The organism is Photorhabdus kleinii (assembly GCF_025384885.1).
GTDB lineage: Bacteria > Pseudomonadota > Gammaproteobacteria > Enterobacterales > Enterobacteriaceae > Photorhabdus > Photorhabdus kayaii.
On the sequence record NZ_JAJAFY010000021.1, the window covers coordinates 1 to 57,671 of the forward strand.

Annotated in this window: 51 protein-coding genes, 4 tRNA genes and 8 pseudogenes; 9 read left to right on the forward strand and 54 right to left on the reverse strand. The window is 42.2% G+C overall.

Annotation, left to right across the window (positions count from 1 at the left end; genetic code table 11):
• Positions 1-1,692 precede the first annotated feature (1,692 nt).
• From LG003_RS11545 to LG003_RS11560, 4 genes and pseudogenes are all read right to left on the reverse strand, one after another.
• Positions 1,693-1,869 (reverse strand): hypothetical protein, encoded by a 177-nt coding sequence (locus tag LG003_RS11545; RefSeq protein ID WP_262980780.1) that lies wholly within the window; start codon positions 1,867-1,869, stop codon positions 1,693-1,695.
• Between the two features lie 5 nt (positions 1,870-1,874).
• Positions 1,875-2,747 (reverse strand): phage tail protein, encoded by an 873-nt coding sequence (locus LG003_RS11550; RefSeq protein WP_112876175.1) that lies wholly within the window; start codon positions 2,745-2,747, stop codon positions 1,875-1,877.
• Between the two features lie 441 nt (positions 2,748-3,188).
• Complete coding sequence (locus LG003_RS11555; protein WP_112876255.1) at positions 3,189-3,818, reverse strand: tail fiber assembly protein; 630 nt, start codon at positions 3,816-3,818, stop codon at positions 3,189-3,191.
• Between the two features lie 9 nt (positions 3,819-3,827).
• A pseudogene (locus tag LG003_RS11560) lies at positions 3,828-4,823 on the reverse strand (phage tail protein); the annotation flags it as partial.
• A 459-nt stretch (positions 4,824-5,282) separates the two neighbouring features.
• Between LG003_RS11560 and LG003_RS11565 the strand changes: the two are divergent.
• Positions 5,283-5,540, forward strand: a pseudogene (locus tag LG003_RS11565) (helix-turn-helix domain-containing protein); the annotation flags it as partial.
• 245 nt (positions 5,541-5,785) lie between these two features.
• Here the strand turns inward: LG003_RS11565 and LG003_RS11570 are convergent.
• Positions 5,786-6,103, reverse strand: a complete 318-nt coding sequence (locus LG003_RS11570) for a hypothetical protein (RefSeq protein WP_112876176.1) — start codon at positions 6,101-6,103, stop codon at positions 5,786-5,788.
• A 419-nt stretch (positions 6,104-6,522) separates the two neighbouring features.
• On the opposite strand from LG003_RS11570, the gene LG003_RS23435 reads away from it, so the two are divergent.
• Positions 6,523-6,957 carry a type II toxin-antitoxin system HicA family toxin gene (locus LG003_RS23435; RefSeq protein WP_390894127.1) on the forward strand — a complete coding sequence of 145 codons (435 nt, stop codon included), beginning with the start codon at positions 6,523-6,525 and terminating at the stop codon, positions 6,955-6,957.
• A gap of 61 nt (positions 6,958-7,018) precedes the next feature.
• On the forward strand, positions 7,019-7,426 hold the full coding sequence (locus tag LG003_RS11585; protein WP_112876177.1) for a type II toxin-antitoxin system HicB family antitoxin: 408 nt from the start codon (positions 7,019-7,021) through the stop codon (positions 7,424-7,426).
• 36 nt (positions 7,427-7,462) lie between these two features.
• Here LG003_RS11585 and LG003_RS11590 read toward each other — a convergent pair.
• The 15 genes from LG003_RS11590 to cydA form a co-directional block, all read right to left on the reverse strand.
• A tRNA-Lys gene (locus tag LG003_RS11590) sits at positions 7,463-7,520 on the reverse strand.
• A 45-nt stretch (positions 7,521-7,565) separates the two neighbouring features.
• Positions 7,566-7,705, reverse strand: a tRNA-Lys gene (locus tag LG003_RS11595).
• 35 nt (positions 7,706-7,740) lie between these two features.
• Positions 7,741-7,816 (reverse strand) — tRNA-Lys (locus LG003_RS11600).
• 35 nt (positions 7,817-7,851) lie between these two features.
• Positions 7,852-7,927 (reverse strand) — tRNA-Lys (locus LG003_RS11605).
• 147 nt (positions 7,928-8,074) lie between these two features.
• Complete coding sequence (gene cpoB, locus LG003_RS11610) at positions 8,075-8,845, reverse strand: cell division protein CpoB (protein WP_262980781.1); 771 nt, start codon at positions 8,843-8,845, stop codon at positions 8,075-8,077.
• Between the two features lie 9 nt (positions 8,846-8,854).
• A complete protein-coding gene (pal, locus tag LG003_RS11615; protein WP_112876179.1) occupies positions 8,855-9,355 on the reverse strand; it encodes a peptidoglycan-associated lipoprotein Pal in 501 nt (166 codons plus the stop codon).
• 42 nt (positions 9,356-9,397) lie between these two features.
• Positions 9,398-10,690, reverse strand: a complete 1,293-nt coding sequence (tolB, locus tag LG003_RS11620) for a Tol-Pal system beta propeller repeat protein TolB (RefSeq protein ID WP_112876180.1) — start codon at positions 10,688-10,690, stop codon at positions 9,398-9,400.
• 132 nt (positions 10,691-10,822) lie between these two features.
• On the reverse strand, positions 10,823-11,884 hold the full coding sequence (gene tolA, locus LG003_RS11625; RefSeq protein WP_262980782.1) for a cell envelope integrity protein TolA: 1,062 nt from the start codon (positions 11,882-11,884) through the stop codon (positions 10,823-10,825).
• Between the two features lie 45 nt (positions 11,885-11,929).
• Positions 11,930-12,355: a colicin uptake protein TolR gene (gene tolR, locus LG003_RS11630; protein ID WP_112876182.1), complete on the reverse strand. Its 426-nt coding sequence runs from the start codon at positions 12,353-12,355 to the stop codon at positions 11,930-11,932.
• An 11-nt stretch (positions 12,356-12,366) separates the two neighbouring features.
• Positions 12,367-13,062, reverse strand: a complete 696-nt coding sequence (tolQ, locus tag LG003_RS11635; RefSeq protein WP_036812848.1) for a Tol-Pal system protein TolQ — start codon at positions 13,060-13,062, stop codon at positions 12,367-12,369.
• Positions 13,059-13,463, reverse strand: coding sequence for a tol-pal system-associated acyl-CoA thioesterase (ybgC, locus tag LG003_RS11640; RefSeq protein WP_112876183.1), 405 nt, complete (start codon positions 13,461-13,463; stop codon positions 13,059-13,061). The genes tolQ and ybgC overlap by 4 nt, the downstream gene beginning before the upstream one ends.
• Positions 13,464-13,575: 112 nt before the next feature.
• Entirely contained in the window at positions 13,576-13,866 is a 291-nt protein-coding gene (gene ybgE, locus LG003_RS11645; RefSeq protein ID WP_112876184.1) for a cyd operon protein YbgE, read from the reverse strand.
• Positions 13,860-13,982 carry a cytochrome bd-I oxidase subunit CydX gene (gene cydX / locus LG003_RS11650; RefSeq protein ID WP_112876185.1) on the reverse strand — a complete coding sequence of 41 codons (123 nt, stop codon included), beginning with the start codon at positions 13,980-13,982 and terminating at the stop codon, positions 13,860-13,862. Before cydX ends, ybgE begins: the two co-directional genes overlap by 7 nt.
• Before the next feature lie 12 nt (positions 13,983-13,994).
• The gene (cydB, locus tag LG003_RS11655) at positions 13,995-15,134 is read right to left on the reverse strand and encodes a cytochrome d ubiquinol oxidase subunit II (RefSeq protein ID WP_112876186.1); all 1,140 of its coding nucleotides are present in this window, start codon (positions 15,132-15,134) and stop codon (positions 13,995-13,997) included.
• 14 nt (positions 15,135-15,148) lie between these two features.
• Entirely contained in the window at positions 15,149-16,717 is a 1,569-nt protein-coding gene (gene cydA / locus LG003_RS11660; RefSeq protein WP_262980783.1) for a cytochrome ubiquinol oxidase subunit I, read from the reverse strand.
• Positions 16,718-17,412: 695 nt separating this feature from the next.
• Here cydA and LG003_RS11665 point away from each other — a divergent pair.
• Together LG003_RS11665 and LG003_RS11670 are read left to right on the forward strand one after the other, a co-directional pair.
• Positions 17,413-17,628, forward strand: coding sequence for a hypothetical protein (locus tag LG003_RS11665; RefSeq protein WP_262980784.1), 216 nt, complete (start codon positions 17,413-17,415; stop codon positions 17,626-17,628).
• Positions 17,629-17,693: 65 nt separating this feature from the next.
• Positions 17,694-18,531 (forward strand): annotated as a pseudogene (locus tag LG003_RS11670) (IS982 family transposase).
• A gap of 94 nt (positions 18,532-18,625) precedes the next feature.
• On the opposite strand, the gene LG003_RS11675 reads toward LG003_RS11670, so the two are convergent.
• Positions 18,626-19,387, reverse strand: a complete 762-nt coding sequence (locus LG003_RS11675) for an IS5 family transposase (protein ID WP_262980812.1) — start codon at positions 19,385-19,387, stop codon at positions 18,626-18,628.
• A gap of 396 nt (positions 19,388-19,783) precedes the next feature.
• Here LG003_RS11675 and LG003_RS11680 point away from each other — a divergent pair, with 396 nt between their 5' ends.
• Positions 19,784-20,326: a hypothetical protein gene (locus LG003_RS11680; RefSeq protein ID WP_262980785.1), complete on the forward strand. Its 543-nt coding sequence runs from the start codon at positions 19,784-19,786 to the stop codon at positions 20,324-20,326.
• Positions 20,327-20,383: 57 nt separating this feature from the next.
• Here LG003_RS11680 and LG003_RS11685 read toward each other — a convergent pair whose 3' ends face one another.
• From LG003_RS11685 to LG003_RS11745, 13 genes are read right to left on the reverse strand one after another with little or no spacing between them, the layout of a single operon-like run.
• The gene (locus LG003_RS11685) at positions 20,384-20,758 is read right to left on the reverse strand and encodes a hypothetical protein (RefSeq protein WP_011145751.1); all 375 of its coding nucleotides are present in this window, start codon (positions 20,756-20,758) and stop codon (positions 20,384-20,386) included.
• A gap of 20 nt (positions 20,759-20,778) precedes the next feature.
• Positions 20,779-21,417, reverse strand: coding sequence for an FMN-binding negative transcriptional regulator (locus tag LG003_RS11690; RefSeq protein ID WP_262980786.1), 639 nt, complete (start codon positions 21,415-21,417; stop codon positions 20,779-20,781).
• Positions 21,418-21,427: 10 nt separating this feature from the next.
• On the reverse strand, positions 21,428-21,892 hold the full coding sequence (locus tag LG003_RS11695) for a VOC family protein (RefSeq protein ID WP_262980787.1): 465 nt from the start codon (positions 21,890-21,892) through the stop codon (positions 21,428-21,430).
• A gap of 13 nt (positions 21,893-21,905) precedes the next feature.
• Positions 21,906-23,012: a pyridoxal phosphate-dependent aminotransferase gene (locus LG003_RS11700; protein WP_262980788.1), complete on the reverse strand. Its 1,107-nt coding sequence runs from the start codon at positions 23,010-23,012 to the stop codon at positions 21,906-21,908.
• Positions 23,013-23,053: 41 nt separating this feature from the next.
• Positions 23,054-24,244, reverse strand: a complete 1,191-nt coding sequence (locus LG003_RS11705; protein WP_262980789.1) for an MFS transporter — start codon at positions 24,242-24,244, stop codon at positions 23,054-23,056.
• A gap of 57 nt (positions 24,245-24,301) precedes the next feature.
• Entirely contained in the window at positions 24,302-26,764 is a 2,463-nt protein-coding gene (locus LG003_RS11710) for an ATP-grasp domain-containing protein (protein WP_262980790.1), read from the reverse strand.
• On the reverse strand, positions 26,764-28,017 hold the full coding sequence (locus LG003_RS11715; RefSeq protein ID WP_262980791.1) for an ATP-grasp domain-containing protein: 1,254 nt from the start codon (positions 28,015-28,017) through the stop codon (positions 26,764-26,766). Before LG003_RS11715 ends, LG003_RS11710 begins: the two co-directional genes overlap by 1 nt.
• 39 nt (positions 28,018-28,056) lie before the next feature.
• Complete coding sequence (locus LG003_RS11720; protein ID WP_262980792.1) at positions 28,057-28,806, reverse strand: cyclase family protein; 750 nt, start codon at positions 28,804-28,806, stop codon at positions 28,057-28,059.
• Positions 28,807-28,838: 32 nt separating this feature from the next.
• Positions 28,839-29,768, reverse strand: coding sequence for a branched-chain-amino-acid transaminase (gene ilvE, locus LG003_RS11725; protein ID WP_262980793.1), 930 nt, complete (start codon positions 29,766-29,768; stop codon positions 28,839-28,841).
• 14 nt (positions 29,769-29,782) lie between these two features.
• The gene (locus LG003_RS11730) at positions 29,783-31,405 is read right to left on the reverse strand and encodes an FAD-dependent monooxygenase (protein WP_262980794.1); all 1,623 of its coding nucleotides are present in this window, start codon (positions 31,403-31,405) and stop codon (positions 29,783-29,785) included.
• 9 nt (positions 31,406-31,414) lie between these two features.
• Positions 31,415-32,701 (reverse strand): hypothetical protein, encoded by a 1,287-nt coding sequence (locus LG003_RS11735; protein ID WP_262980795.1) that lies wholly within the window; start codon positions 32,699-32,701, stop codon positions 31,415-31,417.
• A gap of 48 nt (positions 32,702-32,749) precedes the next feature.
• Positions 32,750-33,892 carry an aminotransferase class V-fold PLP-dependent enzyme gene (locus tag LG003_RS11740; RefSeq protein WP_262980796.1) on the reverse strand — a complete coding sequence of 381 codons (1,143 nt, stop codon included), beginning with the start codon at positions 33,890-33,892 and terminating at the stop codon, positions 32,750-32,752.
• Positions 33,893-33,897: 5 nt separating this feature from the next.
• Positions 33,898-34,599, reverse strand: coding sequence for a tryptophan 2,3-dioxygenase family protein (locus LG003_RS11745; protein WP_262980797.1), 702 nt, complete (start codon positions 34,597-34,599; stop codon positions 33,898-33,900).
• Positions 34,600-35,004: 405 nt separating this feature from the next.
• On the opposite strand from LG003_RS11745, the gene LG003_RS11750 reads away from it, so the two are divergent.
• Entirely contained in the window at positions 35,005-35,133 is a 129-nt protein-coding gene (locus LG003_RS11750) for a hypothetical protein (RefSeq protein ID WP_262980798.1), read from the forward strand.
• A gap of 215 nt (positions 35,134-35,348) precedes the next feature.
• Here LG003_RS11750 and LG003_RS11755 read toward each other — a convergent pair.
• The 11 genes and pseudogenes from LG003_RS11755 to sdhC all read right to left on the reverse strand — a co-directional run bounded on the left by LG003_RS11755 (position 35,349) and on the right by sdhC (position 46,763).
• A pseudogene (locus tag LG003_RS11755) lies at positions 35,349-36,109 on the reverse strand (IS5 family transposase).
• 35 nt (positions 36,110-36,144) lie between these two features.
• Positions 36,145-36,318, reverse strand: a complete 174-nt coding sequence (locus LG003_RS11760) for a hypothetical protein (RefSeq protein ID WP_262980799.1) — start codon at positions 36,316-36,318, stop codon at positions 36,145-36,147.
• A gap of 83 nt (positions 36,319-36,401) precedes the next feature.
• Positions 36,402-36,704 (reverse strand): annotated as a pseudogene (locus LG003_RS23440) (reverse transcriptase domain-containing protein); the annotation flags it as partial.
• 291 nt (positions 36,705-36,995) lie between these two features.
• Entirely contained in the window at positions 36,996-37,871 is an 876-nt protein-coding gene (gene sucD, locus LG003_RS11765) for a succinate--CoA ligase subunit alpha (protein WP_262980800.1), read from the reverse strand.
• A 3-nt stretch (positions 37,872-37,874) separates the two neighbouring features.
• Positions 37,875-39,041 carry an ADP-forming succinate--CoA ligase subunit beta gene (gene sucC, locus LG003_RS11770; protein WP_112895774.1) on the reverse strand — a complete coding sequence of 389 codons (1,167 nt, stop codon included), beginning with the start codon at positions 39,039-39,041 and terminating at the stop codon, positions 37,875-37,877.
• A gap of 162 nt (positions 39,042-39,203) precedes the next feature.
• Positions 39,204-40,424, reverse strand: a complete 1,221-nt coding sequence (odhB, locus tag LG003_RS11775) for a 2-oxoglutarate dehydrogenase complex dihydrolipoyllysine-residue succinyltransferase (RefSeq protein WP_262980801.1) — start codon at positions 40,422-40,424, stop codon at positions 39,204-39,206.
• A gap of 14 nt (positions 40,425-40,438) precedes the next feature.
• On the reverse strand, positions 40,439-43,246 hold the full coding sequence (gene sucA / locus LG003_RS11780; protein WP_112895772.1) for a 2-oxoglutarate dehydrogenase E1 component: 2,808 nt from the start codon (positions 43,244-43,246) through the stop codon (positions 40,439-40,441).
• Positions 43,247-43,512: 266 nt separating this feature from the next.
• The gene (locus tag LG003_RS11785) at positions 43,513-44,229 is read right to left on the reverse strand and encodes a succinate dehydrogenase iron-sulfur subunit (RefSeq protein WP_036780842.1); all 717 of its coding nucleotides are present in this window, start codon (positions 44,227-44,229) and stop codon (positions 43,513-43,515) included.
• A 36-nt stretch (positions 44,230-44,265) separates the two neighbouring features.
• Positions 44,266-46,032, reverse strand: a complete 1,767-nt coding sequence (gene sdhA / locus LG003_RS11790) for a succinate dehydrogenase flavoprotein subunit (protein WP_112895771.1) — start codon at positions 46,030-46,032, stop codon at positions 44,266-44,268.
• Positions 46,033-46,380 (reverse strand): succinate dehydrogenase membrane anchor subunit, encoded by a 348-nt coding sequence (gene sdhD / locus LG003_RS11795; RefSeq protein WP_112876196.1) that lies wholly within the window; start codon positions 46,378-46,380, stop codon positions 46,033-46,035.
• The gene (gene sdhC, locus LG003_RS11800; RefSeq protein WP_112876197.1) at positions 46,374-46,763 is read right to left on the reverse strand and encodes a succinate dehydrogenase cytochrome b556 subunit; all 390 of its coding nucleotides are present in this window, start codon (positions 46,761-46,763) and stop codon (positions 46,374-46,376) included. The genes sdhD and sdhC overlap by 7 nt, the downstream gene beginning before the upstream one ends.
• Before the next feature lie 869 nt (positions 46,764-47,632).
• On the opposite strand from sdhC, the gene LG003_RS11805 reads away from it, so the two are divergent.
• The gene (locus LG003_RS11805; protein ID WP_262980802.1) at positions 47,633-48,916 is read left to right on the forward strand and encodes a citrate synthase; all 1,284 of its coding nucleotides are present in this window, start codon (positions 47,633-47,635) and stop codon (positions 48,914-48,916) included.
• A gap of 426 nt (positions 48,917-49,342) precedes the next feature.
• Here the strand turns inward: LG003_RS11805 and LG003_RS11810 are convergent, their stop codons facing one another.
• The 7 genes and pseudogenes from LG003_RS11810 to LG003_RS23450 all read right to left on the reverse strand — a co-directional run bounded on the left by LG003_RS11810 (position 49,343) and on the right by LG003_RS23450 (position 53,862).
• A complete protein-coding gene (locus LG003_RS11810; RefSeq protein WP_112876199.1) occupies positions 49,343-49,741 on the reverse strand; it encodes a Panacea domain-containing protein in 399 nt (132 codons plus the stop codon).
• Between the two features lie 152 nt (positions 49,742-49,893).
• Positions 49,894-50,013 (reverse strand): annotated as a pseudogene (locus tag LG003_RS11815) (tail assembly protein); the annotation flags it as partial.
• Between the two features lie 55 nt (positions 50,014-50,068).
• Complete coding sequence (locus tag LG003_RS11820; RefSeq protein ID WP_112876200.1) at positions 50,069-50,812, reverse strand: type 2 GTP cyclohydrolase I; 744 nt, start codon at positions 50,810-50,812, stop codon at positions 50,069-50,071.
• Positions 50,813-50,878: 66 nt separating this feature from the next.
• Positions 50,879-51,088 (reverse strand): YbfA family protein, encoded by a 210-nt coding sequence (locus LG003_RS11825; RefSeq protein ID WP_112876201.1) that lies wholly within the window; start codon positions 51,086-51,088, stop codon positions 50,879-50,881.
• A gap of 724 nt (positions 51,089-51,812) precedes the next feature.
• Positions 51,813-52,499, reverse strand: a complete 687-nt coding sequence (locus LG003_RS11830; RefSeq protein ID WP_262980803.1) for a helix-turn-helix transcriptional regulator — start codon at positions 52,497-52,499, stop codon at positions 51,813-51,815.
• A gap of 32 nt (positions 52,500-52,531) precedes the next feature.
• Positions 52,532-53,348 (reverse strand): annotated as a pseudogene (locus LG003_RS23445) (helix-turn-helix transcriptional regulator).
• Positions 53,349-53,574: 226 nt separating this feature from the next.
• Positions 53,575-53,862: a helix-turn-helix domain-containing protein gene (locus tag LG003_RS23450; protein ID WP_390894132.1), complete on the reverse strand. Its 288-nt coding sequence runs from the start codon at positions 53,860-53,862 to the stop codon at positions 53,575-53,577.
• 272 nt (positions 53,863-54,134) lie between these two features.
• On the opposite strand from LG003_RS23450, the gene LG003_RS11845 reads away from it, so the two are divergent.
• A complete protein-coding gene (locus LG003_RS11845) occupies positions 54,135-54,347 on the forward strand; it encodes a helix-turn-helix domain-containing protein (protein WP_112895182.1) in 213 nt (70 codons plus the stop codon).
• A 164-nt stretch (positions 54,348-54,511) separates the two neighbouring features.
• On the opposite strand, the gene LG003_RS11850 is transcribed toward LG003_RS11845, so the two are convergent.
• Positions 54,512-55,690 (reverse strand): MalY/PatB family protein, encoded by a 1,179-nt coding sequence (locus LG003_RS11850; protein ID WP_262980804.1) that lies wholly within the window; start codon positions 55,688-55,690, stop codon positions 54,512-54,514.
• A pseudogene (locus tag LG003_RS11855) lies at positions 55,677-56,687 on the reverse strand (Na+/H+ antiporter NhaC family protein); the annotation flags it as partial. The gene LG003_RS11850 and the pseudogene LG003_RS11855, both read right to left, overlap by 14 nt.
• Positions 56,688-57,671: the final 984 nt, after the last annotated feature.

A 57,671-nucleotide genomic window follows, 5' to 3' on the forward strand; every position in this document is an offset into this window, starting at 1 on the left:
TATTATATTTGTAAAAGATGTTCTATTAAAGCTTTTTATTAAATTATTTTTCAATTTTAAAAATAGGAAAATCCTCAGAATGAGAGTCGTTTTACGGGTTTATCATCTTTTTAACAGCGAATTCAAATCAATAATAATTGCGTTTTTTAGAAAGATAGTTAATTGAATTAAATCGAGGTCTATTAGCCATTAGTAGTGAGTTAAAAAGAAATTAGAACACAAAAGAAATATTATCCAACCAACTGGTATTTAAGCGTTTTATCGCCATTATTTTATGAAGAAAGACATAAAAGGTAGCAAAATAAAAAAATGGACAAAACGGTTAATGTGGCAAGATTTAAGCCCTGAAAAAAGCTTGATTGCCCAAAAAAACATAAAGGGTAGCGACTGATGAAAACTACTCAAGATTGCCAGTAATACTTCATTAATAAAGATAAAAATCAGGTATGATTAATGTTTTTTAAACATAAAATACGATATACCATAATGATTAAAATTAATAAAAAGCAGACGTGAAAAATGGTAAAAAAACTATTAAAACCTTTTATACCGATTAAATCCAAGAGTTAAAACTATGACTTTTAACCATCGTTTAAAACCCATCCATCATAAAACCATCAGTGAGAAATGAGAAATGAGAAATGAAAATTGACTTTGTTAATGCTTATATATCCAGAAAAAGATAGATAAAAATATGAATAGTTAATCAGATAATCTATTTTCCATAAGTAACTAGCTTTAATAACATTTTCAACCAAGGAATAAATTTTTTATAAACATGAAAAACATGAAAAACATGAAAAACATGAATAATAAAGCCCTAAAATAAATTATTTAATATAATATCAATCAGCATTCATAAAGATAAAAAATGGCATTTAATGGCATAAATACGGCACATTATATTTTTGAAGCTGATGGTTTTAACCTTTTACATAAAAAAGTAAGTATAACATCTAATAAGGAGTCCGTTCTGTTATGTAGTTCAAAATTTTTGTTAACAAACATGTTTTCTAATTTGACAATAAATGCTAATTTTAATACAAATTATGTGGTGGATAATTAACATCATGTTATCCTGTAATTTAAAAATAAACTTATCTAAATTGGAAATAAAATATGAAAATGCAAAAACAAGTACATAATAATATTCCTCTCCCTTTAAAATCGCACAGCGATAAGTAATATTAAAATAATCTATTGTTTATATACCCTATGGATTTCAAGATGCATCGCGACGGCAAGGGAGTGAATCCCCGGGAGCATAGCAAACTATATGACCGGGGTGAGCGAGTGCAGCCAACAAAGAGGCAACTTGAAAGATAACGGGTATATAACTGGTATTCCAGCTTCAGTAGCAAGTGGAATAATGAGTATGAAATGGCTTTTTATTCAAACTCTGGTCACATTGATTTTAATTTTTATAGCAAAATTGGTTTTTAATATTGGTGTTAAAAGGTATTCAAAATATATAACGTGAGGAAACGTAATGAAATTGGGAATTATTTCAGAAAGCCATAGATCGCATTCTAATTCAGATAAAGTCGGTGATTTCTTAGATTCACTTGAAATAAATAAAAAAACATTTAAACATACCAATATGGGATGAGTCAATTTGGAATGAAGTAAAAGATCCTAAATGGCATGAATGGAGTTTAATACCAGAATCTTTGATGAATGCTGATGCTTTTATTATTGTAGTTCCTGAATGGGAAGAATGGTTCCACCAAAACTAAAAAATTTACTTTTATTATTCAGTGATAACGAATTAGTGCATAAGCCAGCATTGCTAGTGTCAATATCCGCTCGATCAGCCTCAATAAAGCCGGAATAACCGGCTTTATTCTTACTGCAAACGGCTACAGCCACTAGAATTATGCTGCCCTTACGATGTAGTTAAATGCTACGTTGCGGGGCCTATTTTCGTTAGCGGTTGGAACTTGTCTTGATGCATCAATGTCAAAATATGTAAGATCAGTACTACTGCCGCCATTTGCTGAACGTGTATCTGCCGTAGCATATCGCGACGATGCCATAACACCATACACAATAGGCGTCTGGGGAGCACCGCCCATCTGAGCATGTATAACTTGAGTTGACCCTGTAATATTTCTGATTGCATCTCCCTGCCAAGACAAAAGACCACGACCACCATCAACACCTCGATTATCATCCCATCCGCGGATAAATTCTCCTCTTAAATCAGGTAATCTACCGCCAGGATAAGCTTCCGCCAACTTCGGATACTGTAATTTATTAAAAGGTGAACCATTACAAATAAAATAACCAAAAGGTGGATGGGGTAACGGCCAAGGAATAGGAGAACCCACAGGTATATTAATCTCTTCACGTAATGAATTTATTACTTCCTGAACAAGCTTTTGTGTGGCCGCCAATGTGTCGCTATTACCAATCACATTTGTAAGCTGAACAACACCTTTTTGTGTCAATGAGGCACTGGGAATATCTGTTGTAATTTTTTGTTCTATCGCTTTATTTAATTGAGCGGTAAGTTTGGCTACATTTCCATCATCCAGAACATCATTACCAGACTGTGTCGCGATAAAATCAGCGACGACAGATGATATGGTTGACGACTGACGTAACACCTTATTTAATAAGTGCGTGGGAACATTCTCCGGAGAAAATCCTGTCTGTAAACTCTGGTTTTCTTCATATTTTTCTTGACTAATGACATTTGCATTATTACTAATAGAAAAAGCCTTAAAATCATTCTTGTGACTCATATATTTTCCTTAAATTAAATAATGTTATTTTATAATCAACATATTGAATTATTGTAAAAATAATCTCCTGTAATTCATGCTAATCAAAGTCTAGTTCAGGAAAAAAATAACACAGTGTTCTTATTACTTATAAGTTTAACCGTTTTTGTATCATTGGCAGTAATAAGTAGTTCAGCATTTTAAAATCTAAAATATACCCTCAAATTTATATTTAACATTTGGAAATTATTTCTCTTTTATTTCTTCTATCCCTTCCAATGACTTCTTCTGTTTTAAGTTCCAAGATGAACCTTTTGGCATCTGAATAAAAATATCTAAGCAACCGTGTTCTGAAATATCATCAGGTTTTCCATATTAATAAAACACACGTTCGTTGTTTTCATTGACACATTTAAATCGTTAGTCATAAAAAACGTAAAAAATAAAGCCGGTTATCCGGCTTCAATTACTTGGCTGTTCCGGCCACTCAATATCTGGAGCTTGCAGAATATCGACACGGCTCAATAATACAAAATACTTTTTCCAAGCCATCAATGCTATTTTCTCTGCTTCTGTTGCCATTTCAACATCAACAGTATGTTGCAATAATGTAACTACTTCATTTGCATGTTGACGCAATGTATCTCGCTGTTGTTCTGCCTGTTCAATCTGACTGGCTTTTATTGCAGCTTCATCAGTGACCCATTCTTTTCCGGTCCACTTATCAAAATGAGTAGCAGGTTTCTTGAATGTTAGCGTATCTGATAATTCACCGATTTCTGTTACCTCAACAGGCAAACGAGTTTGCGTGTTGTAAGCTGTTTTCCCTCGGTAATCAGGTACAATTTCCCAATATTTACCATCTTCACTGCGACAAACCGCTTTGTCATCATAATCTGGAAATTCTGGCGCATCAGTATAGGAACTAGCTGGTAGCCCTACTCCCTCCATTAGATATTCCGGGCGAGCGAAAATAAACTCACGGGAATATGGTGCAACATGATAAATTGTCAGCCAGCCGGCCTTTTCTGCTAACCCATCTTTACCTAATACTGCCACTTCAGATTCTAAAGAATCTTTTTGTTCGGCCATTATGCTGCATGCTGCTCTCACTACATAATTAAATGCTATGTTACGGGGACGGTTTTCATTCGCAGTTGGCACAGTGCGAGATGCATCAATGTCAAAAATTGTAAGATTAGTACTACTACCGATATTTGCTGAACGTGTTTCTGACATAGCAAATAGTGACGACTCCATGACACCATTCAAAACAGGCGTCTGGGGAGCACCGAACATCTGAGCATGTATAGCGTGAGTTGCACCTGTAATGTTTCTGATTGCATCTCCTTGCCAAGACAAAATCTCACGTCCACTATCAACTCCTCGACTATCATCCCATCCTCGGATAAATTCTCCTCTTAAATCAGGTAATCTGCCGTCAGGATAAACTTCCGCTAACTTCGGATACTGTAATTTATTAAAAAATGCACCATTACAATTGAGATAGCCGATAGGTGGATAGGGCAACGGCCACGGAATTGGAACACCAACAGGAATATTACTAGCTTCTTTATTTTGTCTATCTATTTCTTCCCTAGAATACGTTCCCACATCCGCCGCATTCAAATTGATATCCTCAGTCAACACTTTACCATTGACTTTTCGACTATTAGGCACTCTGCCATTAATATTTTCATACAGTGAGCTTACTATTTCCTGAGCCAATTTTTGCGTCACGGCCAATGTATCACTGTTACCGACTTCATTAGTCAGTTGAACAACACCTTTTTGTATTAATGAAGCACCAGGAATTTCTGTTGCGAATTTTTGTTCTAACGCTTTATTTAATTGAGTGGTAAGTTTGGCTATATCACCATCATCCAGAATGTCATCACCAGATTGTGTCGCGATAAAATCAGCAATGACTGATGATATTGTTGACGATTGACGTAATACCTTATTTAACAAGTGAGTGGGAACATTATCCGGTGGAAACCCAGTCATCAACACCTTACTTTCTTCATATCCTTCCTGACTGACTACATTTGCATTATCACTAATAGAAAAAGCCTTAAAATCATTCTTGTGACTCATGCACTTTCTCCTTAAATTAAACAATATTATCTTATAATCAATATATTAAATTATTATAAAAATAGTCTTCATTGCAATTCACACTAATTAAAGTCTAGTCCAGAAAAAGAATGTGGTTCAATATTTTTGAATCAAAATATACCTTACAAATTTATATTTAACATCTGGAAATTATTTTTATTTTATTCTTTCTATTTCATCCTGTAATTTTTTCTATTTTAAATTCCAAACTGAATATTCTAGCATTTGAACAAAAATATCTAAGCGGCAATGTTCAGGAATATCATAGGATTTTCCATCTTTGTAGAAGACACGCTTGTTGTTATCATCGATGCACTTAAGTTGCCAGTTCTGAAAATGTGTCGGTAAATGAGAGTGCTGACACTGGAAGATTTCAATAATATGATGGAGCTACCGGGTTAACGCGGTTATCGACAAAGTAGAGCTGTGGAGTGAACAATGAGCATTAAACCCATTAGAACAGAACAAGACTATCAAGAAGCATTAAAAACTGTTGCCTCTCTGTTTGATAATCAACCTGAAATCGGCACACCTGAATTCGCCCATATGGAAGTTATGGTTCTACTGATTGAAGTCTATGAAGCAGAACACTACCCTATCGACCCGCCAGATCCAATCGAAGCTATCAAATTCAGAATGGAACAATCTGGATTGATGGTCAAAGACTTAGAGACTGCAGTTGGCAAAATAAATCGAGGACACTGAGAAGTCCCCAGAAAATGAGACAGGCATAGAGTGTTTGTGATCCACCGATTGCTCAACCAATTCAATGGAATCACCTCTATGCCTGTTCGTAATGTATGTCAGATCTTTTTCCCGTACGCCTTAGCGCTATTTCACAAATATCGACAGAATGCCCTGATTAATGCCACTGTAATGATGTTCAGAGGTGCACCACTGACGTTGACCAACCTTGGACATTTTCTCGGGAAAGGCTCATGTTAAAAGAGAGGATTATTATTCGACCCAACCTCCACTTCAATTTCTGCGTTTAAATAACTGGCGAGATTAGTAGCTGTAACTTTATAGTAGTAAATAAGATTAGGAGGCGGTACAAGTATTTCAGTTCTGCCGGGATAGATCTCTATAGAATTATACAGAGTATAATCTCCAACTAAGGATGCCCAGTAGCTACTCACTTTAACTAGCGCTAAACTAACGTTTTTTATAGTTATATGAGGTTGGTGAGCAGGAACTAATATACTGCCATTCTTATAAATATCAAGAGTCTGATTAGGGTTTATATATACTCGTGCCATTTTATTGTTTCCTTATTATTACGGTTATTTGACTGTCTATATAGCAGGTGATCTTATCGGTGAAATTTAACTTAGCATTTACTCTGAGTAGTTAAATATTGAACTTTATCAGTGATGTAAAAATAATAAGATAACCTCATGGTTATATCAGTATTAAATGATTAGTAGGCAGAATTTTTTCTGGAATACATTAAATCTCAGCATTAAAATCAATCAGGTTAATTATGATCTATACATTGGTATAATTTGGAAAATAAAATAATGATGAATATTGTCTAAATAAAATTTCAAAATTGCAGATCCCTTGAAAGGAACTAAGTCCGATTTTTGCGATCTGATTAGTCGTCAAATCAAAACAAATCACTAACCAGTTGAGTAATGCCGTCATTACTCCAATATCTAGAAATAAACGCCGCCAGATGAAAACCAGCGATAAAGACTATGCACGCGGGTTGATGGCCATGTTGATGCTACATCAGGGAATATCAGTTTCTCATGTCGCCAGAACCCCTTGCGCCGCCCGCGCTTCAACCAATCACTGGATAAACGGGTTTACATTTGTCATGTTTCGCTCCTATAAAAAAACAGGCACAACACCTACAAACATATTGATAGCGGAATTAATGTATGGGTATTATACCCATACATTAACCAAAGGAGGATTGATGGGTAGTGCAGAGCTAATAAAACTCCTAATAGCTGACGGATGGGTTAAAGCTAGACAAGACGGTAGCCATATCACTCTAACTAAACCCGGTGTTGCGAAAATAATCACAATACCACATCCAAGAAAAGACTCATCAAAAGGTGTCATCCGGCAGGCGCAAAATATTTCAGGGCTGAAATTACTATGATAAGGCATAACAGGCGCAGTTATACCGCCCTTTATTTGCAAAGCTGATTAGAGGTAATACTATGATTTATCCACTCTTTATATTTAAAACAGAAGATGGGTTTGACGGTTACTTCCCCGATGTCGAAGGCTGTTTTTTTGCTGGCAACACTTTAGAAGATGCTATCCGTGATGCAGAAAAAGCATTTGGGCAACACATGAATGTTTTAACCGAACACGGCGGCTATGTCCCTGCCCCTAAAGACTCATCCGATTACATTGGTGATCCTCGTTTGTCTGAGGATGGAGGGGTTATTGCTCTTATCGAGTTAGATCCAGCAAAATATGAGTCAAAAGCCATCAAATTCAATTTAACCATGCCTGGCAATCTATTAACTGCTATAGATCGCTACATTGAGAAAAACAGACACTATAAAAACCGATCTGCTTTTCTAGCTGAGTTAGCCAGAAAAGAAATAGCTCACCACTAACAGATTTAGGGTAGGAAACTGCCCTAAACAAAATTCTGCTCGGCTCGAACCTGCAACCCATTGATTAAAAGTCAACGGCTCTACCGATTGCGCTAACGACCCATCTATGGGGAATTTGTTTTTAACCGCAGCTTTAAGATGGTGGGTCGTGCAGGATGACTCGGCCTGTGGCCTCGCCCTTCGGGCCAGCGCTCACGCGCTGTTGTCTCGCTTCGCTCGGCTCGAACCTGCAACCCATTGATTAAAAGTCAACGGCTCTACCGATTGCGCTAACGACCCATCTAGGAGATTTGTTTTTGAATGAAGCTTTAAGATGGTGGGTCGTGCAGGATTCGAACCTGCGACCAATTGATTAAAAGTCAACTGCTCTACCGACTGAGCTAACGACCCATCTAGGGGATTTGTTTTTGAATGAAGCCTTAAGATGGTGGGTCGTGCAGGATTCGAACCTGCGACCAATTGATTAAAAGTCAACTGCTCTACCGACTGAGCTAACGACCCATCTTGTGACTTCTCTCGGCAACGGCGGCATATATTACTGATTTCTCCACGCCACGCAATGATTATTTTTAAAAATTACGTTTAAATGCTTATTAAATGCTCAACCAACCCCGAAAATGTATTACTACACCCTTCCGGGGCCAATAATTACAGCGTAGAAAGCTTTTTCTCCGCCAATTTAGCTGCATTCGAACCAGGATATTGTTTCATGACCTGTTGATAAACCGATCTTGCTTTATCCTTCTGGCCCTTGTCCTGCATGATTAAACCAACCTTATAAAGCGATTCACCACTCTTCTGCGACTTTGGATACTCTTTTACTACCGTAGCAAAGTAATAAGCGGCTTCGTCTTTCTTACCCTTGTTATAATGAAGTTGCCCTAACCAGTAATTAGCATTGGGCATATAACTCGATTTTGGATAACTCTTCACGAAACGCTGAAAGGCTATAATCGCTTTATCGTACTCTTTGGTATTCACCGCCAAATGAACAGCAGCATCATAATCACCCTTCTCACTGCCCGTGCCGACAGATGATGATGCCTGATTGCTACTATTATTACTTGCCGTTGAAGAAGCTGTATTTGCAGTAGGTTTACTCCCCTCAGAACTGGTAGCCCCTTCCAGTTGCTGATAAATATCCTTCTGCCGCGCTATAATCTGATTGAGCTGATACTGATTCTCCTGAATCTGCCCTCGAAGCATGTCAATATCACGTTGAGAATCAGCAAGTTGCTGCTGGAGCTGAGTTAACAGCTGACTGTGAGCATTGGAAATACGCTCTAGTTGGGTAAGGCGCTCATCGGTAGAACCCGATCCGACATTACTGATTGGCGCTTGGGCAATAGCGGCCCAAGGAACCGCTACGCCAACCAATAACGACAGACCCAAAAAATGATGTCTGAAGTTACTGTTCATGAACTACTCTTAGTATGCCAGTACTGCGCGACGGTTTTTAGCATAGGCGGCTTCGTCGTGACCCAGTACAGCAGGTTTTTCTTTACCGTAAGAGACGATAGAGATTTGCTCACCGGAAACACCTTTGCCTTGCAGGTACATTTTCACTGCATTAGCACGGCGTTCACCTAATGCGATGTTGTACTCAGGAGTACCACGTTCGTCAGCATGACCTTCTACAACAACTTTGTAAGATGGGTTGTTGCGCAGGAATGCCGCGTGAGCGTCTAGCAGCTGAGTAAAATCTGAGTTGATGTCGTATTTGTCAAAACCGAAATATACGATGTTGTTGTTTTGTAGCTCTTGCATTTGCTGACGAGCTAATTCCTCTGCTGACAGACCCGCATTAGTTTCGTTAACAGTGCCTACACCAGTCTGATCGTTATCAGCATTCTTGTTAGAACTACACGCTGCTACGGCCATAACTGGTAAAGCTAACATCAGCCCTTTTAGCACTTTGTTCAGTTGCATCTCTTTGATCCTTTTAAAATTTGCCATACATATTATTATGCATCACAGATACGGCGACCAGGCAGGAAATTTTACCTGTCCATCGGTTGCCGGAAGACGCGCTTTGAAACGCCCGTCAGTCGAAACTAGCTGCAATACAGTCCCCAACCCTTGGGTGGAGCTATAAATCACCATAGTGCCGTTAGGTGCGATACTCGGCGTTTCATCCAGGAACGTGTCCGTCAAAATTTGAACGGCTCCCGTTGCCAGATCTTGTTTAGCTATGTGCTGCTTACCACTCTCTGAGCTGACCATCACCACAAAATTGCCATCTGCGCTTACATCAGCATCCTGGTTTTGTGTGCCTTCCCAAGTGAGGCGTTGCGGAGCACCGCCATTAATATCGATTTTGTATAACTGTGGACGGCCACCCTGATCAGAGGTATAAACCAAAGTCTGGCTATCCGGCATCCAACTTGGCTCAGTATTGTTACTGCGGCCATCTGTAACCTGACGAATCTGAGACGAACTCAAATCCATCACGTAAAGATTCAAACTACCCGATTTAGACAGAGCAAATGCCAATTTACTGCCATCAGGGGAAAATGCAGGTGCACCGTTATGACGCGGGAAGGAAGCAACCTGACGTACTTCACCACTCGCCAAAGTTTGAATAACCAAGGCAGAATGGCCACTTTCAAATGTCACATAAGCCAGTTTGGCACCATCAGGAGACCATGCCGGCGACATCAACGGTTCTGGCGAACGGTGAACAGTGAACTGGTTGTAACCATCGTAATCAGATACACGCAGTTCATACGGATATTTACCGCCATTAGTCTTTACAATGTAAGCCAGGCGAGTACGGAATGCGCCTTTGATGCCCGTCAGTTTTTCAAATACTTGATCACTGGCTGTATGCGCAGCATAACGCAACCATTGTTTGGTCACTTTAAACTGATCCTGAGCAAGTACTGTACCCGGAGCACTCGAAGTATCAACCAACTGATAAGAGATCAAAAAACCACCATCTGCGCTTGGTTGAATCTGCCCAACAACAACAGCGTCAATCCCCAACGCCGACCATGCAGCAGGTGTTACCTCAGATGCCGTCGTTGGTTGCTGTGGCATACGGCCGATATCAATAGGGTTAAATTTACCGCTGTTGCGAAGATCAGCGCCAACGATCACCCCTATCTCTTCCGGTGCATTACCCGCTCCAGTCCATTTAAAGGGGACAACGCCAATAGGACGTGCAGAATCGACACCTTGGGTGATCTCGATACGAACTTCTGCGTAAGCAACCGTGGCCCACAACATTAAAATGCCTAGTACTACTTTAAAAGCCTGCCTCATTAATCTCTCCCTTATCACGATGGAATAGTCGCAATAATTCGCAGAATATTAACAAACGTCAACAAACAAAACCAGATAGCTTAATAACATTGAATGGTTTTGTTTGTTATTAACAACTTCTAAATAACAACTTTATTGAGGTTTGAAATCAAGCAGCGCGTTTTTAAACGCTTCATAAACCTCCTTGCTTGGCGGTTTCGGAATTTTCGCTTGTTTAGCCGCCGCTACCGCCGCTTGGCACAACGCCTGGTCTCCCCCCTCTGACTTTACATCAATTAACAAGCCATCAGGAGCAAGTTTAATCCGTAATGCACAGGTACGCCCACGATACATGCTTGGATCGTAAAACTTATTCTGTATCGCTATCTGGATCTGCCCCAGATAGTTATTAATGTCAGCATTTGAAGCGCCACTTTTCTTACCGCCACCTTTACCGGCGGCAGAAGCCCCTCCCTGCTGTTTCGGTGCATTGGAAGTTAAGCCACCCAGTAAGTCATCAACTTCACTTTCCTGTTTAGCGGCTTGCGCAGCAGCTTTTTTCTTAGCGTCAGCTTCGGCCTTGGCTTTAGCCTTTGCATCTGCCTCAGCTTTGGCTTTAGCATCCGCTTCAGCCTTGGCTTCTGCTTTAGCCTCAGCTTCTGCTTTGGTTTTCGCTTCTTCCACAGCTTTTTGTTTAGCAGCAGCCGCTTTCTTAGCTTCAGCTTCGGCTTTCTTCTGTGCCTCAGCCTGCTCTTTAATCAGTTTTTCTTTTTCAGCCTTAGCCTTTGCCGCAGCTTCTTCTGCCTGTTTTTGCTCTTCACGGGCTTTGTTTGCTGCCTCTACAGCCTGCTTTTTCTGTTCTTCCGCTGCCTGTTGCGCTTTAATTCGCTCTTCTTCTACCGCTTTTAAACGTTCCTGTTCTTCAGCCTGTTTTTCCCTTAATTCAGCGCTCTGCTGTTCGGCTTTCTTCTTTCGTAACTGTTCTGCACGCTTAGCATCAGCCTGTTGTTGTTGCTGTTGATTGTACTGTTGTACTACCGCATTCGAATCGACCATAACAGCATCAATAACAGAACCATCCTGACCACCACCACCCATTTCAGTTTTTCGTGTCAGGGAACCCCAAATAAGTAACCCAATCAAAATAATATGCAACACAACCGAAACGATAACAGCGCGATTTAATTTATTGTTTTGCCCGTTTGTCTTTCCCACGCTCGATATCCAAGATCTTCAAATAACAGCAACTGCCGGCCAAACTCAGATAGGCTGAGTCATTAAGCCAACGGATTTCACACCTGCCTGATGCAGCATGTTGAGTGCCTTAATAATCTCATCGTAAGGCACTTCTTTCGAACCACCGATCAAGAAAACGGTTTTTGGATTCTCTTTTATTCGTGCCTGCGCTTCCGCAATAATCTGCGGCTCAGGCAATAATTCCAATCGTTCATGGTTAACTATCATGGTGTACTGACCAACACCAGAAACCTCCACGATTACCGGTGGATTATCAGAGTTAGAAACCGTTTTAGAATCTACCGCATCCGGCAGATCAACCTCTACGCTTTGAGTGATAATCGGCGCTGTTGCCATAAAAATAAGCAACAGAACCAGCAATACGTCCAGTAAGGGAACGATATTGATTTCGGATTTCAGCTCACGCTTGCGACTACGAGTGCGTGCCATAGCCTCTCCTACTATTTGTTCTCTGCTTTATTTTCAGCAGCGAAAGCCTGACGATGCAAAATAGCCAAAAACTCTTCCATAAAGTTATCGTAATTTTGCTCCAGCTTATTAACACGCTGATTCAAGCGGTTGTATGCCATAACTGCCGGAATCGCCGCAAACAGACCAATCGCCGTTGCAATCAACGCTTCTGCAATACCCGGCGCTACCATTTGGAGAGTGGCCTGTTTTACCGCACCTAACGCGATAAATGCATGCATGATCCCCCAAACTGTACCAAATAGACCGATATATGGACTAATTGAGCCAACTGTCCCCAAGAATGGAATATGACTTTCCAGCGATTCCAATTCACGATTCATTGAGATACGCATTGCACGCGAAGCCCCTGTTACTACCGCTTCTGGAGCATGATTATTTGCATGGCGCAGACGGGCAAATTCTTTAAATCCAGAATAAAAAATTTGTTCTGTTCCACCTAAAGAATCTCGACGCGACTGACTTTCCTTATATAAGCGTGATAATTCAATACCCGACCAGAATTTATCTTCAAACGCTTCCGCTTCTCGAGTTGCTGCATTGAGAATTTTGGTCCTTTGAATAATGATCGCCCATGAAGCAACGGAAAAGCAGATCAAAATAAGCATGATCAGCTGCACCAAAAGGCCCGCTTTCAGGAATAAATCTAGAATGTTCATGTCAGTCACTGCTTAAACTCCGCGACAATAGACTTTGGAAGCGCAATTGGCTTCATTTGAGATGTATTCACGCAGGCGACTAAAACTTCTGCGCTGTTAATAATTGTTCCATTTCCATCAACAATGCGTTGAATAAATGTCAAAGACGCTCTACGAATATCCGTAATTTCACTCTGCACCTCCAACATATCATCAAGCCGGGCCGGGGCTCGGTAATCAACCATCATACGCCGAACAACAAAGGCAATTTGTTCATCAAGTAAACGCTGTTGATGAATTCCATGCTGACGTAACATCTCAGTACGTGCTCTTTCATAAAAGACAACATAACGGCCATTATAAACTATCCCACTCACATCTGTATCTTCGTAATAAATACGAATGGGCCACCGGAACAACGTATTACTCACTTTCAATCCTACATAAGGCGAATTAACGCTGCCACTATACTTAAGACAATGCGGCTTTGGAATAATGTGCAAATAAAAAATTTATGGGTTAAAAGCCCCATAACATGCAAAATTAACGCACAAAGAAATGATACAAACCCCAAATCAAAATCAAGAATGCCGGCAGAGGAGAGAAAAAGATACGCCAGACAATATTTCTTGGCTGAAAACCCACCCCGAAAGTCACACCTGTACATACAGACCATATTAGCAAAATACTTTGCCAAATCTGCAATGAACTGGTGTTAGCCGCAAAACGAGTAGGGTCCCAGAATACACAAGCCGCAAACACTAATGCCATAATAAGGATAAGGCCCCGTACAGGACCTTTATCCATTAGCCGATAATATTTATCTATCAACACGACTTCTCGCCATTTTTAGCGGCTTTTTCTTCTTCATTATGCTCAAGCGCCAAGGCTGCGATTATAGCGAAACTACACGCCAAGAGCGTTCCGAGAATCCAAGCAAAATACCACATGCTTTATGCTCCTTAGTACAGTGAATGTTTGTTATCTTCAATAAAGCTTTTATCCAAACGCCCAAACATTTTGTAGTAACACCAAATGGTATATCCTAGAACAATTGGGACAAAAATCAATGCAACTACAGACATGACACGCAGCGTCATCAGGCTTGAAGTGGCATCCCACATCGTCAGGCTGACGTTAGGATCAGTGATTGAAGGCATCACAAATGGGAACATCGTTACACCGCAGGCCAGAATGATGCCAGCAATTGTCAGTGAAGAGAACAGGAACGCCCACCCAGCTTTATTCATACGCGTCATCAGCATCGTCAGCAAAGGCGAAGCCACACCCAGTGCCGGTAGTACCCACAACCACGGATAGTTGTTAAAGTTAGTCAACCAGGCACCCGCCTGATGAGCGACTTCTTTATGTAACGGATTAGACTGAGCCATTGTATCCAAACCGCCAGTCACAACATAGCCATCAATACCATAAATCAGCCATACACCTGCCAACAGGAAAGCCACCATTGTCACCAGCGCACAGAGATAAGTTGCGACACGAGAACGCAGACGTAGCTCACCCGTAGTACGCATTTGCAGATAAGTTGCCCCCTGAGTCACAATCATCATCAAGCTGATAATTCCCGCCAATAAACCGTACGGGTTGAGCAATCCAAAAAAGGAGCCGGTATAGAACAGACGGAGTTGGGAATCAACGTTAAACGGCACCCCCTGTAATAAATTACCGAATGCCACACCGATAACTAATGGTGGAACAAAGCTACCGACAAATATTCCCCAATCCCACATGTTACGCCACTTGCGGCTTTCCAGTTTGGAGCGGTAATCAAAACCAACCGGACGAAAGAACAACGCAGATAACACCAAGATCATAGCAACATAGAAGCCAGAGAATGCCGCGGCATAAACCATCGGCCATGCGGCGAACAGCGCTCCACCGGCAGTAATCAGCCAAACCTGGTTACCATCCCAATGCGGCGCCACTGAGTTAATCATGATGCGACGCTCAGTATCGTTTTTGCCGATGATACGTAATAGGATACCGACTCCCATATCAAAACCATCAGTTACCGCAAAACCGATTAGCAATACACCAATCAGTAGCCACCATATAAATCGTAGTACTTCATAATCAAACATAAGTGGACTCCTGTTTACTGAGCATCGGGTGCTGAAGTTGTTTTCTGTTCAAAATGGTAACGACCCGTTTTCAGGCTACTTGGGCCAAGGCGGGCAAATTTGAACATCAAAAACATTTCTGCAATCAGGAATAAGGTATAAAGGCCACAAATCAGCGCCATAGAGAACAAGATATCGCCGGCAGTTAAATTGGAACTCGCCACCGCAGTTGGCAGAACTTCACCAATTGCCCACGGTTGACGACCATATTCCGCCACAAACCAGCCTGATTCTATGGCAATCCACGGCAATGGAATACTGTACAGTGCTGCGCGTAGCAACCATTTTTGTTTACCAATGCGGCCACGGATAACACTCCAAAACGCCAGACCGATCAACAGTAACATCAGGAAACCTGCTGCAACCATGATACGGAATGCAAAATAGAGCGGTGCAACCCGAGGAATAGAATCTTTTGCGGCTGCTTTGATCTGTTCTTCACTGGCATCAGTCACTTTGCTGGTATAACGTTTCAGCAACATGCCATAACCCAGATCTTGTTTATTTTCATTGAATGCTGTACGAACAGTCGGGTCTGTGTTACCTGCACGCAATTCTTCCAACAGATGATAAGCCTTTATACCATTACGAATACGCTGCTCATGCTGGTCCATCAGATCACGCAGGCCAATGACCGGAGTATCAACAGAACGGGTAGCAATCAGCCCCATAAGATAAGGGATCTGAATGGCATATTTGTTTTCCATTTTATCCTGATCCGGGATACCTATCAGTGTAAAAGCGGCCGGAGGTGGCTGAGTTTCCCATTCAGCTTCGATGGCGGCCAGCTTAGTCTTCTGTACGTCGCCCATTTCGTAACCAGATTCATCACCCAACACAATAACAGACAGCACAGCGGCGATACCAAAACTTGAAGCAATCGCAAATGAACGCTTAGCAAATGGAATATCACGGCCTTTAAGCAGGTAGTAAGAGCTGACACCGAGAACGAAGATCGCCCCTGTCACATAACCCGCGGCAACGGTATGAACAAATTTCACCTGAGCAACCGGGTTCAGCACCAGTTCAGAGAAACTTACCATCTCCATACGCATGGTTTCAAAGTTGAAATCAGAAGCAATTGGGTTTTGCATCCAACCGTTAGCAACCAAAATCCAAAGTGCAGAGAAGTTAGATCCTAATGCGACCAACCAAGTTACCGCCAGATGTTGTGTCTTACTGAGACGATCCCAACCGAAGAAGAACAAGCCTACGAATGTAGACTCCAGGAAGAACGCCATCAGGCCTTCAATCGCCAGAGGCGCACCGAAAATGTCACCGACATAGTGAGAGAAATATGACCAGTTAGTCCCGAACTGGAACTCCATAGTCAACCCTGTTGCAACCCCCAGAGCAAAGTTAATACCAAATAACTTGCCCCAGAATTTTGTCATATCTTTATAAATTTGTTTACCAGAGAGCACATATACCGTTTCCATGATCGCCAGCAAAAACGCCATACCAAGCGTTAGTGGAACGAATAGAAAGTGATACATTGCAGTTAAGGCAAACTGTAATCGTGACAGTTCGACAATATCAAACATCTTGACTCCTTGCTCCTAGCAGGAAGACACCGACTTGCGGCAACCTGACTTCATATAAGCACTTTTCTCAAAGTACTCATGTGGAAGCCTCGTAACTACCAGCAATAAATGCCTTTAAAATAACAACTCATAACCAAGTAAATTAAAAACTAATTAGACTAATAGTATAGTACGCTTATATTCCCATACAATAAATAGGTTTTACGTGATTCAGATTAGAATTCTGAATATAGGTCAAGAATTGCGGTCATTGTTTAATGGGAATTAACTTGATCCAAGTCAATTTAAGCAAATTAAAACAATAATGCTATAGTAATAACTTGATTTTAGGTATCTTTTTCTGGTTAGTGTTAATTACTTTGTCTATTATTTCATTTTGGTTGATATATTGTTAATTATTTGTTTATTTAGATAAATATTGATTTCTATATTGATGTAAAATGACTTTTAAAATTAACTTGTTATTTTGATCCTTAAGAAAATATTATTATTAACTTTGCATTAACAGTGAGATCACCACCATTTAGCTGTCATTCAGATAGCATAATGACACGCAGCTAGAGAACTAAACTTCCCTCTTAACAATAAATCTCTTCAAACTCAGCTAAACGACTTAGTATCTTAAGTTACACAGTCCAACAATAATTGTGTAAAAATATTTTACACAACAGAAAAACTGCACGTACCAGCAGGTAATGACCAATATCGCATTATTACATTCACATGGTACTACAAAGCAGAAACATTCTGATATTTTTAAAGATATAGAGCTTATGAAAAAGCTAAAAGTTGAGAGCAGAAAACCGGTTGAATTAGAAAACTCGCCTACAGAGCCAGCAAATTATTTTGGCCTTCCCAGAATAGCATTCTCCAAAGATTCTAAATTACCCGAATTCTGGATAAGAAATTGACATGAAGCCTGTTCCAGGAGCAGTGTTTTGGTGCATGCCGAAATAGCTCCGAGGTGGAACAGGCTATGGACAACTTAGTTGAAATTTTCTGTGATGTCGATGATTTTTGCCGTTTTTTCATCCTTCAATGGGAACAATTTTGTCTCGATAGCGGGCATCGTTTACGCCGCCGACAAGGTCACATGTTTCCCAGTGAAATCATGACCATTTTGATCCTTTTTCATCGGTCGCATCACCGGGATTTTAAACATTTTTATTTAGAACATATTTGGAAATATCACCACAACGATTTTCCCACCTTACTCAACTATCCCCGTTTTGTCAGTGTGGCCCCTTCCGTTTTGGTGCCACTATGCAGCTATCTGACGCAATTAAAAGGAAAACCCACAGGCGTTGCTTTTATTGATTCCACCCGTTTGAATGTCTGCCATAACATTTGCATTCCTCGACATAAGGTCTTTGCGGGGATAGCCAAGCGCGGAAAAAATTCAATGGGATGGTCTGGCGCTTAAAATCACTGCCGGTAATGTGGATGTTCGGGAACCTGTTCGCGAATTAACAACAGAATTAACGGGTTCGCTTTACGGCTATAAAGGTTATCTCAGTCAGGAACTGGCAGACGATTTAGGCAAAACCGGCGTCACTTTCGTCACCCAAAAGCGCCGAAATATGAAAGCCCAGCTGCTGGCTGAGTGGGATAAGATAATGTTATCAAGGCGTTTCATCATCAAAACGATTAATGGGCAATTAAAAACCATTTCTCAAATAGCGCATTCTCGCCACCGAAGTATAACGGGATTTATGTTGACCGTTTTAGGCGGTTTGATGGCTTATTGCCTTAAATGGAAGAAGCCATCACTGAAAGTTTTCTATTCGGAAGACGATTTTTCAGTGACGGCTTAAACAGAATTCGGGTTAAATTAGTTTCAGATCAAGTTTTTAATTCCATATATTTTCCTCCTCTTACTAGGGGCTGTTTACCTTTCGGGTACATAATTTATTCAGCCCACATAGGCAACCAGATAATGATAAAACCCAGAGCCAGCATACTGGCGTAATTACGTTCCAACTTATCGTATCTTGTTGCTATTGCACGAAAATGTTTAATTCTGGCAAACACATTTTCCACCAAGTGGCGGTAACGATATAAACATGTATCAACATGCTTATCGGCCTTTCGACGGTTTTTCTTGTAGGGAATGACCGGCGTTGCGCCTTGTTGTCTCACGATAAGCCTGAAGGCTTCGCTATCGTAACCTTTATCCGCAATCACAAAATCCGATGGCGGTGACTGAGACACCAGACTTTCAGCATGAACGATGTCGTGTGTTTGACCACCGGAAAGCTCAAAATGCACAGGTAAACCGTCACTGTCCACGGCCAAATGGATCTTGGTTGACCATCCATCCCGACTTTTTCCTATCGATTCATTTTCTTTAGAAGCCGCGCCTGCACTGTGTTGATGAGCCTGCACAATACTCCCATCAATGAACAGCCACTCTGTATCAGAATATTCAGATAACAATTTAAATATTAAATTAAAAATATCTTTCTTTGCCCATTCATTAAAACGTCGAAAGACGGTATTCCATTTCCCAAATTCAGGCGGTAAATCCCGCCAGGGACAACCGGTTCTCATGCGGTAAAGGCTCCCTTCAAAGGTCAGGTGATGTTCTTCTTTGTGATAAATAAGCCCACTATGTTGCATGAATACAGCTAGCGTATTCCATAGGGGTTTTGATAACATGGTTCTCGGCATGATGGTAAGGCATGGTTGGTTTTTGGCGAAAGCAATTATACCCAATCATCATGCTGTTCAATAAGCCCTCTCAAAACGTCAGCAGCCCCTAGATACCATTAAAACTGAGACTAAACAGACATCGATTCTCTCCATTTTTAGCACAGACAAAAATGGGAAGATCAAAAAAACACTCATACGCACAAATGGAAATGCAAGAGACACAGAAATACGAGATTTTTCAATAAGCACTGGGGGATATAATCTTGCTGACTTGAAGAAACTTGGATTTATTCAATCTGTTGCTGCTTTCCAAGGGAAAAAAACGGGAAACCTCTCACTAGTGGCCCAGTATTAGTTAAGTCAAATACACTGACAAACCTTGAAAATCCTTTTCAATATTTTCAGCCTCACACAATGAAGAACCATGCACCAACTCATGTAAAGAACCCAAAAACGCAATCGGTAATCGTTTGCTTGAATAGAGCAAATCCTGAACCAGGAACTCCTAGTCAATGCGATTATGGTCCAACATCACCCGGTAATCCAACAATCAAGTTAGAAATAATAGGTGATATTATATTCAATAACCCTATAGCGTTTGATGAAAAAGGAAAACCTACAGCGTTTCAGGGAATCAAACCAGAGGCAAATCTGACACTAATTGGTCTTAATACTGGAGGAACATGTGAAGTAAGAGGAATAGATGAAGGTATATTTTGGAAACATACAAAAGTCAATAACGATCCTGCCAAAGGCAATAATACAAATTTATCATGGGATTTTTCTAAAAATACAGGTTACGCTGATTTTGGACCAATATGCTGGAAAAATAACGAAAGCTATTTACTAGACTTACAGGCTAATATTATAACAATGCAAGATGATAACGCATTTCCGGTTATATTTTCTTATACCAATAACCCTTGCGTATTACCACGATGGAGATCACTGCCTTGAAAAACGCCGTTATTGGGTGATCTCCATGGACGAAAATACGCAGTCGTCGTTCAAGCGCTATGCTAGCAGTTCTTTCACGAATTTAAATGATTTATGAAAATCGGCTTTAGGATCTTTAATTTCACCCGACCCATCCTGATTGAGCTCTAAAGACCAGTGATATGGGTAACGCTGTTTCAATTGCTGTAGTTCGTCATAAGTTAATACCGTATAGCCGTGTTGTTTCATGTAAGAAGCAAATACCTCAAGTTTTGGTTCGGCTATAGTAGTAATAACCGCTCGGTCACAAAGATATTTAGCATAGTGCTGACCAATTTCTTTATTTTCTGTCTCAGCTGCTTGTAAAGCCGCCTCTACAACGTGAAGCGGCGCCTGCTGCGACACAATTGCACTACAAGTTTCAGATAAGTCATTAATAGTAGGATTATTCATAATGTTTTTACCTTTCTTTTTTAATTTTCAATGGTTTGTGCTATTTGTTTTGCGACCTGATGTGCACTAGGATCGGATTGAGTACGCAAGCCTTCTATAATGGCTAAGCGGTCATCAATGTTACGTTGCTGCATCAACTGCCTTTTTCCCAGTAGATTGTGAATAGTCAGCTCGATCCCAACGACATGCTGTTTTAAGCCGTCTATAAAATCTTTCGGTGCTTCTGCGACTTGCCATGGATCCGGTAATCCTGCTTCAAAACAATTAACGGATTGCTCAAAATGCGCCTTTATCCAACTGTCATCATCAATAAACTTGATGGAACACATGGCATGAACTGCCGTGTAAGCCCAACTAGGTTGAACTCGACCATTGATATGTCGTCTAGGTAACCAACCAGGTGAAATATAAGCGTCTGGTCCTTGGAAAATAACCATCACTTCATTAGTTTCAGCCACGCTTTTGTGCAAAGGATTTCCGCGTGCAATGTGTGTTTTCAGCACGCCTAGCTCTAAACCATGCCTATCTAAAGTAAAAGGCAGATGATCAGCACTCAATCCATAACTGCCATAGACGGTCAAAGCCCCCAGAGGGTTTTGCTCTATCAAGTCATGCAAAACAGAGATTCGATTTTCTTCAAATACTTTTTGTATATACATTGCTTGAATCTTATGAGTTCAAAGAAGACAAAGGCTCACTATAACCTTGTTCTTCAAGCTCCCGTTGTGCATGGTCGTTTTTCTTCAAGTCTGCTAATCCCATACCATTGAGAACACCAGGAGACTTAGTAAATTTAATATTCTCGTAGCTGACCACTTCGATATGATTGCCCCAAGGATCCAGAAAACCCAAAAATCGGCCAGGCAAAGGTTCAATATTGAATTGCTTTAATGCCTCACGAACCTTTTCTTTATCATCAACAACGAACCCAAAGTGACCTGGTTTGTGAGCTTGTTCTCCTTGGCTGCAAGTAAAGGCAATAAACTGATCACCCAGTTCAATCGATCCCTCAGTCTCTGATAACGGCCCGGGTTTAATGCGCATAAGCGCACCATAAAATGCAGCGGCTTCATTAATGTTACCAACTTCAATAGACACATGGTTGATCCCTACGGCTCTGGCCTTCTCTGTCATGATTCCCTCTTCATCAAATTTTTTTTAAGTTCAATTTGTCTACAACGATATCAAGTGCCGAAATAAATTTTTCGCAATGTTCGAGCTGTGAAATGGTTACTCTCAGCCAACCTTTTAAATTACTCTGTTCAAACGGACGTCTGATTAAAATACCCTGCTCTTGAAACAATTGTTCTATCTCTTTTGAATCGTATCCGGCAAACTGTACCAACATGAAATTGCCGTGAGTATCTTTGAAAGTCTGTTTTCTTTCGGTTAAAGCTTCTATCATATAGGCTTTTGCCTGCCTCATCTTCTCCTGAAAACGTTCAAGCACTTCAGGATGATCTAGCTGCCATTCCGCAGCCCATGCCGATAACGCACTAATCTCATATAGCGGTCTGACATTTGAAATATGGCCGATTAACTCTGTCTCTCCGATCAAAAAGCCGACTCTTGCTCCTGCCAATCCATGAGCTTTAGAAAGAGTTTGTGCCAAAATAACGTTCGGAAATTTCTGCAAGATATTCAGGTTTGCGCTTTGTTTTCCTTCTACATATAGATAGGCTTCATCAATCAGCAGCAACACACCCTTGTTATAAAGCGCTTCAGCCAAGCCATGCATTTGGGAATAAGATAAACGCGTGCCGACAAAACCACTCGGATCTTCTACAACCACTAATTTAGTATTTTCTTTGACTGCATCGATAATAGCCGCTACATCAGGTTTCCAATCTTCGGTGACCGGTGTGGACGAGATTGATACCCCAGCATACTTTGCGTAGTTTTCAAACATAAAGTAGCAAGGGTTATGTAAAACCACATGGTCTCCCTCTCTTAAGCATGCATCAAATAATGCTTTTATCGCCAAGTCTGAACCCGAGCCGAGGTAGATGTTGCGCTCTTCAACGCCAACCAGTTCGGCTATTTTTTTATATAAGTTATTTAGCACCGGATAATTACACAAATGCTCTGGTTTTAATGAGGCTCGAAACGCTTCAAAAAGATCTTCATCCATTGGATGGTGATTCTCATTTTTATCTAGCATCAAGTAATTGGGACGTTCTTCCAGATAGTTCCATAAGCTTTCCCTTTTATTTTCAACTACATGCTCTTTGATTACTGCTTGTATATTGAACATTTATTTTTTCCCTAACTTTTAAGAGTGAGCCATTTGTCCATCTAAGATGAGGATTTGCTTTCAATGGCTAGTGATTGTTTTATGCTGATTGCAACAAATAAAATTTGACCAATAGTAATTACAGCTGCGGTTGCAAGTGCGTATTGGAAGCCTAATTCATGTGCGTAAGAGACCACCATGGCGACAATCCCGATATGCACTGAGGATACGATATACTTAATACTACTTAGCCTACCTATCATGTGAGATGGCAGCTGTTTATGTAGCAGTGTGCGCCAGTAAATACCTGAGTAACTTTGAAACAAACCGATACTCACAATCGCGAGCGGCATCAAATAGACCGCCTGTTCTGTAAAACATAAACCCAGATAGATTAGAAAAGCGACCTGAATAGCGATAACATCGCTTAGAGAAGTACTTTTGTTCCTTATTTGCTTCGCAATAACAGCGCCACCAACAAACGCACCAATAGCGAATGAGGCATCTAATCCGGCAAGCCAGTATGTGCTGCCGTCAAATGCCTGACTGACGACGGAAACCAGCATAATGTTGAATATGGCTACAGTGACGAAGTCAAAATTACTTAGAACAAAATAGCGCATGTAGGGTTTACTAGCTTTAAACAACTGCCACAGGTTTTCTGGATCTTCACGTTTATCTATATCTGAAGGAGACTCAGCTAACGTCAAATTGGCTGTTGCTCGCCAGTAAAAAAAGCTCGCGGCACTATATAGACAGACGACAAATATCAAAATTGCTATAAAGTCAAATTTATCCAGCAACCAAGCAGATAAGGCCATACCAATCAACTGACCGCCCTGAAATGCGGAAGTCAGTGTACCGTTATCTTTTTCTAAGCGATCATGTTGAGAAAGAAGTGGTGTAACACTGAATAAGGCCATTTTTGAAATTGGCCCAAGAAAACTCAAAAACACCGATATTAGCAATAAAATCGACACAGACATGCCCAATTGCGTCAATGCCAATACACCTGCCAAACAAAAGACAACATGACAAACGGCTGAACCAATAAGCACCTTTTTAATACCTTGGTTATCAACCGACTTGCCAACCAATATTGGTAAAATGGTTGAGATCAAGATTTCAGCGATGAAAATTAAGCTTATTTGCCATATTTGACCTGTTTCATCATACATAAATTTGGCAAAGCTCAGTAGCAATATAGCTTTACCTATATTGATGAACAACTCTGCAATTGCTAACGACTTCATTCATGTTTCCCTTCAGTTAGATACAGTACTAAGTACTTGGATGAACCTATGGTTACACTACTTACCTACAACAAATTCAAGTTTCTGAATGGCTTCCTCTGCAATACTTAGCGCCTGTTCAGCACTGTCGCACAACACCAACACTGAGGCTGAGCGGTCGAAGCTGTTTCCTATTTGGGGCAATACTTCACCTGCCTGATGAGTGATAGATACATCTTCAACACCACTCCAATTTTTGATTTCTTCCTCGCCGTTCACTCGAATAACCTTTTTCCCAGGATGATCGTTGAGTTTAAATTTGATACACGCATGTTTACCGTTTAGTTTTGGTGTTAATTCGTCTTCATCGATAGGCAAACCCAAACTTTGCAGAGCTTGCAGACGATACATATCTATTCCTGTCGTCATCTGTACCAGGTCAAAAATTCTATCTCCGCCTACTCGAGTGTGTGTTTCTATTAGCTCTATCTTTTCACCCAACATAATTTCGCTGTGCGTAATACCCGACACAACCCCTAGAGCAGGTAGCACCTTGGCAATGAATGCAGCAATTTTCTCGTGCTCATCGCTAGATAAACGGGCAGGCACCAAATGCCCTGTCTCGATAAAGCTTTGCGCATCTTTGAATTTTTCAGTGATTGCAAAAATATAGCATTTACCTTCTTGCATGAATGCTTCGACACTGAATTCGCGACCTTCGACAAACTGTTCCACCAGCACAGGGTAAACGTTGTCTAAGTTAGCGGTTTCAAGCTCTTTACGTTCTAGCGATCGAACATTTTCACTACCTGTACCAGCAACTGGTTTAACGATAACTTTATCTATTTGTGGATAAAGCTTGAAAAAATCATGTAAATCTTGCTCATTCTCCGCTATCGCCGATTGCACTTCTGTCAGGTTTTTTTCGCGTAAAATCCGGCGACTTAATTGTTTATCTCTCGTGTTGACTATAGCCCCCATTGACAAACTAAAAGGTAGCTCTAGAGCATTTGCAATAGTCAATGCATCAAGCTGGGCTCCATCATGAAAAGACACAACTGAATCGATTTTTTGTAGTTGATCAATTGAACGCGCTAAACTGATTAACTGAGTTGCAGACTCGTTGCTGTACATTAATATTCGCTCGCAACGATTGTGATCTTCAGTCGCATGCGTAAAATTAGGTACTTTTTTATACATCCAAGAAATAGCATATCCCTGTGCTTCCAGTGTCTTATGAGGTTGGCGAACATTGCCAATCACAAGAACGTGTTTCTTTTTCTGGGGTATACACTCGCTGTAAGGCAAAGGAGTATCGACAGATATTAGTTGTAACTGTCCAAACAACCTATCAATCAGATCTGTTAGTTCTTTAGCGGATTTGGCTTTTAATAATCCGGCTAACGGAATTTCACTTTCTTTATAAGTAACCGCTTTGACTAAAGGTTGTTGCATCGTAAGCTGATTCAGCATTACAATCTCTTCCTTGCCATAAAGAAACTCATGCCCCGACACCAAGCCATAGTTTCCTGGCAGCTGGTGTCCAGGCACAATAAACCACGCATATTTGTACCCGGTATCATAGTTAAGTTCGAATTTGAAGTCTGGGTCTAGCAACAATCCAAGTTCCAGTATCGATGGATGAATCCCTGTCTGTAGCGTCAACGTTTCAGCTATTCTAGCTCCCCCGATACGATGAGCGACTTCAAGAAACACCGGCCCTGTATCTGTTTGAATCGCTTCAAGGTGGAACGCCCCCAAAGATATATCAACCGCATTTAAGATTTGAAGCACCCAAGTTTTCATCTCTTCCGTGGTTTCTAACTGCACAGACCCTGCTGGATAGCCGTTGGCAAAATCCAGCAACGTATTGATATATTGGCTGACGACAATCATCTCTATTTGTCCGTTACGGATCATGCCGTCGATATGCAATACAGGACCAGATACAAATTCTTCAACTTCAAAGTTTTCAATCCGTTCAGGTGTTTCTTTATCAAGAGCCACAATTCCAGTTGTGCGATCTATAAGCGCCTGTTCCAAAACTTTCTGACTGTCAAACTTGACCACATCAACTGACGAAGCGCCATCCAGAGGCTTCAAAATAACTTGTGAAGAGGGAAGAATCGCTAGTCGTTCTGAGTTCATAAAATCGGACAAAGACATGTACTGCGGAGTACGAATATTTGCAGCGCCAACACAGTGTTTCATCACAATTTTGTTTCGAACTTTTTCGACATCGGCCACTTTAGGGCCCGCAATGTTGAGCTTTTCTCGTATCAAGGCAGCCTCAATCAATTCAAACTCATTAATTGAAACAACGTGATCAAAGCAAACATCAAGATTTTCTATTTGTTCGAGGACTTCTTTGTGTACAGCATCCACGCCGGGTCTTACTATTTTTGTACAACGTAGATCGGCAGGGATTTCATTCAGATTTTCTTCGATACCAATGTAGTAAACATTATGTAGTTCGTGATCGATGGACTGATGGTAAAGTACGTCAACATACCTAACTCGGTGTAAAATAAGTATATTCATTAGCTTTCACCCATTTCGAAAATTTGTTCAGTCAATTGTTGTGTAAGCATCAGGTACTCTTTCGGTTTTCCATTTAGCTCATAGTCTGGCCAGAAGAATTCAACATAACCCTCAAGTTCTGCGTTGCTGTATAGTGGATTGACCCGAGCTCCTTCGGATGTCCAAAGTTGTAGTCCAAACGCCTCTTTTGGTAACTCGTGCTGAGCCGGCAACTTAATTCGCTCAATCGTTCCTTGCTTAGCTTTCATAAATCCAATCGCAGCTAGTCCAGACATGTGATATGCAGGTACTTCAACTTCATCGTATAGATAAGAGCGAGAGTGAAGCTCGAGCATATTCACTCCGGCTATTTTCTCGAATATTTCAGGAATGCCGCCGCCTGGAGTACGCGCATTCAACTCCAGTAGGTAAATCTTGCCACTGTGATCAATCATAAATTCAACATGAGCTATACCATGTTCAACATCCAAGACTTCACAGGCTTTAAGCGCTGCTTGTTTAAGCGCTTCGTTATCAGATTCTATACTAGGTAAGGAATGGCCGATTTCAACGAAATGAGGCAACGGGGTCAGTTCTTTATCGGTCACTGCCAATACACGTCTTCCAGTTTTGGTATTTAGTACTTCAACCGAAAGCTCAATTCTAGCATCGACAAACTGTTCTATCTGATAGTCGTTATCTGCCATACCAAACTTACTACCATAATTTTCGGTCACTCGACGCAAGTTAGCAAAAGCACTAGCCAAATCATCTTTGCTAGCTACGTAGGTTACACCTTCACTACCCCCAGCGTTGGTCGGCTTTACAACTGCTGGAAAAGGAAAATCTTCAGCAAGGGTCGCTAGCTGCTCAAGGTGATTAAAACGTGCAAACTTCGGAACGTTCAACCCACCTGCATGTGCAGCCTTACGCATTTCAAATTTGTTGCGGGTTAATGTCAGCGCTTTTTCAGACAAATAATTTAAATTATAGTACTGAGCGATACGAGCTCCCGGGGCTATCGTCATTTCTGTCAATGGAACAACTGCGCCCGGTTGCATTCCTTCTCGCTCGGCAAAGGCCTGTACTGCAACCAGAGCTTGTTCAATGTTTTCTGGGTTACCCTCAATCACTAGATCAGCGTAACGGTTTCCATTAACATAACCACTTGGGGCCATGATCGCTATTTTCATGTTGGTTGCCCTAGCCGTAGCAACCAATGCACGAAATCTGTTTTTCTCTGTTCCTAGTAACAAGCAGTACTTTGAATACATCGACTTTTCCTTAAAAACTCTTCGCAAATTAACTTTGTGTTATTCAACAAGCGCCAACACCCTGCAAGGGCTTCCTGAACCACCAACGATGGGAAGCGGCGCTATCATGATCACTGCACCTGTTGGCGGTAACTTTGCTAGGTTCTTCAACTGAGTCAGGCCATATTTTCCCGCCCCATGAAAGTACCAGTGTACGGGGTAAGGTTGTTCAAATTTTCCGGCTTGACCTGCGTCGGTTCCAACAGTCTCCACCCCGATACCTATAATTGGTGTTTGCTCAGCCAACCATTTTGCACAAGCTTCACTTACCCCTGGAGTATGGCCATGATTAAGAAAGGTATCAGCATCTGAGTCTCGACTGTCCCAACCTGAGCGGAATAGCAACCAACCACCTTCAGGTAAAGGTCCATGGACTTCGCACCATTGATCGACATGTTCACGTTCGAGTAAAAAATCTGGGGCTGTTACTTGATCAGATACATCAATTACAACGGCAGGCGCGACCAAGTGCCCAGGAGGTACACTTGAGACATCGATAGAATCTTTACCTGACCGCCAATGAACAGGGGCATCAAAATGAGTCCCTGTATGCTCGGACATCTGGATATTATTCCAATAAACTTCTTTGCCTTTTTCGTCATAACGGCTTATTTTTTCCAACTTAAAAGGCCAAGGTTGCCCTCGTTCAGGCGGCAAACGGATCACAGGTGTTTCCGTTGACAACGGCGCTGTAAGGTCAAATACCTCAACTTTCCCCTGCATGAACTTCGCATAGATTGAAGATGTCATAGTATTAAGATTTCCTTATTCTCATTATGGGTTTAATAGACAGGGGTTGAATATTCAGATGCCGAATTCGACATCACCTCGTCTTCATAAGCAACCTGAAGCTTACGGGTCATCAAACCTGGACGCCCGTCCCCAATAGACTTTCGGTCAACACTAATCACAGGAACGATTTCAGCGAGAGTGCCACAGGTGAAAACTTCATCAGCCAAATACAACTCGGTACGATCAATTTCTCTTCGTTCACATTCAACCGAAAACTTATCCTTCGCTAGTCTTATAATGCTGTCTACTGTAATCCCTTCAAGTACGCCTGCTGAACCTGGCGGCGTGATCAGTCGGTTATTTTTGACCATCATGATGCAAGATCCAGGGCCTTCAGCCACAGTGCCTCTGTGATTTAGAAAAAACGCAGTATCAAAACCATTTCGCATCGCTTCATGCTGAGCTAAGCGGCTATTATGGTAATTTGCTCCTGTTTTAATCCTCGGTGGCATTGAATCGTCACTGATTCGTCTCCAAGTTGAAAACGAAGCCGTCATCCCTGTTTCATAACGCGCAGACCTTGGCATAGGTAATGCTGTAATATGCATACCAGTGTCTTCGGTATAAATAAGCGGATCGAAGTTTTTCCCCATCGCAAAATAAGGAGCGATAACCAGATGCACATGTCGCTTAAAGTTGTTTTTTCGTACTAGGTCGATGCAAGCTTCAACAATCTCTTGATCTGTGAAAGTGACAGGCATGTCAACACACTTCATGGAATCGCGCAGGCGCTTGATATGCTCTCGTATCCGATACATATACATTTGCTTATCCGTTTTATTCCAATAGACTCGCACACCTTCAAAAACATTTGCGCCCCAAAAAGCGCCCTGCGTTCTGGCATGTAAGGTACACTTTTCCCAAGGCACGCATTCACCATTTAGCCATGCGAATTCTGGCGTATTGTGGGTAGACGACATAAGTTAATCTCCGTTTATGATGCTTCACGCTGAAACGTTAAGGAATCAGTACCGCTGACTTTTTCCAGGATTAAACTAAGAGACGGTGCGTTATCAAGCAGGTAATGTCCGGCTAAATGGCCATCAGGACGGATAACAAACAATGAATCTTGTTTTTCTGTCAGAGTTTCAAAAAACAGAATATCGTCGTAAGTAACACTGATAAGTCTCTCATCCACTTTTGGCGAGAAATATCCTTTTGGTACAGCAGCAACCAAACTAAAATCCAAACCATTATAGGTGTGGCTTTGCTTATTTAAATACTGCTTCACCTTATTTGGATCTGCGCAAAAAAGACAAACAAACCCTTCTCCGAACAACTTACGTAAGCGGCTTTTTTCTCCGTCGATATAAACCACTACATCCGGCGCGAACGCACCGACATAGGGTGTCCGATGGTTATAATCAATCAAACTAGAAGATTCGTAGGTAAAAGGTTCTGTCATTTTCCCGTGATTCACTTGCTTACGAAACGGTTTCCAGACTTCTGAAATTCGCAGCACGGTGTCACGCCAGATTTGCTTCAAAGGTGTTGGCGGGACCATGAACTGTATCGTGGCTTCCGTCAGTCTCAAATTCTCTTTCGCTGCAAGGAACCTTTCCTCATGATAAGTATCCAACAATTCATCCCCTGCGCTTCCTCTAATTACTAGCGCCAATTTCCATGCCAGGTTGTCTGCGTCTTGAATCCCGCTGTTCATGCCGCGAGAGCCATAAGGTGGAAATGAGTGAGCCGCATCACCAGCAAAAAACAGTCGATTGAGTCTGAACTTCTCCACGACTCGCTGGTTAAAACGATAGGTACTGATCCAGTCAATCTGATACGGAATATCACCGATGACAGACTTGATACGCTTGTCTAGTTGGCCATTTTTCTTTTCAGCTTCAATATCCGCATCTGGAGGCAATTGCCAGTCGATGCGCCATATATTGTCGGGCTGAGGATGCATCACCAACTGACGGCCTGGATTAAACTGAGGATCAAAATGAAAGTGACGTTCTTTGGTTAAAGCAATATTTGCTTTAATATCAGTAACTAAAAAACGATCTTGGTGAGTGTATCCGGTAAAGTTAACCCCTGTCAGATCGCGTAACGTGCTTCTAACTCCATCGCAGGCAATTACATAATCAAATTCTAGGGTCTCCGTTTCGGTACAGTGTTTTACCTCTAGCTTAACCTTGTCCTGTTGTTGTGAATAACCAACGACTTCACTTGACCACCTGAGTTCACATAAGGGATTAGCTTCCAACAGCTTAACGAGCTCTTGCTCTATACGGTATTGGGAAATATTGACAAATTCACCATAACCGGGGCGTTCGGGGTATTCTTGGGTGATCCTTTCAACATTTCGAATATAGGTGTGCGCTATCCGCCAATGAATCCCTTCTTTTGCAATCTGTTCTCCACATCCGACTTTATCAAGTACTTCTAGCGCATCACCGTGGATCAGGCAGGCTTTAGAACCTTTTCGAAGCAGATAAGAGGCTTTATCCATCACGATGCTCGTAATACCGAATGAAGCCAGTCGAGCTGATAAAATCAGGCCAACTGGACCTGCGCCAATAATAGCAATCTTGGTTTTATTTGAACTATTCATCTTAGTAATCTACTCATCAAGCTGGGTTTCAAAAACAGGGATGTCTTTGACAAAAGCCAAATAAGGAGTGCCTTCCGTGTAACCAGTACCCGAGCCCTCACCCAACATCTTCATCGCAAGACCATAATGGGTTTGCTTCCAACGTTTCAGCGTCGTAGCAAAACTTTTCATGGCTTGTTTGACCTCACCAAAGTCGTTGCTATTGAAACGACCACTCTGTTGCGCTTGACTTAATGCAAGGTCTAAGTTATTTGGCCGCGCCAACAGTTTTTCTTGAACTTCAGGGACAGAGCCGTAAGCAATAGAGTTCAACCGATCCTCATCCGGTTGTCTGCATAGTGATTCAATACGCTTGTAGTTTCTTGATTGGATCGCGCTTGCGCCTTCAGTATATGCACGAAACACCTTAAAGGATTCTGCACGCATAGAAGACAATAAATGGAAAAAACCGATGGCTTCTTTAATTTTTTTCTCGCAACTTTCGACCAGAATACTTGTCTGGCTAGGCGAATCAGCGCAAGCTTCAATTGCCTCCCTCAAACCAACTGCAATCCAAGAGAAAGTGTATTCGAACGTTTGTAAGACCCGAATGAACATATATTCGTCGTGAATGAGATAGACGGGTAAATTAGTTGTCATCAGCATTTGCTCATCGTTGTGTGTCTTCCTTTGCTCTACTGCGGCAATAAAATGTTTTGCTGATTCGATAACATATTCCGATGAAATATAGGACAACTTAGCCCGTTGTACGTATGGAGTCACCGCTTTTAGAGCCATAGCACAACGTTTTTCAACTAAAGTACGTTCTGGCAACTGATGTCTAAAATTTTCCTCTGTTTCTAACCCGCCAAGTTCAAATTTAAGTAGATCCGCCGTAAGCAGTAACGTCATACGGTCAATGTGGGATTGCGCTTCTGAGTATGCTTTAATCTCTGTCTGGTCATCAGGCATGTTTAACAGTTCAAGCGCCAGATAAGAGCGGTAGTCATAAGTACCGTCGTATTTATCCAACAAGACATTCAAAAAACGTGTGACTTGTTCGATTTCCTCACGGTTTAATTTTGCGTACTCTTTTCTAGTAATATTCAACAGCTCGAGAAAATATTCAGGAACGAAATGTTTACCTGTCTTATGATACATGCGAACAACATCCTGATATGGGAAGGTTGTTTTATTTTCCTTGGCAAACCGCAATATGGTGTGAATGCTAAGATTAATAGTGATTTTTTCTGAATCACTGTAATCACAAAGCAAACTAGTAAATTTTGGATGCTCAAGTTCTAATATATCCAGCACAGTAAAACTTTCCTTTTATTATAATTTATTGAAATAATTAACTTATATTCACCATATTTGGGTTTTGAAGTACGCGCAAATCAATCTACATGTTTGAACAACTTCGTCTGCCGTATTAAAGTGATGAAACGCAAGTCTGAGCATCTCACCTCGCGGGCTTGTAATTATCTTGTGCTGCTTTAAGTACCTGTCCAATGCAGGAACATTTGGAACAAGAAAAGCAATATGCGCCGAAAATAATGTTCCGGGGACCTTTACGATTGTCACGTCGCCTTTTTCCAAAATGTCGATAGCAAGTTCAACTAATGTCTGAATATGCAGCCGACCTTGCTCAAAATCTAAAGTCAAAAGCGCAGTTAAGGCGCTGCTTGCCGCATAAAGCGCGGGCACAGCAGGAGTTCCGGTTTCAAATCGTTTGGCGCAATCGGGGAAATCCACCAACGATGGGTTAAAAGCAAATGGCTCTTTACGTCCTTGCCATCCAGTCAGCCCCAGTGCAACGGTGTTACGAATGCCATCTTTTACATAAAGGAATGCAATACCTGGCAAACCTAACATGTACTTCATGCTGCCGCAGATCAGGTAATCACAATTCAATTCACTGACATTAATTTTTTCAGCTCCTAGTCCTTGGTATGCATCGACTAATATTGGAACTTGTAATTGATTAGCAAGTTCTGTTATTAATTCGACCGGGTATCGTCTACCTGTGCGGAAACTGGCTAACGGTACTGAAACTAAACATGTATTGCTGCCCAACATTGCGCGGGTAATGGTGACAAAACTTTCATCTGAAACCTGACTTTCTATGCAACACGTGACGAGTCCACGACTCGCTTGTTGCAACCAAACATGGGACAGAGACGGAAATTCATCTTCCGTGCAAAGAATTTGTTCTCCGGAATTGGCTACTAGCGTTGAAATAACCTGATAAGCAGCTATCGTTGCGTTTGGCAAAATCGCTATTTGTGATGCATCTGCGCCTATAAACTCAGCAAACAAGCGCCTGGCCTGTTCGGTTTGCTGCTCGAAATACACCCACGCCAGCTCATTTTTTGCCATATCACCTAGCATCGTTTCCATCGCTGCATCAAGGAACTGAGAACGAGGAGAAATACTACAACTGGCAAGATGGACAAGGCCATGCAGCCCGCTAAAATAATTGTCCCGAAATGCTTGAGGTGAATACATAGCGACTAATAACTGTTTGTATTAGTCATTTCGGTACGCAATTCCCACAGTTCTGGAAAGAATTGCTTATTCATCAGCACCGTCAGTTTTTCAACCGGAGTTCCCTTGGTGCCTATCGTGTTAAGTCCGATAGTACGTACTGCGATTTTATAATGTCTGCTGCGCCATAAACTGACCATTTCATCCCAGCTCACCATTTCTTCCATTAGGAAATAAAGCGGCGACTTGTCTTCCTCGGTATAAACGCCCATCAGGTCGATACTCATAGACTTAACAATACGAATAAAAGTTTGATGGAGTTCCCGCCCAACTGATTGCAACCGCCTCCAGCCTGGAGATTCGAAGCCTGAGCCGTTGCCTAATGCAGGTCTTACTTTCTGAAAGTCATACGGAGTCATGTATTTGAACATTTCGAGTTGCTTAGTAATTAACTCAATAGGATAGCTGGATCGCTTAATTAACTCGGTTGCAGCAACAAAGTCTTTCTTGGATAGCTTTTTTATCGCTTCAGCCAACTCACTATTGCTCAGTTTCAGCCAAAGCTCAGTAGATTGATGAACCACCTGAAACAATAATTCATCGCGGTGGAGCATCTTTTCTGGCGTTACTTGCAAATTGAGCAGCGTAGGAATGCGCATATACTTCTCATAATCGCTATCCCCTTCACCAGACAGTACACTTGTTGAATAATCCCTATTTCCTATCACGTTCTTTATCCTTCTCAAAAACGGATCAAAGCCAGCCTTTTATTTGCAAAATATCAGCCGTCAATGTAGTGAATTAATAATTCGAACGGGCGTCAATGTATATAAAATAGCGATAAATCGCAACATAAAAAAAACAAAAACAACAAAAAACATACAGTTAAATAACTTAATGCGTATTTCGGTGATTGTGATTGCCTGTTTCCGCTTTTTCTCTCTCTTCCTATTTTTACGCCGCTATTTTTCAAGTTAGTTGTCGCTAAAATCGCATTTATTTTTCTATATTTTCAGAAAATCAATTAAACGCTGACTTTTGCAGTGGCTTTCTTCACGCTGGCCTGATGTTTTGCACTCTGGATGGCGATGATAAAAAACGGGGATTCGTGTTTTTGCTGGGAGGAGGCTGTCATGGCGTGCCTGTGCGGGCACGGTGGTGTATACCGACAATCGACACCCACCGGTTGTGCAAGCATTGAATTGACACGGTTTGCGACCATATATCCGGCGTCATTGTGGGCTAAATCACCTGCGCCATGATGTCATACGAACCCTGTTTTCTTATCACTACATAGGTATGTCGCTATCTTGGTCAAGAACAGGTTAATACAGGGACGGTAGCCGTTTTCTCATCAGTGTTTGCAAACTCAATAAAACGTCTCTTTGAACCTCATTAATTCACGGCTTTCTTCATAATAAAATCAACATCATCCTTTAAGATATGCTAGGGGCTGTTGACGTTTTGAGTTCATCATTTATTCAGCCCACATTGGCAACCAGACAATAATAATGCCAGTGCCAACATGCTGGCGTAATTCCGTTCAAGTTTGTCGTATCTTGTTGCTATCGCAAGAAAATGTTTGATTCTGGCAAAGGCATTTTCCTCCAAATGTCGGTAACGATATAAACATTTGTCAATTTTTTGACCTGATTTTCGGCTATTTTTGCGATAAGGGATCACCGGAACCGACTTTTGTTCTTCGATAACACGTCTCAAACGCTGACTGTCATATCCCTTATCAGCAATTAAAAAATCGGATAAAGGTGACTGAGATACAAGACTTTCCGCATGAACAATATCATTGACCTGACCACCAGACAGTTCAAAATGTACAGGTAGACCGTAACTGTCTACAGCCAAATGGATTTTGGTTGAACGTCCTCCACGACTTTGACCCATTGCTTCATCCGCTTCAGAAGTCGCTCCGGCACTATGCTGATAGGCTCGAACAATACTCCCGTCAATGAACAACCACTATGAATCAGAATATCTAGATAGCCAATTGAACATTAAATACAAAACACCCTTTTTTGACCAAGCGTTAAAACGTTGAAAGACGCTATTCCATTTTCCGAATTCGGAAAGCAGGTCGCGCCACGGAATGCCTGTTCTCATACGATAAAGAATGCTTTCAAGCGCCTGACGATGTTTTGTTTTGTGGTAAATAAATCCAGTATGGCGCATGAATGCAGATAGCTTATTCCATTGTGTATCTGTTAACATAGTTCGCAGCATGATGGTGAGGTCTGGTTATTTTTTGGCGAAAACGATTATACCAAATCATGTTGTTCAATAATTCCTCTCAAAACGTCAACAGCCCCTAACAGAATGATGTCATAATCCCGCTTTCCGGAAGGGTTACCGCGATCAATTGCTGCCAATAACCTGAGCAGATCGTCTTTTTTCCAGACAGAGGGTATTTTGGTTTGCTTGCGTGTCTGCATACAGGGAAGCGAATCAGAGAAATGTGTGGCAATTCTCTTTTCATTATAAAGAAACCGAAGAAAACATCGGAGTTCGCAGGGAACGAACTGTCCAGCTCCAGCACCCAATTGACTTTCCTCTCCATAATTGCCACATTCAGCGCGTCCAGTGCATCGTGCTGCCCTCTGCCTGGTCTGAACCCATACGAGAAGCCGAGAAAATCGGTCTCGTAGATTTGATTTAAGACCGTGACAACCGCTTGCTGCACGATTTTGTCCTCCAGACACAGTATACTCAATGGCCTTTCTGTCCCGTCCTCTTTCAGGATCCTCACCTGCCTTGTCGGCTGGGGTCTGTATTGCCCACGATGAAGTCTGCCGTGGAGCGCATGGAGGTTATTTTGCAGATTCTCTGCATAGTTTTCCCATGTGATACCCTCGCAGCCCGGTGCAGATTGACGTTTAAATTGCTGAAAAATCTGACATCACAGTTCTTCACTGATGTGATAAAAAAGGTGAGTAAGCTGTTGTTTCCTATTCTTCTTTGCTGCTTTTCGCACAGCCAGCAAGCGTAACGTCGTATTGACAAAGATGGAATTTGAAATTTTCGATGCTAAAGAACCTATTTTTAACGGGATTTTTTAACGATCTGAGGCCACTTCACAGCGGCCTCATAGATAAATATTTCTTATCAACGCTTACTTGCCAGCAAGTAAATCTTTCACAGCATCACCGATGTCTGCCAAGCTACGAACAGTTTTCACGCCTGCTGCTTCCAGAGCAGCGAATTTTTCGTCCGCCGTTCCTTTACCACCTGCAATGATGGCGCCAGCATGCCCCATACGCTTACCTTTTGGTGCAGTCACACCCGCGATGTAAGCAACAACCGGCTTAGTGACGTGTTCTTTAATATAAGCCGCCGCTTCTTCTTCTGCCGTTCCACCAATTTCACCAATCATTACGATGGCTTCTGTTTGCGGATCTTCTTGGAACAGTTTCAGAATATCAATGAAGTTAGAACCTGGAATTGGGTCGCCACCGATACCAACACAGGTAGATTGCCCTAAACCGGCATCCGTTGTCTGTTTTACCGCTTCATAAGTCAGTGTTCCTGAGCGGGAAACAATGCCAACTTTGCCTGCTCGATGAATGTGTCCCGGCATAATACCGATCTTACATTCATCTGGCGTAATGACTCCCGGACAGTTAGGGCCGATCATACGCACACCTGCTTCATCCAATTTCACTTTAACCGCCAGCATATCCAGCGTTGGGATACCTTCAGTAATCGTGATGATCAATTTAATACCAGCGTCGATCGCTTCCAGAATAGAATCTTTACAGAATGGCGCAGGAACATAGATAACAGAAGCCGTTGCCCCTGTTGTGTCTACCGCTTCACGAACGGTATTGAAAACAGGTAACCCTAGATGTTCAGTACCACCTTTACCCGGCGTTACCCCACCAACCATTTGGGTACCATAAGCAATCGCTTGTTCTGAATGGAAAGTACCTTGGCTGCCAGTGAAACCCTGACAGATAACTTTGGTGTTTTTATCAATTAAAATAGACATTATTTATTTTGCCCCCACTGCTGCTACTGCTTGCTTAGCTGCATCTGTCAAGCTGGTTGCGGCAATGATATTTAAACCACTGTCAGCCAGTTTTTTCGCGCCCAGATCAGCATTGTTCCCTTCCAAACGAACAACAACCGGTACGTGAACCCCGACTTCTTCCACCGCACCAATAATACCGTCAGCAATCAGGTCACAACGGACAATACCACCAAAGATGTTAACCAATACGGCTTTCACATTTTCATCTGACAGGATGATCTTAAACGCTTCTGTAACGCGCTCTTTGGTTGCGCCACCACCGACATCAAGGAAGTTAGCGGGCGCACCACCATGCAATTTAACGATATCCATCGTTCCCATTGCCAGGCCCGCACCGTTTACCATGCAGCCAATATTGCCATCCAGTGCGACATAGTTCAGTTCCCACTGTGCCGCCTGAGCTTCACGCGGATCTTCCTGAGATGGGTCATGCATTTCACGCAGTTCAGCCTGACGGAACAGTGCGTTACCATCAGCGCCTAATTTGCCATCCAGACAAATCAAATCACCTTGAGTCGTGATAACCAATGGGTTAATTTCAACCAGAGCCAGATCGCGCTCCAGGAACAGATTTGCCAACCCTAAGAAAATTTTAGTGAACTGGCTGACTTGTTTACCGGTTAAACCCAATTTAAATGCCAGTTCACGCCCCTGATAAGACATAGGGCCAATTAGTGGGTCGATAATCGCTTTATGAATCAGCTCCGGGGTCTCTTCCGCAACTTTTTCAATTTCAACACCACCTTCAGTAGAAGCCATGAACACTACACGACGTGTACCACGATCAACCACAGCACCAAGATACAGCTCCTTCGCAATATCAGTTGCCGCTTCCACTAAAATCTGACGAACAGGCTGCCCTTGCGCATCTGTTTGGTAAGTGACCAGACGTTTGCCCAGCCATTGTTCAGCGAAAGCGCGAATTTCTTCCTTACTGTTAACCACTTTCACGCCGCCCGCTTTACCGCGACCGCCAGCGTGAACCTGACACTTCACCACCCAAGGGCCAGCGCCGATTTTAGATGCAGCTTCTTCTGCTTCACGCGGTGTCGTGCAGGCATAACCAGCCGGAGCGGGTAAACCATACCGTGCAAAAAGCTGTTTTGCCTGATACTCGTGTAAATTCATGATGTTCTATCCATAGTTAGTCTGATAAGAGCAAATTAGCAAATTGCTCCCTTATTTTTTTGTTGCTCTGGATATAGCCAATCTCTAAAGATTGGCTGTTCATATACATTTGTTTACTTCAGACTGGGCAGATATTAGCGCGTATCTGCCCTGATTATGTTGCTATACGTCCAGCAGCAAACGTGCAGGATCTTCCAGCATTTCTTTGATGGTCACCAGGAAGCCTACAGACTCACGCCCGTCAATCAGACGGTGGTCATAAGACAGTGCCAGATACATCATTGGAAGGATCTCCACCTGACCATTAACCGCCATTGGCCGATCTTTAATAGCATGCATTCCAAGAATCGCACTCTGTGGTGGATTAATGATTGGTGTAGACATTAAGGAGCCGAATACACCGCCATTGGTAATGGTAAAGTTACCACCCGTTAGCTCTTCAACGGTCAATTTGCCGTCGCGGCCTTTGATAGCCAGCTCTTTAATGCGTTTTTCGAGATCAGCCATGCTCAACGCATCCGCATCACGCAGTACTGGCGTTACCAGACCACGTGGTGTCGATACCGCAATACTGATATCGAAATAGTTGTGGTAAACCACATCAGAGCCATCAATAGAAGCATTCACTTCTGGATAGCGTTTCAGTGCTTCAACCACGGCTTTCACATAGAAAGACATAAAGCCCAGACGCACACCGTGGCGTTTTTCAAACGCTTCGCCGTACTGCTTACGCATTTCCTGAATTGGCTTCATGTTAACTTCGTTAAATGTTGTCAACATCGCCGTGTTGTTTTTCGCTTCCAGCAGACGTTCAGCCACACGTTTACGCAGGCGAGTCATTGGAACACGTTTTTCACTGCGGTGTGGCAACAGAGAATCCTGGACAGAAGAAACAGGGGCTTCTGCTGGCTTGCTAGCCACTTTTTCGTTATCAGCCATGTATTTTTCCACGTCTTCACGGACGATACGTCCACCAACACCACTGCCTTTAATCGCTTTAGCATCAAGATTATGCTCTGCAATCAAACGGCGGACCGCCGGGCTGAGCGCATCATTGCTCTCTTCTTCTAAACCGGCAGTCTGGCGTTTCGCCAAAGTTGCTTCTGTTTTTTCTTTTATTTCTGTCGGCTTGCCAGTGCTATCGCCCAGACGGATACGACCAAGAAGCTGACGGGATAGAACGGTGGCATCTTTCACTTCCAAAATAGCTTCTAAAACACCCGCTTCACTGGCAGGCACTTCCAGCACAACTTTATCTGTTTCGATTTCAACCAGCACTTCATCACGTTCAACACGGTCACCCTCTTTTTTATGCCAGACCGCCACAGTGGCATCAGCAACAGACTCAGGCAGATCCGGAACCAGAATATCTACGCTACTCATTTTATATCCTTTATTTATTCAACGTTCAGTGCGTCATTAACCAGCTCTTGTTGTTGTTGCTGGTGAACTGACATATATCCAACTGCCGGGGAAGCAGACGCAGGACGACCTGCATAACGTAAAGAAGCCCCGAACGGGATCACTTCACGGAAGTTGTGCTGACTGCAATACCAGGCCCCCTGATTTAATGGCTCTTCCTGGCACCAGACAAAATCATGTACATGAGCATACTGTTCCAGTGTTGACTGAACATCCTGATGAGGGAACGGATATAGTTGCTCAATACGCACAATAGCGACATCAGTTTGTTCATTTTTACGGCGTTGCTCTAACAGGTCGTAGTAGACTTTACCTGAGCAGAGTACAACCCGTTTAACACCTTTCGGATCAAACTCATCAATTTCACCAATAACCGTCTGGAATTTACCATTAGCCAGTTCATCCAGGCTGGAAACGGCTAATGGATGACGCAACAGCGATTTTGGCGACATAACGATCAACGGACGACGCATACCGCGCAAAGCCTGACGGCGAAGCATGTGGTAGACCTGAGCTGGCGTTGATGGTACACAAACCTGCATGTTCTGTTCTGCGCATAGTTGAAGATAACGCTCCAAACGGGCTGATGAGTGTTCAGGCCCCTGCCCTTCATAACCATGCGGCAATAACATCACCAGACCGCACATACGGCCCCATTTTTGCTCACCAGAGCTGATGAATTGGTCAATAACAACCTGTGCACCGTTGGCAAAATCACCAAATTGAGCTTCCCAGATTGTCAGAGCACGAGGTTCTGTTGTTGCATAACCATACTCAAACGCCAACACCGCCTCTTCAGACAGAACAGAATCCCAAACATTAAATGCTCCCTGACCGTTATGAACGTTCGCCAGAGGAACATAAACAGAACCGTTAGCCTGATTATGGATAACTGCATGACGATGGAAGAAAGTACCACGGCCGGCATCTTCACCAGACAAACGTACCGGAACCCCTTCATCCACCAAAGTGGCATAGGCCAATGTTTCTGCGGCACCCCAATCGAACAATTTATCACCGTTCGCCATCTCTGCACGGTCGTTATAAATTTTCGCTACACGGGAGTGCATTGTCACTTCTTCCGGGACAGAACTGATGCGTCTGCCCAGATCTTGCAAACGCTTAACATCAACTTTATGCAGGTACTCTTCATCCCATTCGTGATTAAGATAAGGTTCCCAAGTAAATGAATGCAGCCCCATTGAGCGCCATTCATCAACGACGCAATCACCACGGTCGAGCGCATCACGATACAGGTTAACCATCTCAGTCACATCATCGACTGATATCAGCTTTTCCGCCACCAGCTTGTCACCATAGATTTTACGTGGCGTTGGGTGTTTCTTAATTTTCTGATACATCATTGGCTGAGTGGCACTTGGCTCATCAGCTTCGTTATGACCATGACGGCGATAGCAGACCAGATCGATCATCACATCGCATTTGAAGGTATTACGGAAATCCAACGCCAAACGGGTAACAAATGCCACCGCTTCTGGATCATCTGCATTAACATGGAAAATCGGCGCCTGTACCATTTTGATAATATCAGTACAGTATTGTGTTGAACGGGCATCTTTCGGGTTAGACGTTGTGAAACCGATCTGGTTATTGATGATGATACGAATTGTACCCCCCACTTCATAACCACGAGCTTGAGACATGTTCAGGGTTTCCTGCACCACTCCCTGGCCGGTAACAGCAGCATCACCGTGGATAGTGATTGGCAATACCATATTACTGCGGCCTTCATCCAGACGGTCACGGCGGGCGCGTACTGAACCAATAACCACAGGGCTGACAATCTCAAGGTGAGATGGGTTAAATGCTAACGCCAAATGAACCTTAGCACCCTCAGTAGCAAAATCAGACGAGAAACCTTGATGATATTTCACGTCACCGGTACCAAGATGCTCTTTATGCTTACCGGCAAACTCATCAAACAGATCTGCCGGTTTTTTACCTAAGATATTAACCAAGACGTTGAGGCGACCACGGTGAGCCATTCCTAGTACGACTTCTCGTGTGTCATGTTTACCCGCATGACGGATAAGATCCTTCAACATCGGGATAAGCGCATCACCACCCTCAAGAGAGAAACGTTTCGCTCCCGGAAACTTCGCTCCCAGATAACGCTCCAAACCTTCGGCTGCCGTCAGTTCCGCCAGAAAACGCTGCTTTTCCTCTACGCTAAACTGAGAATTGACAGTAACAGATTCCAGACGCTGCTGAATCCAACGTTTTTCTTCCGTATTGGTGATATGCATGTATTCAGCACCAATAGAACCGCAATAAGTGCGTTTCAGTGCTTCATACAAATCAGCCAATTTCATCGTCTCTTTACCGATAGCAAAAGAACCTACGTTAAATGTCTCTGCAAAATCAGCTTCCGTCAGATTATGGAAAGCAGGATCTAAATCAGGAACACTATCCTGTTTCCATAATCCCAACGGGTCAAGGTTCGCATTTTGATGACCGCGGAAGCGGAATGCATTGATGAGCTGCAAAACTTTAACTTGTTTTGCATCCATTGCCGGATCGCTGACAGAGGAATGATAACGCGTAGTATCTTTCGCAAGACGGCGGAAGTAATCACGCGTCTGCGAGTGGAGTTGTTCACCGCTGAGTCCCGCATTCGGCAATTGTTGGAAAATCTCTCTCCAACTTGCATCAACGGAGTTTGGATCGGTTATATAGTCTTCATAGATCTGCTCTACGTAAGACTGGTTTGAACCAGCCAGGAAGCTTGAATCCAGCCAGTCCTTCATTGCGCCGTTCTGCATTGTGATCCCTTAAGCTTTAAAAGCTTTAGTTTTCGCCGTGGTTAACTATTACCGTTTAAATACGGTATCGATAAAAGGTTCATTTGGACGTGCTTTATGCATGTTCTCTTTTGGGTTTCAGAACCCTTCAAGGAACCTTTAAAAACGGTTAGGCTGTTTTTAAAGGTTCCTCACTTCAAGCTTTTGTCATCATTAGCAGTTGGCAACTCATTATTCTTCAATTCTTTGTGCCCTCCACAGAGAAAATCTCGCGGAGGGCAGACCTATTATGCACTATGTTTCAGCAACATAGACTTAATATGGCCAATAGCTTTTGTTGGATTCAACCCCTTGGGGCACACACTGACACAATTCATGATGCTATGGCAACGGAAAACACTGAAAGCATCATTCAGCTTGTCTAATCGTGAAGCCGTTTCAGTATCACGGCTGTCAATCAGGAAGCGATATGCTGCCAGTAAGCCCGCAGGCCCGATAAATTTATCAGGATTCCACCAGAATGACGGACAAGAAGTTGAACAACAAGCACACAGAATACACTCGTACAGACCATCGAGTTTTTCCCTTTGTGCAGGCGATTGTAAATGTTCACGTGCCGGCGGGTTTTTGCCGTCATTTAGCAAATATGGGCGAATCTTCTCATATTGCGCATAGAATTGCCCCATATCTACAACCAGGTCACGAATAACCGGCAAGCCTGGCAACGGACGGATAACAATTTTCTTGCTACCACGCCGTAAAGCCGAAACAGGCGTAATACAGGCCAGACCATTTTTACCGTTCATGTTGAGGCCGTCAGAACCACAAACACCTTCACGGCAAGAACGACGGAAAGAGAGTGTTGGGTCCTGCTCTTTAAGCTGGATCAACGCATCCAGCAACATCATGTCACGCCCTTCTTCTGCTTCCAGCGTGTAATCCTGCATACGAGGAGCGCTGTCAACATCCGGGTTGTAACGATAAATCGAAAATTCAAGTTTCATAATCTATTCCTCCGCAACTGGATTATCAGCAACTCATTAGTAAGTACGCGCTTTCGGCGGAAATGCTTCACGCAGTTTTGGCTGCATGTTGACATCACGACGAGTCATGGTCTCAGTTTGCGGCAGATAGAGAGTATGGCATAACCAGTTCGCATCATCACGATCCGGATAGTCGAAACGGCTGTGAGCACCGCGGCTCTCAGTGCGGAAATTAGCAGCAACAGCAGTGGAAAGTGCTGTTTCCATCAGGTTATCAAGCTCCAGACACTCAATTCTCTGAGTATTGAACTCTAAGGAAGTATCGTCCAAACGCGCACTCTTCAGGCGTTCACGGATAACTTTAAGTTCTTCCAGCCCTTTCGCCATTGCATCACCTTCACGGAATACCGAGAAGTTGTTCTGCATACACGCTTGCAAATCTTTACGAATTTTAACCGGATCTTCACCCGTACGGGTACTATTCCAACGGTTCAGACGTTGCAAGGATATTTCAATATCCGATTCGCTGGCTTCACGGCTAGTCCCCTGCTCCATCAACGATTCTTTCAGGTGCAAACCAGCAGAACGGCCAAACACCACTAAGTCCAACAGCGAGTTACCCCCCAAACGGTTTGCGCCATGAACCGATACACAGGCAATTTCACCGACAGCAAACAGGCCCGGAATAACCACATCTTCGCCTTTCTCGTTAATAGTCAGTGCCTGACCAGTCACTTTAGTGGGGATTCCTCCCATCATATAGTGGCAAGTTGGAATCACCGGAATAGGTTCTTTTACTGGATCAACGTGGGCGAAAGTACGGGATAACTCAAGAATGCCCGGCAGACGAGATTCCAGCACCTCTTTGCCTAAATGATCCAGTTTCAGCTTGGCATGCGGCCCCCAAGGACCATCACAACCACGGCCTTCGCGGATTTCGATCATAATGGAACGTGCTACTACATCACGACCAGCCAGATCTTTAGCATTTGGCGCGTAACGCTCCATAAAGCGCTCGCCATCTTTATTCAGCAAATAACCACCTTCACCACGGCAGCCTTCTGTTACCAGAACACCTGCCCCGGCAATACCGGTTGGGTGGAATTGCCACATTTCCATATCCTGTACAGGTACACCCGCACGCAATGCCATACCGACACCATCACCAGTATTAATGTGGGCGTTAGTTGTTGATTGATAAATACGACCTGCCCCCCCCGTTGCCAGAATAGTTGCCTTCGCTTTGAAATAAACCACTTCACCAGTTTCAATACAGACAGCAGTACAACCAACAATAGTGCCATCCTGATTTTTAACCAGATCCAACGAATACCATTCAGAAAAAATAGTGGTGTGATTTTTTAAGTTTTGCTGATACAACGTATGCAACAGGGCATGCCCGGTACGGTCTGCCGCAGCAGCGGTACGTGCAGCCTGTTCACCACCAAAGTTTTTTGACTGGCCACCGAATGGACGTTGATAAATACGACCGTCATCCAAACGCGAAAATGGCAACCCCATGTGTTCCAGTTCCAGAATTGCCTCGGGCCCGGTCTTACACATGTACTCAATCGCATCCTGATCACCGATATAGTCGGAGCCTTTCACCGTGTCATACATGTGCCATTCCCAGTTATCGTCATGGGAATTACCCAACGCAACGGTGATCCCCCCCTGCGCAGATACAGTATGAGAACGGGTTGGGAATACTTTGGAAATCAAAGCACAAGATAATCCCATTTGTGAAATTTGTAGTGCAGCGCGCATGCCAGCGCCACCCGCACCAATAACGACTGCATCAAACTCTCTTACTGGCAGCTTCATCTATACCCCCCACACCACAATTGTTCCATAAATCAAGTAAGCCATCAGTGCAACAATAATCGCCAATTGCAGCATTAAACGCAGTGCCAACGGCTTTACATAGTCAGTTAGTACTTGCCACATACCAATCCAAGCGTGAGCCAGAATGGAAAACAGTGCCAACACAGTGAAGACTTTAGTGATGGATGAGGCGAAGAAACCCCGCCAAACTTCATAAGTGATATCCGGCGTTGTGACGACAAAGCCCAGCATATAAAGAACATATAAAACAATAATCATTGCGGACGCGCGCAATAATAGCCAATCATGGATACCCGTGCGACCCAATGCAGATGCGTTACTTACCATACCAGTACTCCAGCCAGAATCGACAGAATAACAGCAATCCCGATTGCCACTTTGGCAGAGAGACTACCGACCGCTAAGTTTTCTTCCAAGTAGCCGAAATCCATCAGCATATGACGGACACCACCACAGATATGGTAAGCCAGTGCGGTCAGAATGCCCCACACAATAAACTTAGCGAAAAATCCCGTCATAATATCGGCGGCTTGCTGAAACCCTTCTTGCGAGGAGAGAGACATTCCTAACAACCAGAGGAGAATTCCTACTGCTACGAAAGTAATGACGCCGGAGACACGGTGCAAGATCGAGGTTATTGCAGAGACTGGAAAGTGTATCGTCTGCAAATCAAGGTTGACAGGTCTTTGTTTTTTCACAATTTTGCCCACACAGCTCTTTTATTATTTTCCTTCCTCCGGACCTGGGCGGAAATCAGACAGCGATAAGAGGATACAAAGACACAACATTTAATCAAACGATAGATCCTTCATGTTAAAAAATGTTGTGATTTAGTTACGCTGGGTGCTCCTACAGCAGGGTAATCCGGAGACCTGGCGGAAGTATATGTGCTTCACATTATTATTACAATTACAACACAATATGATTAGCTACATTTCCACTGAACAGTGATTAAGATCACGATTCAAACATATTGCACAAAATTAATTATCTTGTTTGACAAACTTTAAACATTTATCTTACATATATGGTTGAAAACACTTTTGAGATTGATTTTTGATAAGAGGAAAGACCTCAAGAAAAGCTAAAGTTATGTAACTGTGTAGTCCACACGAATCATAATCATTTTTGTAGTCAATGCATAAAACATAACTCTCAAAAATTCGCTAACAACCTAAAAACCATTGTCGTCCGGGGTGAGATTTCAGCCTTAAATGTGATATTGGCCTGATTTCAGCTTTTCCCCGGTAGTACAGTGTCAGGGGACACAGTATAAGAACCAATTCCACCAGGCATCATGGGTGTAGGTCATTTTTGTCAATAAATTGGGAACACAGATTGCACAGCAACCGGAGTATGCGCACAGTCTGTAAGAGACGATTCACTCACAAATCGCTCACCGGCGCGGGCCACACCAAAGTGCATTCAAAAGTGACCGCTTTTGTCAGAGCACCGTCCAAGCCCGTTCTTGATGACAAAGAATGGTCGATAAAATAGCCTGATTAAGATAAATTCTATACGGTGTCTTTCCGCCGTGGTTGTTAAAAGTTATAAAAATGAAAGCGCTAAGGAGACTGTAATGGCAGATAACAAAGCAACTCTAACCCCAGATGGTTCAGTTGCTATTGAATTGGACGTGCTAACACCGACCCTTGGGTCTAAAGTCATCGACGTTCGTACTCTCGGCTCCCAAGGTTTCTATACCTACGATCCTGGTTTTACTTCCACAGCATCTTGCGAATCCAAGATCACTTACATTGATGGTAACGAAGGTGTATTGCTGCACCGTGGTTTCCCTATCGACCAGCTAGCGACAAAATCCACTTATCTGGAAGTCTGCTATATCCTGCTGTATGGTGAAACACCAACACAAGAACAGTTTGATAAATTCAAAAAAACCATTACCCGCCACACCATGATTCACGAACAGATCCATCGCCTGTTCAATGGTTTCCGCCGTGATTCGCATCCTATGGCCGTACTGTGTGGCGTTACTGGCGCTCTAGCTGCTTTCTATCATGATGCTCTGGACGTGAACAATCCACGTCACCGTGACATTACCGCATACCGCCTGCTGTCAAAAATGCCGACAGTGGCCGCCATGTGCTACAAATACTCTATTGGTCAGCCATTCGTTTATCCACGCAATGATCTCTCCTATGCAGGCAATTTTCTAAACATGATGTTCGCTACGCCATGTGAAGAATATAAAGTGAACCCAGTACTGGAACGTGCTATGGATCGCATCTTTATTCTACATGCGGACCATGAACAAAACGCGTCTACCTCAACAGTACGAACCGCGGGTTCTTCCGGTGCCAACCCATTTGCCTGTATTGCCGCAGGTATCGCTTCTCTTTGGGGGCCTGCTCATGGCGGTGCAAACGAAGCTTGTCTGCGTATGCTGGAAGAAATTCAGTCGGTTGAACATATTCCGGAATTTATTAAACGTGCCAAAGATAAGAATGATGCTTTCCGTCTGATGGGATTTGGTCATCGTGTTTACAAAAACTATGATCCTCGTGCAACCGTCATGCGTGAAACCTGCCATGAAGTGCTAGATGAACTTGGCCTGAATGATAGCCTGCTGGAAGTTGCTATGGAGCTTGAACGTATTGCTCTACACGACCCCTATTTTATTGAGAAGAAACTGTATCCGAACGTGGATTTCTACTCAGGCATTATCCTGAAAGCAATGGGTATTCCATCCACTATGTTCACTGTTATTTTCGCCATTGCCCGTACTATCGGCTGGATCGCTCACTGGAATGAAATGCATGATGCTGGCGTGAAAATCGCTCGCCCACGTCAACTCTATACCGGCTACACAAAACGTGATTTTGACAGCCAGCTTAAAAAATAATAATAAAATCCAATTACGATAAGAGCTCTAACTTAATAGTTAGGGCTTTATTTAATTGGAAGAGGGAAGCCCTGCCGGTGATATTTGAGTCATCCGTTTTTAATTAACTGTTGATGCCAAATGAGGCATAAATTTTTGGCAGAAATCATCGATACCGCAGAAAATTTAAACTAACTTGTTCATTGCCTGTTCCTCCCCGGAACGGTTTTTGGCGTTCACCAAAACTTTGCTCTAGGAACAGGCTCTTCTTCAACTTTTTATCCAGAATTCGGGTTACAATATTTTTTATAGAAATCTCGAATTTCTAATAAAAGGATGATCGCCACAATTCAATATACATGTTCGATCATACAGTATGTCCGGTTTTAAAGAGCTAATATTTACAGCCAGAAAACATGTCTTAGTTTTTTAGGGTAAAAAACTGGATCACAGCAGATAATATATAAGTGATCTGTATACCCGGATGGGATAAGTAAACTTCCTTTCTTTAAAATCCCACCCGGCATTACCGCAATTCATATGACCGAACTGTTCCCAAATGGCATCCAGAACCCCTAATTCAGCATCAGAAAGAGATTCAAAATCATCCCTTGTTACATCTTTTTTCCGTTTGAGTGAAATTTCATAATTCTTTTCACTTTTAATCCACGCCCCCCATCCAAATTCATCACTGGCGTAATCTCCAGTAATTAAATTTAAGGTTTGCGATAAAACTGGCCCTTTAGGCATAGATACCATTCGATCACCAGTGATAGAGTAGCCGTAGTCATTCATAGATACTCTATCTGCCAGATAAAGCAACTTCATAAGTTTCAGATATGCCATGCGTCCGCCGCACTTATGCAGCAGTTAGGCAGCCATTTGAGCTACTTTTTCTTCGCAAAACATAGAAACCTCCAAGACTTTTTCGAAATACCAGACTGGCAATTTACACATATAATGTACCTCTAAATGCGCAACCCCAGCAACATCACAGCCCCAATGAGCGCAGCCCCCAATATTGTTTGAAATAATCCAGCACGCTTACTACCAACAATAACAGGCAAAAAATGAATATCCTCAGTGCCCTTTGTCATATCAAGTTCATCTTTGTTGATATTCTTCCACCGACCTTAGTCGGTGGTTGTTGAGTTCCGTTTTAAGAAAACGTGATTAAACCGGGTTTGGAATATCGATAAAAGTGACATCCAGACCATAATGACCAGCCAGCCACTCTCCCAACGCCTTAACACCATAACGCTCGGTGGCATGATGACCCGCAGCATAAAAATGCAATCCCATTTCGCGGGCGATATGAACCGTCTGCTCTGACACTTCACCGGTAATAAAAGCATCAACACCGAATTCGGCCACTGCCTGAATAAAACTCTGACCACCGCCGGTACACCAAGCAAGCTTACGAATCTCTGCCGGTGCGTTATCGCCCAAATAAAACGCTTGGCGACCCAGCGCCTGTTCGATACGTGCAGCCAACTCCACCGGCGTTATCGGCTGTTCAAATTCCCCATGCGGCACGAATGGCTCAATCAACCCGACAACTTTCGCATTAATCAGGCGGGCCAATTGCGCGTTATTTCCCAGTGATGGATGAGCATCAAGGGGCAGATGATAACCATATAAATTGATATCATTACAGAGCAGAGTTTTCAGGCGATTACGTTTCATACCACGGATCACTGCTGGCTCATTTTTCCAAAAATAGCCATGATGAACAATAATGGCATCAGCCTGATGACGAACCGCTTCATCCAATAAAGCCTGACAAGCAGTAACACCCGTAACAACCCGCTGAATATGAGCACGCCCTTCAACTTGTAAACCATTGGGGGCATAATCCTGAAACTCATCAATTTTCAGTTCTCGGTTAATCACATTTTCCAGCTCAATATTACGCATCATATTCGTCCTGTGTATTGATTGTATTGCAATAATATACCGTTACCTGCCACCAATTGTCAGTTGTCAGCTACTTCTGACTGCCATAACCTGCTCTGACTGTTTTAACCATACGGGCTTATCGCTGGTTTTTACCCATACACGATACAAATAACTGTAAAAACGGACGCGATCACGACGAAACAACATAACCGGAAACGACAGGATACCGAAAGTGACAACGCCAATACGACGTAAGAGAACCTGATACCAAGGATACTCACGATATGAAGACATATTAGCCCTCCTTTAAAATGATCCCACTTTTCCGCAGAATCTTAAAAATAATCAATCTGTAAATTGTTTAAAATTTTATCGCAAGAAATGAAAATTTACCACTTATCCGACCACTTTTAAGCCGTTATTATCGCTATATTTTCTATTTTATGTAATTTTATTACACAAAATAGAGTAAAGATGTAATATTACAAACAAATTATGAACATTTTATTAACGATCGGTAAGAATGTTATTAATAATAATAAGAGTCAATCTTTTCACAATCCTTGATCCTATTCCTATCATCATCGGTTTCACTTTGCTCATTTGCTCAGGAAATGAATTAGACTCAATAGATAATCCTAATTGAAAAAAATGTCTACGGATAACAATATCAGCCGGTTAATGCCTTTATCACCGAGGCAATGATTTTCGCCCTGTTGGGCGACACGAATGATTAAACACTATAAAGTCGTTAAAAATAATTCAAAAAACACACTATTATTAATGGATTAATATTTGAGCGAAAAAATACCTAAACAGTTTTGTTTTATTATGAGATATATGTCAAATTTTTATATCTCATTATTATCATAGATAGCTTTTCAACGTTAAATAAACTGCCGTTTTTTCCTTAAAATAGGCAGTAAATGAGGTCGTTGCGCAATAAGTCATGCCCGCTTTTTCCGATAAATACGGTATATAACGATAACTCAGTTCGGCCACTTCCTGTCGTTGAGACTCAAAACAAAATGCTGCTTTCAGAGCGTAAAAATTTTTTTGGTACATAAAGATCATAGTTGTTAAAGCGACAGTATTCCTCCAATTGCTGAGCAGATCTAACACCAACCTTTCTGTATATTTGTGCCGTATAGTGTTCAACAGTACGATAAGAAATGTTCAATATTCTGCCAATTTGTTTACTGGTATATTTATGTAAAGAGAGAAAAATGACATCCCATTCCCGTTGGGTAAATAAATGAGTAGATGGTTGAAATATAATAGATGCCGGGAGTTTTCCATAAAATAGACGGGTTAATGAGAAATCCTGAGCTTCCCATCCGTGGAAAATGACTCCGACACATTCGTTTTCATCATTACATAGTGGGTATTTTTCACAAATATAAGATGATAAGAATTTATTGTTTCCATACATATGTGTTTCAAGCGAACATACTGTTGTTTCGCTCTTCATTACACTTTGATCATGAAGAACGAATTCTTTTGCAAACTCAGCGCCATCCCAAGGAAGCTCATAATCATACCGTCCTTCATAATTAAATGAATCTGGAAGATTTTCAAGATGTTTAAGTGCCAGATTGCCATAAATAAAGCATGAATTTTTATCTTTGATCCCCCAGGGTTCATTACTTTGCTGCATTGTATTAATGATCTGAAGTGAGATATCTATATTATTAATTTTTTTCATAATTGAATCCTACTTTTCAGTTAATAATGCGTTTATAATTCTTTGTTACCAACAGTGACAAACCTTTCAGGAACATAGAGATCAAGTTTATTTTCTTTACAGAAATCCTTTAATTCTGCATGTAAGGGCAAATTGAATTTTTGGTAAATTGATTGAATATGATTAACCACATCTTCGGAGCTTATCATCAATTCTTCACTGATTTTCTCCTCATCCCATGAACGCAAGGTTAGAAAGAGAACCTCCCATTCAAGTTGCGTTAGTGTGTCATTGGGAGGGATGAATTCCAGCGTTGCCGGAGAGGTTTTTTCATAATAGTAAGCAGTAGAAAAGTTTTGAGGTTTATACCCGTCATCTTTCAAGTTGCCTCTTTGTTGGCTGCACTCGCTCACCCCGGTCACATAGTTATCTATGCTCCCGGGGATTCACTCCCTTGCCGTCGCGATGCATCTTGAAATCCATAGGGTTTATACATATGAAAGAAGATCCCAATGCAATCATTATTCTCATCACAAAGTGGAAATTTATCATAAATATAAGTTTGTTTAATGTTATGCCCCCCCCCAACTGATGTGTCTCCAGTGAAGTGACGCGTTGCATAGTTTGAATGGCTTTTTGGTCCTGACGATGGAATTCTTCTGCATATTCGGCAATAGACGAAGGTAATTCACCCATAGATAGCCCTATAATATTAAAATCTTCAGGAAGGTTGAGCCGTTGATAAAAAGCAGGGTTAGCATAAATAAATCTTGACTCGCGATCTCTGGCACCCCAAGGTTCATCGCTTTTATCCCACATCAGCGTTAATTGTGGCGTAATATGATTGGGTTTGTTTCTTATATTTGACATAGTAACTCCTTAATTATTATTTAGTCATTATCTGAATGAAGTGTTTTCTGATTATACATAAAATAACTTAAGCATATAGTATAACGATCATCCAGCCAAAGATTGCATGTTTATTAATTTTATTATGGTATTATTAATACAAAATAATATAAGAAAAAATATTGTTTTTTATTGAAAGTGATTTACTTCACCAGTTGAAATTGTACGCACATAACATCGCAATCTGTTAAAGTGGAATATCGACATAATGTGTCTCAGTACCTACGACAGGCAGCCCATCTCCACTTTTAAGCCACGTAACATTGACATTGAGACATTCACTGATTGCGTCTATGTAATTGGTATTGTTGATTTTCCCCGAAAGAAGTTTCGAAATATAACCCCCTTGCACGCCGATTTTATCGGCTAACTTTATGGGTGTCATTCCTCGTAACTGAAGAGCTTCCTTAAGACGTTCGTTAAAGTATTTCATCCGCTTCCAGCATTCCCAAAAATAACTAAACTTTCTGAACATTTTAGTATCAAAAAAGAATATTTTTGAACATTAAAAGTTCATAAATGAACAATTAGAGTTCATTTATAAACTTTTTTGTCGTTAGACATAACATTTTCCTATTCGGAGAATATTTGGCTGTACTTGGCAGGGTTTAATGTCTTAGTACAGCTATTTTTAGCATTCCGCGCCAGTGCGGACTCAGGGAAAAAGCTGTAACAACATAAAAATATTAATATGCAAGAGTATGAATATAGCACCTTGAATAACCAAACTGAGGAGAAAAGAAAGGAATGATTGTAAAAGACGACTGGCACCCAGCGGATATTATTGCGGGACTAAAAAAACGGGGAACAACGTTATCTGCTGTTTCAAGAGAAGCAGGGCTTGCATCATCCACTTTATCAAATGCTTTGCATCGTCCGTGGCCTAAAGGTGAACAGCTCATTGCTACTGCTTTGAATCGCGAGCCTTTCGAAATATGGCCAAGCAGATATTCTAAATGAATTAAAATAAACTTCTCGAAAAAAGTTAATGAGAAGAGATTAAATACCTAAAACTTTTCTTGTGGAAAGCCTCAGGTATGATCATCGAATTAAAACAGGGCTACTAACGCCCTGCTTTGTTATCGTGCTAATATTTCTACTAATTTCGTGGATACTTTCTTATTTTATAACGCCAATTGAATTAAACCGCCGATTGCCTTTTCAAGATAGGCACGAGGACAACCCAAGTTTATCCTAATAAACCCTTTCCCCTGATTGCCAAAACTCAATCCCATTGAAACAACTATTTTGGCTTTTTGTAGTAAGGCCCGTTGTAAAGTGTCATCATCCAGACCTAAATTGCGACAATCCAGCCAAGCCAGATATGTACCTTCCGCTTTTGTCATTCGGCACCAAGGAGTGGCAGACGTTAAAGCTTGCTCGAACCAGCAACGATTTTCCGCCAGGTAATATTGTAGCTCATCAAGCCAAGCATCCCCATACTGGTATGCTGCTGTTGCCGCAGCCATAGATAGCGCGTTGAAGACATCCAGCCCATGCGCATTCAACCGATCGATAAAGGCACGTCGAAGTTCGGGATCTGGAATGAGAAAGTTTGATATACGGAGTGATGAAAGCCCAAATGCCTTACTTGTCGAGGTAGCGGCAATGACATTGCCATGCCATTCACTCCCCAGATGCAGTATTGAGGTGAATTTTCCCCAAGGCAAAATTAAATCAGCCCAAATTTCGTCGGAAATTACCGTCGTACCGTATCTTTTGCAGAGTATCAATATTTGGAGTAGTTCGTCACTATTCCAACACCTACCAGTAGGGTTATGTGGATTACATAACAATAGCAGAGGCGGTCTGTGTCGCTCCAACATCTGTTCCAGATGATTATAATCAATTTTATAACCTTTCAGACTTTCAAGAAGCGGATTTTCAATCATCATCCTGCCATTCATAGTAATAATTTTGGCGAATGAAGCATAGTACGGCCCTTGTACAATGACACCTTCCCCCGGTTTACTGAGCATTTGTATCAATAACGCTAATCCGGGTATGACGCCTTCTATCGACGTAAACCAATCGCGGTACAAGGTCAGTTTATGGCGCCTTGAAAACCAGTCTATTGCCGCCTGGTAATAGCAATCGTCGCGTTCGCTATAACCAAAAATACCGTGGTCAATTCGGGAATAGAGTGTTTGTAAGACCTCTTCCGGGCATTGAAAATCGAAATCAGACACCCACATTGGCAGCAGGTCAGTCTTATTTAAGTGCAAGTGACGATTTAAAAAATCCCACTTAACAGAGCTTGTATTGTGGCGATCGATTATCCGGTTGAAATCAGGCAATTTCACTTTGGATTTCCTTTTTATTCAGGGAGTTTTCCGGCGTGATTTTTGCGATACCGAAACCAGTAAAGCCATAAATGAGAGCCAAGAAGACGGCAGCATAGCACTGGATAGCCCAGGGCAGTAGCTCAAGCGTACTGACACCCAATGTAGTCGCCATGTAAATACCAGCAGCAGTCCAGGGGATCAACGGCTCTATGACAGTACAGCCATCTTCTATTGTTCGTGACAGATTTTTATTATCCAGTCCCATGCGACGATAAGCCCCTTTGAACAGCTCCGCCGGGATGAGGAGAGCCAACTTTCCGTTGCAGGTTGCGCCCGTTACCAGAATAGTTGTTGCCAAGGTTGCAGCAATAAGTTGCCCGGTTGTGCGAACAACTAGTAGAAGCCGGTTAATGATGATGGTCAAAGCACCAGTGAGTGCTAAAGCACCGGCAAATGCGAATGCACAAAATGCAAGCAGGATAGTACTCATCATCGAGAACATGCCACCCCGATTGAGCAGACGGGAAACATCGTTAACGACTCCGGTGATGTTATGTCCCTGGTCAGAGAACATTGAGAGATTGAAACCATCTATCAACGCATTAAGGCCCTGCTTCAGGGTGAGCCCCTGTAGACCTATTCCAAGCACAATAGCTAATACACAGGCAGCAAGCATGACGGGTATCACCGGACGTTTTGTTATTGCGCCCCACAAAACCAGTATCGGTGGCAAAATAAGCAATAAATTGAATTGATACAGGCTTTCAAGAGATTGCACGATTTCTGTGACTTTTTCAGGTGTTGCCACATTACCTGTTAAGCTTGTATGACCCGCAATAAAATAAACAATAGCGGCCAAAATAAAGCTGGGAATAGTGGTATACATCAAATGTTGAACATGACTGTAAAGATCAGTATCGGCAACAATGGCAGCGAAGTTAGTTGAGTCAGATAACGGTGAAATTTTATCACCGAAATACGCGCCTGAAACAACCGCTCCGGCTGCTGCGGCTAAACAACAGTATGAGTGGTCCCAGATTAAGATTGTTCTTAATCATACAGTTCAAACTCCCATTTCAAATTGTTTGTTACAATAGAGTAACGAATTCATTTTAGATGAAATGTGAGATAAGTTTGATGTTCATGTAACCGGTTCCATGAAGTTTGAAAATGTGATTTATATATCAATTTTTTATCTTGCTTATAACCAAGCATCCGTAATAACCACTAACTTTTTGTGGAATATTTCAATGAATGTTCTTAATATCCCATAAGAGGCTATATGAACATAATCACATCCTAAGAGATCTTCCTTCAGCCAATGTCGCTATGTCTCCACCACGTTAAACCTCCTGTGGATCTCGTGACGGAGTTCTTCAGAATCTGTCAGGCTATCCTCCATTTTTCGTATGAAATGAGCCAGTGAAATCCGTCCCCACCAAAGAGGAGAATGAACAATAGCGGAGTCGTACTATTGTGAGTAAATGAGGGGATAATTGGATGAACGAAAATAATTAGACATCAAGCTTAAGCTATAAAAATTATGACAAACTATAATGGTAAAATTATTATCTCTATATCACCCTCTATTATGAAACTGTAATTTAAATTGTGCAATTATCTAGTATTTATATATTCCTTCCAACAACGTAGGCAGGTAAATTATGAGCGAAAAGAAACTTAAAGCACTCACAGCCGAACTGGCTAAGCATCTGAACAACCATTTTTAATCGTGGCGGCAATTATACAGAACTACACACAGACTCTATATATACCCGTTATCTTTCAAGTTGCCTCTTTGTTGGCTGCACTCACTCACCCCGGTCACATAGTTATCTATGCTCCCGGGGACTCGCTCCCTTGCCGTCGCGATGCATCTTGAAATCCATAGGGTATAAATAAGTGGTATCAGCCTTCTTTCTCTAATATCCACTCCCTAGATTAGATACTTTGATTTAGTACATGGTGTATCCATGGCATAAAAATCGCAATCAATTTA

What these genes read in the sequence shown, in the direction of transcription:
- cydX (WP_112876185.1), bottom strand. Translation starts at nt 13,982, where the DNA reads ATGTGGTATTTTGCTTGGATTCTCGGAACGCTCTTGGCGTGTAGTTTC.
- tolR (WP_112876182.1), bottom strand. Translation starts at nt 12,355, where the DNA reads ATGGCACGCACTCGTAGTCGCAAGCGTGAGCTGAAATCCGAAATCAAT.
- LG003_RS11740 (WP_262980796.1), bottom strand. Translation starts at nt 33,892, where the DNA reads ATGTATTCACCTCAAGCATTTCGGGACAATTATTTTAGCGGGCTGCAT.
- LG003_RS11585 (WP_112876177.1), top strand. Translation starts at nt 7,019, where the DNA reads ATGATTTATCCACTCTTTATATTTAAAACAGAAGATGGGTTTGACGGT.
- sucA (WP_112895772.1), bottom strand. Translation starts at nt 43,246, where the DNA reads ATGCAGAACGGCGCAATGAAGGACTGGCTGGATTCAAGCTTCCTGGCT.
- LG003_RS11550 (WP_112876175.1), bottom strand. Translation starts at nt 2,747, where the DNA reads ATGAGTCACAAGAATGATTTTAAGGCTTTTTCTATTAGTAATAATGCA.
- LG003_RS11715 (WP_262980791.1), bottom strand. Translation starts at nt 28,017, where the DNA reads ATGTATTCAAAGTACTGCTTGTTACTAGGAACAGAGAAAAACAGATTT.
- odhB (WP_262980801.1), bottom strand. Translation starts at nt 40,424, where the DNA reads ATGAGTAGCGTAGATATTCTGGTTCCGGATCTGCCTGAGTCTGTTGCT.
- LG003_RS11750 (WP_262980798.1), top strand. Translation starts at nt 35,005, where the DNA reads ATGGCGTGCCTGTGCGGGCACGGTGGTGTATACCGACAATCGACACCC.
- LG003_RS11785 (WP_036780842.1), bottom strand. Translation starts at nt 44,229, where the DNA reads ATGAAACTTGAATTTTCGATTTATCGTTACAACCCGGATGTTGACAGC.
- LG003_RS11710 (WP_262980790.1), bottom strand. Translation starts at nt 26,764, where the DNA reads ATGAATATACTTATTTTACACCGAGTTAGGTATGTTGACGTACTTTAC.
- LG003_RS11695 (WP_262980787.1), bottom strand. Translation starts at nt 21,892, where the DNA reads ATGACAGAGAAGGCCAGAGCCGTAGGGATCAACCATGTGTCTATTGAA.
- LG003_RS11555 (WP_112876255.1), bottom strand. Translation starts at nt 3,818, where the DNA reads ATGGCCGAACAAAAAGATTCTTTAGAATCTGAAGTGGCAGTATTAGGT.
- sdhA (WP_112895771.1), bottom strand. Translation starts at nt 46,032, where the DNA reads ATGAAGCTGCCAGTAAGAGAGTTTGATGCAGTCGTTATTGGTGCGGGT.
- LG003_RS11700 (WP_262980788.1), bottom strand. Translation starts at nt 23,012, where the DNA reads ATGTTCAATATACAAGCAGTAATCAAAGAGCATGTAGTTGAAAATAAA.
- LG003_RS11730 (WP_262980794.1), bottom strand. Translation starts at nt 31,405, where the DNA reads ATGAATAGTTCAAATAAAACCAAGATTGCTATTATTGGCGCAGGTCCA.
- cpoB (WP_262980781.1), bottom strand. Translation starts at nt 8,845, where the DNA reads ATGAACAGTAACTTCAGACATCATTTTTTGGGTCTGTCGTTATTGGTT.
- cydB (WP_112876186.1), bottom strand. Translation starts at nt 15,134, where the DNA reads ATGTTTGATTATGAAGTACTACGATTTATATGGTGGCTACTGATTGGT.
- sucC (WP_112895774.1), bottom strand. Translation starts at nt 39,041, where the DNA reads ATGAATTTACACGAGTATCAGGCAAAACAGCTTTTTGCACGGTATGGT.
- LG003_RS11805 (WP_262980802.1), top strand. Translation starts at nt 47,633, where the DNA reads ATGGCAGATAACAAAGCAACTCTAACCCCAGATGGTTCAGTTGCTATT.
- LG003_RS11705 (WP_262980789.1), bottom strand. Translation starts at nt 24,244, where the DNA reads ATGAAGTCGTTAGCAATTGCAGAGTTGTTCATCAATATAGGTAAAGCT.
- ilvE (WP_262980793.1), bottom strand. Translation starts at nt 29,768, where the DNA reads ATGTCGTCTACCCACAATACGCCAGAATTCGCATGGCTAAATGGTGAA.
- tolB (WP_112876180.1), bottom strand. Translation starts at nt 10,690, where the DNA reads ATGAGGCAGGCTTTTAAAGTAGTACTAGGCATTTTAATGTTGTGGGCC.
- LG003_RS11845 (WP_112895182.1), top strand. Translation starts at nt 54,135, where the DNA reads ATGATTGTAAAAGACGACTGGCACCCAGCGGATATTATTGCGGGACTA.
- LG003_RS11675 (WP_262980812.1), bottom strand. Translation starts at nt 19,387, where the DNA reads ATGCCGAGAACCATGTTATCAAAACCCCTATGGAATACGCTAGCTGTA.
- LG003_RS23435 (WP_390894127.1), top strand. Translation starts at nt 6,523, where the DNA reads ATGAAAACCAGCGATAAAGACTATGCACGCGGGTTGATGGCCATGTTG.
- LG003_RS11810 (WP_112876199.1), bottom strand. Translation starts at nt 49,741, where the DNA reads ATGGCATATCTGAAACTTATGAAGTTGCTTTATCTGGCAGATAGAGTA.
- LG003_RS11685 (WP_011145751.1), bottom strand. Translation starts at nt 20,758, where the DNA reads ATGAATAATCCTACTATTAATGACTTATCTGAAACTTGTAGTGCAATT.
- LG003_RS11680 (WP_262980785.1), top strand. Translation starts at nt 19,784, where the DNA reads ATGAAGAACCATGCACCAACTCATGTAAAGAACCCAAAAACGCAATCG.
- LG003_RS11820 (WP_112876200.1), bottom strand. Translation starts at nt 50,812, where the DNA reads ATGCGTAATATTGAGCTGGAAAATGTGATTAACCGAGAACTGAAAATT.
- LG003_RS11665 (WP_262980784.1), top strand. Translation starts at nt 17,413, where the DNA reads ATGACCAATATCGCATTATTACATTCACATGGTACTACAAAGCAGAAA.
- LG003_RS23450 (WP_390894132.1), bottom strand. Translation starts at nt 53,862, where the DNA reads ATGTTCAGAAAGTTTAGTTATTTTTGGGAATGCTGGAAGCGGATGAAA.
- LG003_RS11825 (WP_112876201.1), bottom strand. Translation starts at nt 51,088, where the DNA reads ATGTCTTCATATCGTGAGTATCCTTGGTATCAGGTTCTCTTACGTCGT.
- LG003_RS11570 (WP_112876176.1), bottom strand. Translation starts at nt 6,103, where the DNA reads ATGGCACGAGTATATATAAACCCTAATCAGACTCTTGATATTTATAAG.
- pal (WP_112876179.1), bottom strand. Translation starts at nt 9,355, where the DNA reads ATGCAACTGAACAAAGTGCTAAAAGGGCTGATGTTAGCTTTACCAGTT.
- LG003_RS11720 (WP_262980792.1), bottom strand. Translation starts at nt 28,806, where the DNA reads ATGACATCTTCAATCTATGCGAAGTTCATGCAGGGGAAAGTTGAGGTA.
- LG003_RS11760 (WP_262980799.1), bottom strand. Translation starts at nt 36,318, where the DNA reads ATGCAGACACGCAAGCAAACCAAAATACCCTCTGTCTGGAAAAAAGAC.
- LG003_RS11690 (WP_262980786.1), bottom strand. Translation starts at nt 21,417, where the DNA reads ATGTATATACAAAAAGTATTTGAAGAAAATCGAATCTCTGTTTTGCAT.
- LG003_RS11830 (WP_262980803.1), bottom strand. Translation starts at nt 52,499, where the DNA reads ATGAAAAAAATTAATAATATAGATATCTCACTTCAGATCATTAATACA.
- cydA (WP_262980783.1), bottom strand. Translation starts at nt 16,717, where the DNA reads ATGTTTGATATTGTCGAACTGTCACGATTACAGTTTGCCTTAACTGCA.
- sucD (WP_262980800.1), bottom strand. Translation starts at nt 37,871, where the DNA reads ATGTCTATTTTAATTGATAAAAACACCAAAGTTATCTGTCAGGGTTTC.
- sdhD (WP_112876196.1), bottom strand. Translation starts at nt 46,380, where the DNA reads ATGGTAAGTAACGCATCTGCATTGGGTCGCACGGGTATCCATGATTGG.